At 65.7% G+C, this 57671-nt stretch carries 49 protein-coding genes (1 of these 49 running past the window's edge); 32 read left to right on the top strand and 17 right to left on the bottom strand.

The features are described from left to right. The 5 genes from H0X90_RS25820 to H0X90_RS25840 all read left to right on the top strand — a co-directional run. Positions 1-1022: hypothetical protein (locus tag H0X90_RS25820; RefSeq protein ID WP_196438238.1), on the top strand; the 1022-nt coding region annotated here is incomplete at its 5' end. 395 nt (positions 1023-1417) lie between these two features. Continuing rightward, positions 1418-4441: an ATP-binding protein gene (locus H0X90_RS25825; protein ID WP_077189252.1), complete on the top strand. Its 3024-nt coding sequence runs from the start codon at positions 1418-1420 to the stop codon at positions 4439-4441. Positions 4442-4529: 88 nt separating this feature from the next. Next, entirely contained in the window at positions 4530-4715 is a 186-nt protein-coding gene (locus tag H0X90_RS25830; RefSeq protein ID WP_006495876.1) for a hypothetical protein, read from the top strand. 305 nt (positions 4716-5020) lie between these two features. Beyond that, a complete protein-coding gene (locus tag H0X90_RS25835) occupies positions 5021-5680 on the top strand; it encodes a response regulator transcription factor (RefSeq protein ID WP_077189251.1) in 660 nt (219 codons plus the stop codon). A 59-nt stretch (positions 5681-5739) separates the two neighbouring features. Then, complete coding sequence (locus H0X90_RS25840) at positions 5740-8739, top strand: ATP-binding protein (protein WP_077189250.1); 3000 nt, start codon at positions 5740-5742, stop codon at positions 8737-8739. A gap of 113 nt (positions 8740-8852) precedes the next feature. On the opposite strand, the gene H0X90_RS25845 is transcribed toward H0X90_RS25840, so the two are convergent. The 5 genes from H0X90_RS25845 to H0X90_RS25865 all read right to left on the bottom strand — a co-directional run bounded on the left by H0X90_RS25845 (position 8853) and on the right by H0X90_RS25865 (position 15867). Then, positions 8853-11471 (bottom strand): fimbria/pilus outer membrane usher protein, encoded by a 2619-nt coding sequence (locus H0X90_RS25845; RefSeq protein ID WP_077189249.1) that lies wholly within the window; start codon positions 11469-11471, stop codon positions 8853-8855. 196 nt (positions 11472-11667) lie between these two features. Continuing rightward, entirely contained in the window at positions 11668-12411 is a 744-nt protein-coding gene (locus tag H0X90_RS25850) for a molecular chaperone (protein ID WP_171984132.1), read from the bottom strand. Between the two features lie 75 nt (positions 12412-12486). Next, positions 12487-13032 (bottom strand): fimbrial protein, encoded by a 546-nt coding sequence (locus H0X90_RS25855; protein ID WP_227745520.1) that lies wholly within the window; start codon positions 13030-13032, stop codon positions 12487-12489. A gap of 780 nt (positions 13033-13812) precedes the next feature. Beyond that, on the bottom strand, positions 13813-14826 hold the full coding sequence (locus H0X90_RS25860; protein WP_171984131.1) for a fimbrial protein: 1014 nt from the start codon (positions 14824-14826) through the stop codon (positions 13813-13815). Between the two features lie 555 nt (positions 14827-15381). Next, complete coding sequence (locus H0X90_RS25865; protein WP_125346262.1) at positions 15382-15867, bottom strand: GLUG motif-containing protein; 486 nt, start codon at positions 15865-15867, stop codon at positions 15382-15384. Between the two features lie 696 nt (positions 15868-16563). On the opposite strand from H0X90_RS25865, the gene H0X90_RS25870 reads away from it, so the two are divergent. The 10 genes from H0X90_RS25870 (at position 16564) to H0X90_RS25915 (ending at position 29314) form a co-directional block, all read left to right on the top strand. Beyond that, the gene (locus H0X90_RS25870; RefSeq protein ID WP_230463861.1) at positions 16564-17889 is read left to right on the top strand and encodes an undecaprenyl-phosphate glucose phosphotransferase; all 1326 of its coding nucleotides are present in this window, start codon (positions 16564-16566) and stop codon (positions 17887-17889) included. Positions 17890-18001: 112 nt separating this feature from the next. Further along, on the top strand, positions 18002-19111 hold the full coding sequence (locus H0X90_RS25875; RefSeq protein ID WP_077189243.1) for a polysaccharide biosynthesis/export family protein: 1110 nt from the start codon (positions 18002-18004) through the stop codon (positions 19109-19111). A 46-nt stretch (positions 19112-19157) separates the two neighbouring features. Then, positions 19158-19595, top strand: coding sequence for a low molecular weight protein-tyrosine-phosphatase (locus H0X90_RS25880; RefSeq protein WP_077189242.1), 438 nt, complete (start codon positions 19158-19160; stop codon positions 19593-19595). Between the two features lie 10 nt (positions 19596-19605). Then, positions 19606-21903 (top strand): polysaccharide biosynthesis tyrosine autokinase, encoded by a 2298-nt coding sequence (locus H0X90_RS25885; RefSeq protein WP_077189241.1) that lies wholly within the window; start codon positions 19606-19608, stop codon positions 21901-21903. Between the two features lie 26 nt (positions 21904-21929). Beyond that, positions 21930-22961: a glycosyltransferase family 4 protein gene (locus H0X90_RS36240; RefSeq protein ID WP_227745521.1), complete on the top strand. Its 1032-nt coding sequence runs from the start codon at positions 21930-21932 to the stop codon at positions 22959-22961. Next, positions 22948-24042 (top strand): polysaccharide pyruvyl transferase family protein, encoded by a 1095-nt coding sequence (locus H0X90_RS25895; protein ID WP_077189239.1) that lies wholly within the window; start codon positions 22948-22950, stop codon positions 24040-24042. Before H0X90_RS36240 ends, H0X90_RS25895 begins: the two co-directional genes overlap by 14 nt. A 37-nt stretch (positions 24043-24079) precedes the next feature. Next, positions 24080-25180 carry a glycosyltransferase gene (locus H0X90_RS25900; protein ID WP_227745556.1) on the top strand — a complete coding sequence of 367 codons (1101 nt, stop codon included), beginning with the start codon at positions 24080-24082 and terminating at the stop codon, positions 25178-25180. Further along, entirely contained in the window at positions 25168-26472 is a 1305-nt protein-coding gene (locus tag H0X90_RS25905) for a hypothetical protein (protein ID WP_077189237.1), read from the top strand. Before H0X90_RS25900 ends, H0X90_RS25905 begins: the two co-directional genes overlap by 13 nt. Then, the gene (locus H0X90_RS25910) at positions 26469-27836 is read left to right on the top strand and encodes a glycoside hydrolase family 71 protein (protein ID WP_077189236.1); all 1368 of its coding nucleotides are present in this window, start codon (positions 26469-26471) and stop codon (positions 27834-27836) included. The genes H0X90_RS25905 and H0X90_RS25910 overlap by 4 nt, the downstream gene beginning before the upstream one ends. 77 nt (positions 27837-27913) lie before the next feature. Then, positions 27914-29314, top strand: a complete 1401-nt coding sequence (locus H0X90_RS25915; RefSeq protein ID WP_230877629.1) for a hypothetical protein — start codon at positions 27914-27916, stop codon at positions 29312-29314. Between the two features lie 27 nt (positions 29315-29341). Here the strand turns inward: H0X90_RS25915 and H0X90_RS25920 are convergent, their stop codons facing one another. Continuing rightward, the gene (locus H0X90_RS25920) at positions 29342-30358 is read right to left on the bottom strand and encodes a 1-aminocyclopropane-1-carboxylate deaminase (protein WP_077189234.1); all 1017 of its coding nucleotides are present in this window, start codon (positions 30356-30358) and stop codon (positions 29342-29344) included. 195 nt (positions 30359-30553) lie between these two features. Here H0X90_RS25920 and H0X90_RS25925 point away from each other — a divergent pair, with 195 nt between their 5' ends. Together H0X90_RS25925 and poxB are read left to right on the top strand one after the other, a co-directional pair. Next, positions 30554-31063 (top strand): Lrp/AsnC family transcriptional regulator, encoded by a 510-nt coding sequence (locus H0X90_RS25925; RefSeq protein WP_077189233.1) that lies wholly within the window; start codon positions 30554-30556, stop codon positions 31061-31063. Positions 31064-31209: 146 nt separating this feature from the next. Then, on the top strand, positions 31210-32931 hold the full coding sequence (poxB, locus tag H0X90_RS25930) for a ubiquinone-dependent pyruvate dehydrogenase (protein WP_077189232.1): 1722 nt from the start codon (positions 31210-31212) through the stop codon (positions 32929-32931). 437 nt (positions 32932-33368) lie between these two features. Here the strand turns inward: poxB and H0X90_RS25935 are convergent, their stop codons facing one another. Further along, complete coding sequence (locus H0X90_RS25935) at positions 33369-34421, bottom strand: RNA-guided endonuclease TnpB family protein (protein WP_077189231.1); 1053 nt, start codon at positions 34419-34421, stop codon at positions 33369-33371. A 178-nt stretch (positions 34422-34599) separates the two neighbouring features. Between H0X90_RS25935 and H0X90_RS25940 the strand changes: the two genes are divergently transcribed. The 4 genes from H0X90_RS25940 to H0X90_RS25955 all read left to right on the top strand — a co-directional run bounded on the left by H0X90_RS25940 (position 34600) and on the right by H0X90_RS25955 (position 38943). Further along, a complete protein-coding gene (locus H0X90_RS25940; protein WP_034202873.1) occupies positions 34600-35190 on the top strand; it encodes a class I SAM-dependent methyltransferase in 591 nt (196 codons plus the stop codon). Between the two features lie 153 nt (positions 35191-35343). After that, entirely contained in the window at positions 35344-36777 is a 1434-nt protein-coding gene (locus H0X90_RS25945; protein WP_058902659.1) for an alkaline phosphatase, read from the top strand. A 32-nt stretch (positions 36778-36809) separates the two neighbouring features. Continuing rightward, positions 36810-38201, top strand: coding sequence for an alkaline phosphatase (locus tag H0X90_RS25950; RefSeq protein WP_059722256.1), 1392 nt, complete (start codon positions 36810-36812; stop codon positions 38199-38201). A 16-nt stretch (positions 38202-38217) separates the two neighbouring features. Further along, the gene (locus tag H0X90_RS25955; protein WP_077189230.1) at positions 38218-38943 is read left to right on the top strand and encodes a hypothetical protein; all 726 of its coding nucleotides are present in this window, start codon (positions 38218-38220) and stop codon (positions 38941-38943) included. Positions 38944-39048: 105 nt separating this feature from the next. On the opposite strand, the gene H0X90_RS25960 is transcribed toward H0X90_RS25955, so the two are convergent. Then, positions 39049-40188, bottom strand: coding sequence for an acyltransferase (locus tag H0X90_RS25960; RefSeq protein WP_077189229.1), 1140 nt, complete (start codon positions 40186-40188; stop codon positions 39049-39051). Further along, complete coding sequence (gene blaOXA, locus H0X90_RS25965; RefSeq protein WP_077189228.1) at positions 40185-40991, bottom strand: OXA-1043 family class D beta-lactamase; 807 nt, start codon at positions 40989-40991, stop codon at positions 40185-40187. The genes H0X90_RS25960 and blaOXA overlap by 4 nt, the downstream gene beginning before the upstream one ends. Before the next feature lie 329 nt (positions 40992-41320). Between blaOXA and H0X90_RS25970 the strand changes: the two genes are divergently transcribed. Together H0X90_RS25970 and H0X90_RS25975 are read left to right on the top strand one after the other, a co-directional pair. Next, positions 41321-41671 (top strand): hypothetical protein, encoded by a 351-nt coding sequence (locus H0X90_RS25970; protein ID WP_077189227.1) that lies wholly within the window; start codon positions 41321-41323, stop codon positions 41669-41671. A 128-nt stretch (positions 41672-41799) separates the two neighbouring features. Next, the gene (locus H0X90_RS25975) at positions 41800-42366 is read left to right on the top strand and encodes a hypothetical protein (protein WP_006492966.1); all 567 of its coding nucleotides are present in this window, start codon (positions 41800-41802) and stop codon (positions 42364-42366) included. Positions 42367-42393: 27 nt separating this feature from the next. On the opposite strand, the gene H0X90_RS25980 is transcribed toward H0X90_RS25975, so the two are convergent. Beyond that, entirely contained in the window at positions 42394-43269 is an 876-nt protein-coding gene (locus H0X90_RS25980; protein WP_006485479.1) for a LysR family transcriptional regulator, read from the bottom strand. A 161-nt stretch (positions 43270-43430) separates the two neighbouring features. On the opposite strand from H0X90_RS25980, the gene H0X90_RS25985 reads away from it, so the two are divergent. Together H0X90_RS25985 and H0X90_RS25990 are read left to right on the top strand one after the other, a co-directional pair. Continuing rightward, positions 43431-44750, top strand: a complete 1320-nt coding sequence (locus H0X90_RS25985) for a DUF3422 family protein (protein ID WP_077189226.1) — start codon at positions 43431-43433, stop codon at positions 44748-44750. 34 nt (positions 44751-44784) lie between these two features. Continuing rightward, complete coding sequence (locus H0X90_RS25990) at positions 44785-44985, top strand: hypothetical protein (RefSeq protein ID WP_077189225.1); 201 nt, start codon at positions 44785-44787, stop codon at positions 44983-44985. Between the two features lie 106 nt (positions 44986-45091). Here the strand turns inward: H0X90_RS25990 and cynR are convergent, their stop codons facing one another. Then, positions 45092-46021, bottom strand: coding sequence for a transcriptional regulator CynR (cynR, locus tag H0X90_RS25995; RefSeq protein WP_077189224.1), 930 nt, complete (start codon positions 46019-46021; stop codon positions 45092-45094). A gap of 113 nt (positions 46022-46134) precedes the next feature. Here cynR and H0X90_RS26000 point away from each other — a divergent pair, with 113 nt between their 5' ends. From H0X90_RS26000 to H0X90_RS26015, 4 genes are all read left to right on the top strand, one after another. Then, the gene (locus tag H0X90_RS26000; protein ID WP_006485475.1) at positions 46135-46794 is read left to right on the top strand and encodes a carbonic anhydrase; all 660 of its coding nucleotides are present in this window, start codon (positions 46135-46137) and stop codon (positions 46792-46794) included. Between the two features lie 30 nt (positions 46795-46824). Then, complete coding sequence (cynS, locus tag H0X90_RS26005) at positions 46825-47295, top strand: cyanase (protein ID WP_006495841.1); 471 nt, start codon at positions 46825-46827, stop codon at positions 47293-47295. A gap of 97 nt (positions 47296-47392) precedes the next feature. Continuing rightward, positions 47393-47860 (top strand): nucleoside deaminase, encoded by a 468-nt coding sequence (locus H0X90_RS26010; protein WP_006485478.1) that lies wholly within the window; start codon positions 47393-47395, stop codon positions 47858-47860. Between the two features lie 163 nt (positions 47861-48023). After that, positions 48024-48458: a GNAT family N-acetyltransferase gene (locus tag H0X90_RS26015; protein WP_043205092.1), complete on the top strand. Its 435-nt coding sequence runs from the start codon at positions 48024-48026 to the stop codon at positions 48456-48458. A 61-nt stretch (positions 48459-48519) separates the two neighbouring features. On the opposite strand, the gene H0X90_RS26020 is transcribed toward H0X90_RS26015, so the two are convergent. Beyond that, complete coding sequence (locus tag H0X90_RS26020) at positions 48520-49416, bottom strand: LysR family transcriptional regulator (RefSeq protein ID WP_062885226.1); 897 nt, start codon at positions 49414-49416, stop codon at positions 48520-48522. 138 nt (positions 49417-49554) lie between these two features. Here H0X90_RS26020 and tam point away from each other — a divergent pair, with 138 nt between their 5' ends. Then, positions 49555-50340 carry a trans-aconitate 2-methyltransferase gene (gene tam, locus H0X90_RS26025; RefSeq protein ID WP_006495838.1) on the top strand — a complete coding sequence of 262 codons (786 nt, stop codon included), beginning with the start codon at positions 49555-49557 and terminating at the stop codon, positions 50338-50340. Positions 50341-50370: 30 nt separating this feature from the next. On the opposite strand, the gene H0X90_RS26030 is transcribed toward tam, so the two are convergent. Continuing rightward, on the bottom strand, positions 50371-50961 hold the full coding sequence (locus H0X90_RS26030; RefSeq protein WP_077189223.1) for a GNAT family N-acetyltransferase: 591 nt from the start codon (positions 50959-50961) through the stop codon (positions 50371-50373). A gap of 745 nt (positions 50962-51706) precedes the next feature. Between H0X90_RS26030 and H0X90_RS26035 the strand changes: the two genes are divergently transcribed. After that, entirely contained in the window at positions 51707-52870 is a 1164-nt protein-coding gene (locus H0X90_RS26035) for a porin (RefSeq protein ID WP_077189222.1), read from the top strand. 66 nt (positions 52871-52936) lie between these two features. Here the strand turns inward: H0X90_RS26035 and H0X90_RS26040 are convergent, their stop codons facing one another. The 4 genes from H0X90_RS26040 to H0X90_RS26055 all read right to left on the bottom strand — a co-directional run bounded on the left by H0X90_RS26040 (position 52937) and on the right by H0X90_RS26055 (position 57374). Then, the gene (locus H0X90_RS26040) at positions 52937-55384 is read right to left on the bottom strand and encodes a phosphocholine-specific phospholipase C (RefSeq protein WP_077189221.1); all 2448 of its coding nucleotides are present in this window, start codon (positions 55382-55384) and stop codon (positions 52937-52939) included. Positions 55385-55425: 41 nt separating this feature from the next. Then, positions 55426-55563, bottom strand: coding sequence for a hypothetical protein (locus tag H0X90_RS35820; RefSeq protein WP_226244975.1), 138 nt, complete (start codon positions 55561-55563; stop codon positions 55426-55428). A gap of 168 nt (positions 55564-55731) precedes the next feature. Beyond that, positions 55732-56409 carry an HAD family phosphatase gene (locus tag H0X90_RS26050; protein ID WP_077189220.1) on the bottom strand — a complete coding sequence of 226 codons (678 nt, stop codon included), beginning with the start codon at positions 56407-56409 and terminating at the stop codon, positions 55732-55734. A 23-nt stretch (positions 56410-56432) separates the two neighbouring features. After that, on the bottom strand, positions 56433-57374 hold the full coding sequence (locus tag H0X90_RS26055; protein WP_034203411.1) for a choline ABC transporter substrate-binding protein: 942 nt from the start codon (positions 57372-57374) through the stop codon (positions 56433-56435). 267 nt (positions 57375-57641) lie between these two features. Here H0X90_RS26055 and H0X90_RS26060 point away from each other — a divergent pair, with 267 nt between their 5' ends. Next, on the top strand, positions 57642-57671 hold the 5' portion of the coding sequence (locus H0X90_RS26060) for an MgtC/SapB family protein (protein WP_006482226.1). It continues 651 nt past the right edge of the window; 30 of the gene's 681 nt are visible here — the first part of the coding sequence; it begins with the start codon at positions 57642-57644; its stop codon lies beyond the right edge, outside the window.

The following is a 57671-nucleotide window of genomic DNA, read 5'->3' on the forward strand; positions in this document are numbered from 1 at the left end:
TTGCACTGATTGCATTGACCTGCCTGGCGCTGACCGCTTGCGGCGGTGGCGACGACAATTCCTCGCCCGCGGCGTCCGGCGGATCGGGCACGACCAACAACGGCGGCAGCGGCGGGACGGGCGGCACCGGTTCGGGCGGCACGGGCTCCGGCGGCAACGGCGGCAACGGCGGTTCGAGTGGCTCGGGCGGCAGCACGCTGACGTGGCGCTACGAGGCGCAGCCGGCCGCGACGGATCGCGCGAGTTTCCTGACGCTGATCAACAACGAAGGCGCGAAGGGCTATCGCTATCTGGGCGACTCCTTCTACACTGCGGGCAATGGCGGAACGCAGTCGGTCTTCGTGAACGACGGCACCGCGCAGACCTACACGTACCAGTTGCAGACGGCGCCGGCCGACATGACGTCCTTCGTCAATGCGGCCAACGCGCAAGGGGCGAGCGGCTACCGCTACGAAGGGCCGCTCACGTACGGCGATCTCTATCGCAAGGATGGCGGTTCGTCCGCCACCTACACGTATACGGCGACGGGCCAGCCGGCCGATGTCAACGCGTTCCTCGCGCAGGCGAACGGTCAGGGCCAGTCGGGCTACTGGTTCGTCGGCCCGATGATGGTGGGCGCCGTGCAGGCGAACGTGTACATGAAGAACAACGCGTCGAACGCGACCTATACGTACGACGCGCTGACGTCGACCTCGACCGTCGACGACTTCATCGCACAGGCCAACAGCGAAGGGGCGAAGGGTTATCGCGCGAAGGGCGCGATGGTATTCGGCACCGCGACGTCGTGGGTCTACGTGAAGGACCAGACGCAGTCGCCGACCTTCTCGTACCAGTCGGCCACGATCCAGTCGACCGGCGCGAGCTTCGTGCAGCAGGCCAATACGTTCGGCGCGCAGGGTACCGCGTATCTGGGCGACATCGCGCTCGGCAGCCCCGCACCGGTGATGGCGTCGTTCTATTTCACGCCGAAGAACTGCACGGGCTTCCTGTGCACGACGCTGAATCCGCTCACGCAGAACTGAGCGGGCGCCCCGTACCGCGGCAACGCGCAGGTCGTGAGTTCGTGAACGATCCGCGCGCGTCGAATCGAGTGCCTCAGGTGCGCCACGTGATACGCGGTTGCATCTTTTGCCGCCGGCTTGCCGGCGGTATTTCGTTCGCACACAGGCCGCCAGGTGGCGGTCTGTCGTGACGGGTCGGATACGATCACCCGGAAAATCCACGACCAAGAATCGGTCAAGTTCAAAACAAACAATCAAATAAGTCAGACTTGTACTAAAACGACCGTACACGACTGATTTCGTCCGTGTCGTTTGGCATGATCGGGACACCTTCATCCCGTTTGTTTCCATCGTGACGTCCATTCGGGCCGGGCATTCGCTCGACTTTCGAACCCGACGTGCCGTCGCGACACGCCATGCCGTACAGTACGCTTCAGTCCATCCGGCGCTATCAGAGCATTTCGATGTTCGGTGGCGCCATCGTCGTCACGATCCTGATCCTGATCGCCTGCGGGCTCGGGATCGCATCGATCGTTTACGGCCATCTGGACAGCGAGCGGCGCAACTTCCTGAATGGTGTCGAGGAAGCGGTCGACGAAATCCAGGTGAGCGAGACGTCGTTTCGCAACGGCGTCACGAACACGCAACTGATCTGGCGTGAACTCGACGCGGCGCCCGCCGCCGTCGTGAACGATTTTTTCGACCACGGCCAGCAGATCGCGATCACGCCCTATCCGTCGCTCGTGGTCGGCGTGCCGGGGCAGACGACGCAGCGCGACGAGGTCGCGCGCTATCTCGCGCTGTCCTTCCTGCTGTCGCGCATCTGCGCGGCGAGTTCGATCAATCGCGGGCGCACGCTGGAGGGGTACCACTACAGCACGCACACGGGGCTGTTCGGCATCGTGCCGCACCTGTCGCGCGACAACCCGGTGCTCGCGACCACCGACGCGCGTGCGCGCGTGCTGGATGCGTTGCACATCGATTTCGCCGACGGGCCGCCGCTTGGCGAGGATGGCCGGCCGCACGTGCACTGGCTGCCGCCGTACATCAATCCGGTCACGGGGCAGCGCCGCATCCGGATCGCCGCCGAGGCGCGCGACGACGGCCGGCCGTTCGCGGTGCTGGTGACGGAATACGCGCCCGAATACCTGCTGTCGTGGCTGCCCGGCCGCAACGTCGCCGGCGTGTTCTTCATCACGACGGCCGACAACCGGCTCATCGCGGTCGATCCCGACGTCGCGCGCACGCCGGCGCTCGACGCGCACCTGCTCGGGCTGGATGTGGCGCACGGCGAGGTGGCGTCCGGCGAAGCGATGTTCCGCGACGGCATGATCGTATTCCGCGGCAGGCTCGGCTCAACCGGCTGGACCATCGCCTATGCGCTGTCGTGGGCCGACGTCGCCGCCGCGATCGGCGTGCGGGCCGGCGCGCTCGTCGCGGCGTCGCTGCTTGCGATCGCGGTGATGTGGCTGTTGCTCGTGCTGTTTTACCGGCGCGTGCTCGTGCCGGTTTATGCGCGTTCCGCGCGTGTGTTCGACAGTGAGGACCTGTGCCGTAGCGTGATCGGGATGGTGCCCGTCGGCATCGGTCTCGTGTCGCTGTCCGACCGCCGCGTGATGCTCGCGAGCGATGCGCTGGCCCAGATGATTCCGTCGCATGACGGCGGTCATCGCGCGCTGTCCGGGCAGGTGCTGGCGAAGTACGACGCGTTCGTCGCGAACGCCGGCGCGGGCGGCACGATGCAGACCGAGCTCGTGCTCGACGAAGGCGTCGCCGCACCCGTGCATCTCGAAGTGATCGCGCGCGGCGCGCGCTACCAGGGCGAAAACGTGCTGGTCGCCGCGATCTCCGACGTCAGCACGAAGCACCGGCTCGTGCATACGCTCGAGGAAGCGGTGCGCGCGGCCGATTCGGCGAATGCGGCGAAGTCGTCGTTCCTTGCCGCGACGAGCCATGAAATCCGCACGCCGCTGAACGTGATCCTCGGCAATCTCGAATTGCTCGAACGCACCGCGCTCGACGCATCGCAGCAGAGCCGCGTGCAGACCGTGCGCGCGTCGGCCGAGGGGCTGCTCGCGATCGTCAGCGACATCCTCGATTTCTCGAAGATCGAAGCCGGCGCGATGTCGGTCGAGTCGATCGAGTTCGACGTGATCGCGGTGATCGGGCGCGAGCTCGCCGCGTTCGCACCCGTCGCGAAGGCCAAGGGCCTGTCGCTGTTCGCCGATATCGACGCGAACGGCGCGCAGCGGATGCGGGGCGATCCGACCCGGCTCGCGCAGGTGCTGGCCAATCTGCTGAGCAACGCGATCAAGTTTACGAGCACCGGGCATGTCGTCGCGCGCGTGTCCACCGGCTGCAATGCGAACGGTGCGGCCGAGATCGCGATCAGCATCGAGGATACGGGCATCGGGATCGACGCCGCGCAGCAGGCGCGGCTGTTCAAGCCATTCTCGCAGGTCGATGCGTCGATCACGCGGCGTTATGGCGGCACGGGGCTCGGTCTTGCGCTGTGCGACCGGCTCGTCGGCGCGATGGGCGGCACGACCGCGGTCGACAGCACGCCCGGCGTCGGCAGCCGCTTCACCGTGCGCTTGCCGCTCGGCATGAGCATCACGGCGGAAACGCCGTTCGATGCTTTCGTCGGGCGCACGCTGATCGTCGTGTCGCCGGACGATGCATGGCGAGCGTTTGCATTTCCGCATCTGCGCGCATGGGGCTTCGAGGTCGCGATGCATGCGAGCCCGATCGGCATCGCGGCCGGATGTGTCGCGCAGGCGCATGCGATCGTGCTGTTCGGCGATTCGGACCGCTGGCGGCGTGACGAGCTCGACAGTCTCGACGGCTGCACGTCGATCGTGCTGGCCACGCCGGACGGCCCGTTGCACCCCGACGTCGCGGGCCGCACGATCCGCGTGTCGAGTTATTCGCTCAGCGGGCTGCGCGTGGCGATGACGGCCGCAGGCGTCGCCCGTCGCGAGCGGCTCGGCCCGCCGAGCACCGCCCTCGATGCCGGTCGCGGGTCGGCCCTTGGCCACGGCCCGCGCGTGTTGCGCGTGCTGGTGGCCGACGACGCGGCCGTCAACGGCTCGATATTTCGCGAGCAGCTCGACGTGCTGGGCTGCCCGTCCGGCAGTGCGGGGCTTGCCAGCGACGCGCTCGACATGCTGGCGCTGGGTGCGTGGAACGTGCTGCTGCTGGGCGCCGACCTGCCCGACATGCGGGCGGCCGCGCTGGCGGAGGCCGTGTTCGAGCGGGAGCTGCCGTGCGACGTGATCGTCGTCGCGTCGCATCTGGCGCCCGAGGAGGCGCGCCGTTATGCGGCGGCGCATGTCGAATGCGTACTGACCAAGCCGGTGATGCTGGCCGACCTGCGTCGTGCGCTCGCGCGCATCGCCCGGCGGCGAGGCATCGATTTGCAGGCGGCAGGGACACAATGAAAACCATACCTACGCAACAAAGAAAGGCAGACGCGGCGCATCGCTCCGATGCATCGCGATAACGACTGAAGAAGAAAAGGAGGGAGCCGTGCGCCACATGGATAAGGTGTTCGGACTGTTGCTGGGATTCGCGACGCTGCCTGAGAAGTCCCGACGGGACTTCCTGACGATGCTGAACGAGTTCATGATGATGTCGCCGTCGCAGAAGCGGCGCGCGGTCATCGAGTGGCAACGGGCGGCGAACGAACACGACGGGCCGATCGTCAAGCGATAGCGCGTCGGGGCCGGCAGGCAGGGCAAGCCATCCCGGCCGGTTGCGTCGGGCTTGACGCGGAGGGCGCGCGCTGTCCACCCCGACGAACCGGAAGCGATCCGGTCCACCATGAAAACGCCAACGCGCACGGTATGTTGCGGTGTCGAATGGCCGGTCTGACGCCGGCTCCGACAGTTACCTTAAAATGTGACAAACACGATCCGGCTTGCCGGGCACGGTCTGCTGTCCGTGTCGAGCGCGGCAGCCGAGTATCGTCCTGTCAAGGCATGAGGGCCGCGCCGCGCGTATCGGGGAGAAATGAAGTCATGGATGAATTTTTTGTGCGTGTGATCGTGGCGGATGATCATCCGTCGTCCGCGCTCGGAATGTCGCAGGCACTGTCGGGAAGCAGCACGATCAAGCTGCTCGGAACCGTCGCGAATTCGACCGACCTGGTGGCCATGCTCGACGAGCAGCAGAGCGACGTGCTCGTCGTCGATTACGTGATGCCGGGCGGCAAGTTCGGCGATGGCCTGGCGCTGCTGTCGTTTCTCCAGCGCCGCTTTCCGGCGCTTCACCTCGTGACGATCACGATGCTCGACAACCCGAGCGTGCTGCGCGCCATCCAGAAGCAGGGCGTGAGCTGCATCCTGAGCAAGTCGGATGCCATTTCGCACCTGGTCGGCGCCGTGCATGCCGCGTTCGTCGGCGCGAATTACCTGTCGCCATTCATCAAGCAGTTGCTCGAAAACAGCGAGATCGCGCCGAGCACGCGGCCGCTGACGAACCGCGAAATCGAGGTCGTGCGGCTGTATTGCGCGGGCTACACGGTCGGCGAGATCGCGACGCAACTGCACCGCAGCAAGCAGACGATCAGTTCGCAGAAGTCGAGCGCGATGAAGAAGCTGGGCATCATCCGCGACGTGGACCTGATCCGCTACGCGAGCGAAGGACACCTGCCCGAGGAATCGGGAGGGACTGAATAGCAGACGGGCACAGCGCCGCGCATCGACGATTCGCCGGCATGAGCCGACCCGGGGACCCCATGCCATCCACACTGAAAACACTCGTTGCGCAGGCCGCTGAAGCCGCGCGCAGGCCGTTCGATCCGAGCCGCGTCCGGCGCCAGCAGCTGTGGCTGCTATACGGCGGCGGCGCAGCGATCACGTTGTTCGTCCTCGTGTGCGCGGCGCTCATCGTGCGGCTGGATGTGCACGATTATCTTGCGCAGGCGCGCTCGACCTTTCTGCAGCGCGAGGCGCAGTTCTATGCCAGCACGAACACGGCGGATGCGATGCTGACGGCCTACGGCGCGCCGATCGAGCGGCTCTGGAGTCGAGGCGAAACGATCGACCCGGACGTGCTTCGGCAATTCGACGAGGGTCGCGGCAGGCTGGTCTGGCACAGCGCGAGCGGTGCGGACCGGGTGCTCGCGCTGGCCGACGTGTCCGCAGACCGCCCGGCTGCGACGTACGCACGCTATCTGGCGGCTGTGATCGGGCGAATGGACCCTGTCGGGCCGCCGCCGCTGCAAATCGCCGGCGTCGAACCGGTCGGCGCCTATCTGATCGGCCTGGATGGCCACTTTCTCGCCGCGTTCGGGCAGCCGCTCGTCGCGCATGCGCGCGGGCTCGATCTTCAGGCGGACAAGGACTTGCCGTCGCTGGTGGCGGCCTTGATGCCGACCGGCGCCGAGAAACAGAAATGGGGTATTCCGAACGGGGTCTTCATGCTCGACCGTCGCTTCGATCCGGTGGTCGGGCACGAGGTCGTGCGGTTCGCGCGGCGCCTGGACGGCTGGGATGGCCAGCCGTTCGCATGGCTGGTCATGAACGGTCCGTTCGAGCTTGCCGATATCCTCGCGCCGCAGTCGAGCGATGAAGATACGGCGATCATCGACGGACGCGGCAATATCGCGATCGGAACGCTGCGCGATCCTGCCGTGATCGAGCAGCGGTTGAACAGCGTGCGCTCGCCGTTCGGCGAGCATGTGGTCGTGAACCGGGGCGGCATGCGGTTCGTCATCAGCGACCGTCTACCGGGTTCGAGCCTGGTCATGGTGACGACGTTCTCGTGGCGCAGTGTCGTGAAGGCCACGATTTTCCGCGTGAGCGCCGCGCTCGGGCTGGCGCTGATCGCCATCGTGCTGCTGTGGGTGGCCATCGTGACGTTCGACCGGCGTGCACTGCGTCCGGCGAATCGCCGGACGGTCCGGCTGATCGAGAGCGAGGCGCTCAACCGGACGTTGATCCGCGCGGCGCCGGCCGGGCTGATGCTGCTGTCGGTAGCGGATGGCGAGACGATGGTGCGCAACGACACGATGCGCACGTACGACGAAGCGACTTCCGGAGCACCGCTCGGCAAGCGGATCTGGCAGGCGTTCGGCGCGCGCGCGCACGGCGCCGCCGTCGTGACGCAGGAGCTGGCGGTCGAGCTGGCCGGGCAGGGGATGACGTATCTTGCGGTGAACGTGCTGCGCACGCGATACCGCGGCGCCGACGTGCTGTTGTGCACGCTGAACGACGTCACGGCCCGCAAGCAGGTCGAGGACAAGCTGCGCGAGGCCCGCGAAGCGGCCGACGATGCCAATCGCGCGAAATCGACGTTTCTCGCGACGATGAGCCATGAGATCCGGACACCGCTCAACGCGATCATCGGCAATCTGGAGCTGATGGAGCGCGCGGCGCTGCCCCCTCAGGAAGCGCGGCGGCTCAAGACGATCATGTCGTCGTCGGACGTGCTGCTGCGCATGATCAACGACGTGCTGGACCTGTCGAAGGTCGAATCGAACCAGATGGTGCTCGAGCATGTGCCGTTCGACGTGCGCGACGTACTGCGCGATGTCGTCGCGATCTTCCGGCCGCTCGCGGATGCGAAGCACCTGATGCTCGAATGCCGGATTGCGCCGGACCTCGCGGACGGTTATGTCGGCGATCCGACCCGGCTGCGCCAGATCGTGTCCAACCTGGTCAGCAACGCGATCAAGTTCACCGAGCAGGGCAGCGTCGTGATCGACGCGCGGGTGACCGTGGATCAGGAGAACACGCGATGCGTCGAGATCGCGGTGCGCGATACGGGCGTCGGGATTCCGCCCGAGGCATTGCCGACGTTGTTCGATGTCTATATCCAGGCCGATCCGTCGATCTTCCGCCGCTTTGGCGGGACCGGGCTCGGGTTGCCGCTGTGCCGCCGCATCACGGAAGCGATGCATGGCGAGTTGACGGTCGACACCCGGCCTGGCGAGGGGGCGACATTCGTGGCCGCGCTACCGTTGCCTGAAGCGGCGGCCGGTTGGCGGGTCGTCCATGCCGATGACGATTCGGCGCCGGATGCCGCTCACGCGGACGACGATATCTCCGCGTTGCGCGTCCTGGTGGCGGAAGACCATCCGGCCAGCCGCGCGTTGCTGCGCGACCAGTTCGCGGCGCTCGGCCACGACGCAACGATCGTGACGAACGGCATCGAGGCGATGCGCGCGTATTTTGGTGAACCGTTCGACCTGGTGCTGACCGATCTCGGCATGCCCGAACTCGACGGTTTTGCACTCGCGAACTTCCTGCGTGAGCAAGGTGCGACGGTGCCGGTGATCGCGATGACCGCGCACGCGACGGACGAGGACTACCGGCGTTGCGCGCAGGCGGGGGCCGCCGAGGTGGTGCTCAAGCCGCTGTCGATCGATGCGCTCGACGCGGTGTTGCGGCGGCATGGCAGCAAGCACGGCGGCGTGGTTGGCACGCATGCGCAGCATGCGGCGCTCGTCGTCACCGATGAAATTCGCCGCACGTTGCGCGAGGCCACGTTGCATTCGCTCGACATGCTCGAGGCCGCCCGGTCCGCCGGCGATACGGCGGCGATCGGTGTCGAACTGCATTCGATGCGAGGCGGTTTCGCATTGGCCGGCGATCACGCGGCGCGCGATGCCTGTGCAGAGATGGAGGCAGCCGCGGCGCGCGACGACGCACTGGCCGCATTCATGGCGAACTGGCCGGGCTTCCGACGCGAGATCGACGCGGCACTGAGCCGCCTGGCGGATGCCCGTGCCTGACGCGGCATGACGCACGTTTGAATCATGGGCGCGTTGTCGATACGTTTGCATGACGGCCCGCCGGAAACGACAACGCCCGCGATAGCGGGCGTTGTTGCATGTGAAGCGGCGAATCAGAGCGTGCCGGGGCGGCACATGCTGGTGATCTGCTGGTAAGACGTCGCTTTGCGGCGGCTTGCCTTGACCGGCAGGTCGTACGCAAGCCGGCAGACCGAGCGGCTGTCGTTGCCCCACTTGACGACGAGTTCGCCGTGGTCTTTCAGGCCGCGCACGAACACCTTGCTGCCCTGCCCGACGAGGCCGAGTTCCTTGCCTGCTTCGTCCGTGACAGCCGCGCCGAACGGCAGCGGGGTGCCATCTGCCTTGCGGGCCAGGATCACGGCGGAGCGGCCGGTATCGGTGTCGAACTTGAGGAACGGCACGGCGCCTGCACGCGGTGCAACCTGCTGGCTCGTTTCCTTCAGCTCGACATCCATCGAGATGCCCTTCGGATCCAGTTCGACCGTATTCAGGTTGTACGGCGTCAGGAACGGCACGATCGCATAGCCACGGCTGTCGACGCGTACGCCCGATGCGTTCGTGACGCGGGCGCCCTCTGCACCCTTCGCCTCGACGATGCCGAACGTTTCCGACAGCGGTTGCGACAGCGTGATGCCGCCGGGGTGGGCAACCGCCGCACCGCGAATGTTGACCGAGCCCTGCTGGTAGTTCGAGCTGCCGCCCGCGCTGAGGCTGAGTTCCGCGAAGCGCGCACGATACGTGAGGTTGCCGTTGCCGTCGGTGCTCGAATCGCCATTGCCATTGGTATGGTTCGCCGAGACGCTGTAGGCCAGATCGTTGTCGACGCCGAGCGAGCCCGACAGCATCGACTGAACCTGCGTGCGGCCTCGCGTGTCGTGGGTGACGTTGCTCGTGAGCGTGGTCGGCCGCGTGCGCCCGAACGGAATCGTCACGCTCGCGTAGTAGAGCGTGCTCATGTCGCCGCCGAAGTTGCGCTGGCGCGTTGCGGACAGGCTGTACGAGATATTGCGGAACGAGTTGTTGTAGCCGACCGAATAGTCGACGTCCGAACCCGGACGATTCCAGTAGTTGGCCGCAGCCGCGGTCAGGCTGAGCTGGCCGGCCTTTTCGCCGAGCCGCTGGGTGAGCATCAGCGACGCGCGGTTGCGTTGCCGCCAGACCGTGTCGACCGGATAGCCGATACGGACCGCGTCGCGCGCGCTCATCGCGTCGTTGAGGTTGAAATAGCCGCTCGTCGAATAACGGTAGGCCGCGATCGACACGTCGGTGCCGGTCGGTGCGATCGACTTCGAGTAGCTGACCCGCAAGCTCGACCCGTTGAAGCGCTTGAGGCCCGGAATCGACGTGGTGGCCTGCGTGAAGTCGAGGCCCAGCGCGCCGAGTTCCGTGTTGAAGGCCGCACCGAGCATGGCGGATGCGTAGCCGGCGGCGACGGTCACGCCGCCGTAGCCGGTCAGCAGGTTCGTCAGGCCGCGCTGATAGGTTGCCTGCGCGAACAGCGGATTGCTGGAATTCTGCTGGTTGCGTAACGTGCCCGCGACGAAGCTGTAACGCTGGATGCCGGGTCGCAGCGACAGCGGAACGGCGGCGTAAGGCACGGAGAACGAATGCACCGAGCCATCGGCTTCGGTAACGGATACCTGCAGGTCGCCGCCGTAGCCGGTCGGATACAGATCGCGGATCTCGAACGCGCCGGGCGAGACAGTGGTCTCGTAGATCGTCATGCCGTTCTGGCGGATCGTGACCTTTGCGTTGGAGTTCGCGACACCGCGCACGATCGGTGCATAACCGCGCAGCGAATCGGGCAGCATGCGATCGTCGGTGGACAGCCGGACGCCGCGGAACTGCGTCGAATCGAACAGTTCGCCGGACGTGAACGTCTCGCCGATCACCAACTGAGACGACAGCGACGGCAAATCCCGCTGCACGTAGGTCGAGATATCCTGGTACTTGCTGCCGCCGCGTTGCGACCACGTGGCCGAACCCTGGTGGCGGAAATGCCAGTTACCGATGTTGAAGCCGCCGTTCAGGCCCAGATAGGCCTGCGTATCGGCGCTGGAGTCGCGGACCTTCGAGCTGTAGACGTTCAGGTTGTAGTCGAGCATGCCGACGGGCACGCCTTCGTCCCACTGATCGGGACTGACGTAACCGCGTGCATGATTCACGAGCGACGCTTGCGGGATGCTGAGCGTCAGTCGTTGTTCGCTGAAGTCGAACGAGACGCTCGCTTCAGGAACGATCTGACCGATCCGCCGGCATTCGCCCTTGACCGCGATCGCGGCGACGGTTTCGGGCGGCAGCTTCTGGAAATCGACGCCGATGCGTCGCAGCAGCTTCTCGTCGAAGCAGGGCTGCGCGTCGGGTGTACCGGGCGCGCCGTTGAACGTGATGTCGTAGCGGCCGATCCAGTCGCTGCCGACCACGAGGTCGACACTGTAGGTGCCGGGTTGCACGACGTTGCCGCGCGAGAAGCGCGAGAGGTCGACGGCTTGCCCGCTGCCGTTGTTCAGGAAGCCGGGGTCGAACGTCGCCTGGGCGAAATCGGTCTGTGCGAGTTGAATCCGCTCGACGGCGGGCTGGGCAGGCTCCAGCGCATCCGCCTGGCCTTCGGTCGACCATGCGGCGAGACTCGACAGCACCAGCGCGTAGACGGGTTTGAGCCGTGGCGGGCTGGACACATCGACGCACGAACGTTGAATCGGCGAAATCATATTCCCCGGCACTCCAGTTGAGATTGCGCATGTGTATCGGCAGGGCACACACACGCGATGCATGCGTTGATGCCTGCCTGGTAGGCGGCATCAAATGAAGAAAAAAACGGGTGGGTTGGCGATCAGCTTGATCGCCCCTGTCGCGCGGAGCCTGAAGGCTCGCTTCGCCGGTGATCAGGGGCGTGTTCGCGCTGTGTTACGGCTGAACCGACAGCGGCTGCTCGTTGTTGGCCGACGAGCCCCAGTCGTTGATGCTGTTGAACTGCACTTTTGCACCGGCAGCCGGCATGGCGTGCAGGTTGGCGATCGGAAATTCCTGCGTGGTACGGGGCAACACATAACCTGCGCCGGCGTCGTACTTTTGCCCGTTCGCGTGCAGCAGGATGCTGCCGATATTGACGACGTAAGGCGTCGGATTCGTGGCCTTCAGCACATAGCTACCCTGCTTGCCGGGCGCGACCTGCCAGCGCACCTGGCCAGGTGCCGTGTGTGCTTCACCGGCCAGGCCTTGCGGGCGGAACATGATCTTGATGCGAGTGCGCAATGCAATTTGCAACTCGTTGCGATCGGCGCCGTCGTTGGCTTTCGGCGGAATCTCGAGCACGTTGAGCCAGAACAACGATTCCTTGTCGGTAGGCAACGGCTCGTTCGTGTAGATCATGCGCAGCGTTTGCCCCTTGTTCGGTTCCATCCGGAACATCGACGGGGTGAGCGTGAACGGGACATTGATCGTTTCCGGCGACGCATTCTGATCGCCCGCATCGATCCATGTCTGGACGAGCGCCGGCGTCTTGCCGTCGTTCGTCAGCTTGATGGTTACTTCGCGCTCGTTGCTCGGAAAGACGACACGCGTGCCAGAGATCACCACGCTCGCATGGGCTTGCGAGGCGACCAGAGTAGAGATCAGCGCAATGGACTGGAGCGCTCTGATGATTTTCATGGCGGCTTCTAGTAGTTTTAGGGAGAGAGGCGATGCGGAAAACGAGGCCCGCTGCGAAGCGGGCCTCGCGACGCATTACTGATAGATCAGCGAGTACTGGACCTTCGAGTTCGCCGAACCACCCGTTGCCGCGCCGGTTGCCAGGTATTCCGCGAAGAAGTTCATTTGTGCCGAACCGTCTGCGCCGATCGTCACGACTTGCGAGTTCTGATCGGCAGCGTTCGCGCCGACCTTGATCGCTTGCTGCTGGTCGTTCAGGACTTGCAGCACGACGTTGCCTGCTTCCGGTGCATCTGCCGTACCCTTGTCGAGCGACAGCTTGCCGTCGGCCGTGACGTTCGTTGCGTTTTCGAATGCGACCTGAACCTTCGTCGGGTTACCCTTGCTGGATTCGGTATCCACTGCACAACCGGTCAGCTTGAAACCGAATGCGGTGCGGCCGGCGACTGCGCCCGCTGCATTCAGTGCGCCAGAGCTGACCGTCGGCATCGGCACCGACTTGTTCGACGTTGCGCCGGCGGCGAGCCCGTCGATCTTGCAGGTTGCGGCGGTGACGTTGCCGGTGAACGTGATCGTGCCGTCTGCTGCGTTGGCGGCCGATGCCAGACCAAGGCCTGCCACAGCCAGGAGCGTCGAAAGGACTTGAGTGCGCGTTGCGAGTTTCATTTTCTTGATCTCAAACGAGTGGTTGACAAGGTGAAAGGCAGAAGCATTACTCGCCGGATTCGTTGGAGAGCAGTGCCTTACATTTCGTTATCAATTATCGAAATTCGGGAGATTCGAGAAAACCGGACGAGATCGAATGAGGCCTAATAATTAGTCGTACTTGTACTAATTAAAGAAATTCGTGCGTGTTCTGGCCGGATTGTTAGATGTATTTGACGATTCCCGCAAAATCGCATGCGCAGCGTTGCTGATGCGGAGCAAGTCCACGATGAAAGGCGGCCGCTATCCGATAATTTTTATAATTCGATATGGATAGCGAAGCTAACAAAATGAGATATGGGCCAGGTCGATCTCAATATCGATCGATCATCTATGCATCGGCATGCCAAATGACGAGTCGGACGACGGGAGGAGGCGGGGAAGCCCGGTGTGCGGAAGCTTGAAGGCGTGATCGACGCGCTGCCATGCGATGTACGACAGGCCGTACCGGCAGCGGCGGTGGTATTTCAGTTGATTGTCAGCCGCATTCGGCCGGTCGGCGTTCGCTTCGAAGCGGGATTATCGAGCGGACACGCAGCCACGGAGGAGTCAGGCCACCGTCGCCGGTCTGTCATGCGCGATCAGTGGATTTCGCGTGGCGCCGGGGCCACTGTCCAGCGCGTATAGCCGAACGGCGACCAAGACACGGAAAAGGTCGGCCGACGAGTGCGGCCGGGTGGGTGCGTCGGGCGCAGCTTACTGATAACTCATGGTGAACGAAGCGCGTGCGGTCACCGAGCCGCCGAGCACCATGCCGGTGCGCACATAGCGGGCGCTCAGCGGGATCTCGAGCACGCCGTTCTGGGTCGTTCCCGTATAGAACTGGTTAGGATTGCCGGTCACGCTGCTATCGGGGCCGTACGAGACGAGCTTCGTGCCATTCAATATCTGCACGCCGAGCCCTTTCGCGGTCGACTCGGGCGACAGGGTCAGCGTATCGCTGCGGTTCGCGTTATTGCTCACGTCGGTCAACGTCATGTAGGTTTTCGTGACGGAGCCTTCTTCGCCACCGTCGCAATCCAGCACGATCTTGAAGGGTTTCGCGTCCGACGTGGAGCCCACGGTGGGCAAGACCTGATTGGCCGAAATATCACCGAGCGGCACGTTGAGCGTCTTTTCCCGGACGTTGCAGGTCGGTACGCGCGGGGTGATCGTGATGCCGCTACCGGCCACCTGGAACGACTGGAATTTGAATGCCATGTTCTGTGCCCAAGCGGCGCCGATTTCGCCCGAGAGCGACCCGCCAGCGCTGATCGGACCGGTCTTCACGAATTCGACGAGCAATATACGACTACTGGGAAATAGGCTTGTCCCAGCCGGAGTAGTGTCGTACGAATACGGCCACCATATGCCGCGACCACCACCGACGCTGCCTGTAAACTGCATTCTCACGCCCACCCCGGCGACGTTGGTTGGCCAAGTATTGTATGCACCTTGAACGCCATCCCGGGTATATGTGGTGATCCGGATGCCGGTGCCACAAACCAATTTGAACGACTCCCCCGTTGACGGAAGTTCCACCCGGATCAATACCGTGCCGACAGGAACGGACGGGCTGAAACTGGGGGGCGAGAGAGCGGGTATTTGGGCCACCATCGGTGTGTAGCGCTTGTTGTCGTTTTGATCTTGGATGTAACAATCGGATGCGGCTGCTGCCGTCGCCGGCAGGATTGCACCGATCGCCAGACACGCGTAATACGCAGCGGACATTCTGATCCTCATTGCTTCACCTTTCCTTTTCCTGAATGATCTGCGCCGGATGCACGGCGGCGGTTCGTCGATTCACCGCTGCCTGTCGAACTGGAGGGTGAATGCCAAACGCTAGATTTTTGTCGCTTTGACGTCGCGCGGAAATCGGACAAGAACTAATTACCCTTAGAAAGGACTAGTACATGACCGCATTGGGCGAAAGCTAGCCGGCTGTGCGGTATATCCGGTGCGAGCGAAAGATGCGATCGATGCCACGCGCGCCGTGATGTGCTCCGGTATTTCGGATCACGCAGGGATACGTGTTACGGACGGATCGCGCGGGCGCGCCGACGGGCACGGACGCGCGATCGAATCTAATCCGGCCGGTGTGCGTCGGTCGGCTGCGCCGAAGTTACTTCACGGGGCCATTGGTGTGCTTGCCGTCGACCTTCCCGAAGCTCAAGCCGATCGTGTTGACGTCGCGCGCGGAACTGAAGGTCGAGCTGGATTCGACGCTGCCGAAGTTGAACGCGACAAGGCCGCCCTGAACCGCCGTACCCTGCCACTGCGGCAGGTTCAGTTTGCACCGGAAAGGGACGAACGGATCGTGCCCGAATTCCAGGCGACGAGGCCGCCCAGGTCGGATCCATCGCCGCCGACGATGCCGGACGGCGTTGAATCGGCAATCAGTGCGCCTGCCTCGTTGACGCCCACAAGGCCGCCAACTCGCGAGCGCTGCGCTGCCACTCTGCTTGTTGACCACGTGTGACGGATGATCGTATTGCCGCGATCGACGCCGACGAGGCCGCCAACCTGGCTCTTGCTGCCCGCACTCACCGAGCCGCTTGCACGCGCGTTGCTGATGGAGCCGCCGTTGACACCCGCGAGGCCGCCGGTCTGGGTGCTCGCGGTATCGATCACGACGCTGTTCGACGTGACGTCGTCCAGTTTCGACCACCGCGATGCGGATGCGTGGATATTGAACGAGTACGAGTGTCCTAATTCACTTGTCCGATTTTTATGTCCGCGCGCGTCAGCGCAGATTTTTTCCCGTACCGGCATGCTGTGGCGATCGCTTGACCTGAACGCATTGTCGATCGGGGTGGCTCGATACCGTAATCGTCGCGATCTTGTCAGGTGGATCGGATCATGCAGCGAGGTCGGCGCGACAGGATTCGGTCCGGTTCATTGCGTGGCACTTGCGTCGTCGCGGCAAGCGACAATTAAAGAGATATCCACAAGCAATACTCAACATTGTCCGGGCTCGTCTGAAGCAGTGCACTGTCGGCAAGTCGGTTGACTCGTGTCGATCATTGGCCGACAAATGTCATTCATCTTTAAATAGGACGGATCGCATTCCTATACCAATTTGTTTAGGACAGGTCCGATTCAAATCACGGGTGTGCGATGGCAGTATCGACATCTGCATCGTTTCGATTCCAGATGAATCCGCGGTGAGCGGGGCGCGACAGTCTTTGGAAGGCCATTGGATCGCGTCATTGAAACCCGATATTTGACAGTTCATGACGCTGATCGAGGATCACGTTCAATCCGTCATGTTCTGTATTGCTAAATAATAGGATAAGGCCCGAGTCGATTCGTACCGGCGTGAGTGGGCGGCGTGAACGCACGCCGTCGTTTCGCCGCGATTCGCTTGCGACGAACGGCCGATCACGTGTCATGCGATCTTTCGACCATGCAAGTTACGCGCCCGTCGGTCGCGGGAAGGTTTCCTGGTTTCGGCTGGCGGATGCGGGCGTGCTGGTCGCCACCGCGTGGGCGGCGAGGAGCGGGTTCGGCGATTCGTCCAGCCGATCCGATTCCGCACTGATCGCCATTTCGATCGCGTGTGCGCTGGTGCTGCTTCCGCTGATCGGCCTGTACGGTGATCCCGAACGCGGCCTGTCGTGGCGCCGTCTGTGGCTCGCGCCGGCAGGCATGGCCGTCGCCCTGTGTGTGGGCGCGATTTCCGCCATGGCGCTCGACTGGCAATCCGGCACGGAGCTTGGCTGGGTATTGGGCTGGTTCGTGTTGTCCGCCATCGCGCTGAATGCGTCACAGGCCGTGCGGCACTGGCTTGCCGTGCGCGCCGCGGCGCGCAACACGCGGCGCAAGCCGGTCGCGCTCGTCGGGCATCGCGAGCATTGTCTGACGCTCGCGGGCCGCGACGCCCGCCATGCGGCGGCGCCGTTTCCGGTGGCGGCGATCTTCGATCTGTCCGACACGCCGGCAGCCGGCGTGGACGACGTCGAGGTCCATCGCGATCTCGGTACGTTCGTCGACTGCGTGCGCCGTGCGTATGTCGGGGAAATCTGGATCGTGCTGCCGTTGTCGGAAGCCGACCGCATCGGCGCGATCGTTCGCGCGTTCGACACGGATCTCGTGGATATCCGGTTCATGCCGGATCTCGCCGATCTCACGCCGCTCCATCCGCGTCGCGCGGTTCGCGGCCGCGCGCTCGATCTCGTGGCGGCGCCGCTGTCGGCGCGGGCGCTGGCGGGCAAGGCCGTGTTCGATCGCGTGTTCGCGGGGCTCGCGCTGATCGCGCTCGCGCCGCTGATGGGAGCGATCGCGCTCGCGGTGAAGTGCTCGTCGCCGGGGCCGGTGCTGTTCCGGCAGCAGCGCAGGGGCGCGTACGGGCGCATCTTCACGATCTACAAGTTCAGGACGATGCGCGAGCACGACGCCGACGTGCCGGGCGAAGTGCGTCAGGCGACGCGCGGCGATCCGCGCATCACGCGTGTCGGCGCGCTGCTGCGGCGCACGAGCCTCGACGAGTTGCCGCAGTTCCTGAACGTGCTGAAGGGCGACATGTCGGTGGTCGGCCCGCGCCCGCACGCGGTGGAGCACGACCGCTTCTACCAGCATCGGGTCGACGGCTACATCCAGCGCTACCGGATCAAGCCGGGCATTACCGGCTGGGCGCAGGTCAACGGCCATCGCGGCGAGACGGATCGCGTCGAGAAGATGCAGCAGCGGGTCGAACACGACCTCTATTACCTGAACAACTGGTCGTTTGCGCTGGATATGCGGATCGTCCTGAGAACGGTCGCGACGAGCCTCGTCGACAAGCACGCGTATTGACGCCGGTGCAACTGCATACAGGCCGAATTGAATTGGAGAAGATCAAGTGAAGGAACTGACGCCGGAATGCTCTGCAGGCAGGGCGGCGTACGCTCGCCTTTTTGTCGGGCGCATGTCGATCGTTGCCGCGTGCGTCGCACTGTCCGCGTGCGCGGCGGCGCCTGGGATGCGCATGACGGGACCCGCTGCGCTGCCGATGTCGGGCGGCGTGGCAGGCGCGCCTGCGGCCGAGGTGCAGGTTCCCATGGCGGCGATCGATCTCGACCTGATCCGGCAGCTTCGGCGCAGCGAGGACGACGAACGCATTGCGCGCAATCGGCCGCTGTTCGAGCGATCCGGTGCCTATCGGCTCGGCGCAGGCGACGTGCTTCAGATCACTGTCTGGGATCACCCGGAGCTCGTCGCGGCACTGGGCACGCAGCCACAAGGCACCCCGGGACGCGAATCGGACCCCGCACAAGGATTTGCCGTCGATGCCGACGGGAAGATCCAGTTTCCGTACGTCGGCAGTGTCGAGGCGGCGGGGCGGACGGTGGACGAACTGCGACACGCGCTGGCTGCCAAGCTGGCTACCGTATTCGTGAAGCCCCAGTTGACCGTTCGCGTCGCCTCCTATCGGGCGAAGCAGGTGTATGTCGACGGCGAGGTTCATCGCCCCGGCGTGCAGCCGATCAACGACGTGCCGATGACGCTGTACGAAGCGATCGGCCGCGCGGGTGGGTTCACGGGCGCGGCGGATCAAAGCCGCGTGACGCTCGTGCGCGGCAGCGCGACGTACCCGCTCGACCTCACGTCGATGCTCGAGCATGGCGAGAACCCGTCTGGAATCCTGTTGAAGAACGGTGACGTGCTGAAGATTGTCGCGCGAGAGGAGAGCGGTGCATTCGTGATGGGCGAGGTGAACCGGCCCGTTACCGCGGTGCCGCAGCGCAACGGGCGGTTATCGCTCAGTGACGCGTTGTCCCAGGCTGGCAGCCTGAACGCGACGACCGCGGACGCGACGCAGATATACGTAATCCGGAAACGTGGCCACGACGCAGCAAAGGTTTTTCATCTAGATGCTCGCTCGCCCGTCGCGATGGTGCTCGCGAACCAGTTCGAGCTTCAACCAAAGGATGTCGTCTACGTCGATAGCAACGGGTTGGTTCGCTTCAGTCGCGTGTTGAACCTGTTGCTGCCTGCGATCAACGCCGGGTTGACCGGCGCGGTCGTAGCGAAATGACCGCGGATTTCGACATGACGTTACTGACAGCAAAGGTGGGGATTCAATGATTCGCAACATTCTGGTCGTTTGCACCGGAAACATTTGCCGCAGCCCGATGGCCGAGGGATTGCTGCGGTCGCGCTTGCCGGGCATCAGCGTGATCTCGGCCGGAACGTCGGCACTGGCGGGCGCACCGGCACATGAATTGGCCATCTCCGTCGCGGCGGGTGCAGGTGTCGACATTTCCGCGCATCGAGCCCAGCAGCTCGCTATGGGGTTGGTGCGTCGCGCGGACCTCGTGTTGACGATGGACGCCGAGCAAAAGCGCGAGATCGTCGAGCGTCACCCGTTCTCGTTGGGACGGGTGTTCCGGATCGACGAACAGAACGGCATGGATGTGCCGGATCCCTACATGAAACAGGTCAACGCGTTCCTGAATTCCTATTTCCTGATCGAACGAGGCGTGAATGCGTGGGTGCCGAGGATCGAGGCACTGAGATGAGCGTTGCGATATGAAGAAGATGTCCATGAACAGAGCGTCCGATTCGTTGCACGAAGCGGACCTGAACGGCGAACCGGAACTGGTGAGGTATCTCGACCTGGTCCTGACGAACCGCTGGCTGGTGGTCGGTGTTACGGCGGCCGTGCTTGCCGCCGGCACGGCGTATGCGTTTCTGGCCCGTCCGGTCTATGAGTCGAATCTTCTCATCCAGGTCGAAGACAACACGGCGAGCACCGATTCGCTGCTGGGCAGCGTGTCGTCGCTGTTCGACGCGAAGATGCAGGCGGCCGCGGAGATCGAGATTCTGCGATCGAGAATGGTCGTCGGTCATTCGGTCGAGCAATTGCGCCTGTATATCGACGCCGAACCGAAGCGCTTTCCGCTCGTCGGCAAGGCGATCGCCGCACACGCGCAGGGCCTGTCGCGTCCCGGCGTGTTCGGTTTCGGCGGATATGCGTGGGGCACTGAGTCGATCGACGTCGGCGTGTTCGACGTGCCGAAGGCTTTCGAAGGCAAACGGTTCGAACTGACCGTGCTCCCTGACGGCCGGTTCCGGCTCGAACAAGGTGATCTCGACAAGCCGATTGAGGGGCAGGTCGGGCATCTGGTCGAGTCGACGCAGGCGGATGGTACGTTCAGGATCAGGGTCGATGGGCTTCACGCGCGGCCGGGTACGGCATTCCGGGTGGTCCGGGAGTCGAGGCTGAAGACGCTGCAGAAGCTGCAGAAGCGCCTGAACGTGACGGAGGTTCGCAAGCAAAGCAACGTCGTCAGCGTATCGCTGAAGGGCGACGATCCGGATTCGGTCGCGAGCATCCTGAATTCGATTGGCACCGCATACGTCGCGCAAAACATCAAGCGGAAATCGGCAGAGGCGGAGAAGTCGCTCGCATTTCTCGAGCAGGTCGCACCGCAACTGAAGCACGACCTCGAGCGTGCCGAAGCGAAGTACAACGCCATGCGGCGCAAACGCGGCACGTTCGATCTCGGTGTCGAAGCGCAAGCCTATCTGCAGGACAGCATCGCCACCCAGGCGACGCTGCGGGCGTTGCAGCAAAAGCGTGCAGAAGCGTCGACCCGGTTCGCGGTGGGCCATCCGGAGATGCAGGCCCTCGACCGGCAGATCGACGGCGCGCGACAGAAGGTCGAGGCACTGTCGGCGCGCTTGCGCGCATTTCCGGATATCGAGCAGGACGAGTTGCGGCTGCGACGCGACGTCGAGGTTGGCAACGAGATGTACGTCGGCGTGTTGAACAACATCCAGCAACTGAGGCTCGTGTCGGCAGGGAAGGTCGGCAACGTGCGCGAAGTCGACAACGCTCCCGTTCCCGAAGAGCCGGTCGAGCCGCGCAAGGCGCTGGTTCTGGCGCTGTCTGCGATGCTTGGCGTCATGCTGGGAATCATCTCGGCGGTCACGCGCGAGAGCTTGTATGGCGGCATTGCCGATCCGGACGATATCGAACGCCGTACTGGTCTGTCCGTCTACGGCTCGATCCCGGATGCGCCGATGCAACGGACTGCCGCGTCGGTGACCGGCAGACGCGCGAAGCGGCGGTGGTTGCTGGCCGACGAGAATCCGTACGACCCGGCGATCGAAAGTCTGAGGAGCTTGCGTACAGCGCTTGGCCTGGCGTTGCTTGATGCAGGTAACAACCGCGTGATGCTGACGGGGCCGAGCCCGGCAGTCGGCAAATCGTTCGTCGCGGCCAACCTCGCGGCCGTCATGGCGGCCTCCGGACAGAGCGTGCTGCTGATCGATGCGGACATGCGGCGCGGGCACTTGAATGACTGCTTTGGCGTATCGAGAACGCCGGGGCTGTCCGACGTGCTGGCCGGGAGCGCGTCGCTGTGCGACGCAACGCAACGCGGGGTGGTTGAGGGGCTGGATTTCCTGGCGACAGGCACGATTCCGCCGCGAGCGGCGGAATTGCTGCTGGGCGGTCGAACAGCCAGGCTGCTCGATGAAGCGAGCGCCGCCTACGACGTCGTGATCGTCGATACGCCACCGGTGCTCGCCGTGTCGGATGCAAGCATTCTGGCACCGCATTGCGCGACGGTTTTCCTCGTGACGCGATCCCGGCAGACGACGCTTGGCGAGATCGCCGAGTCGGCCAAGCAATTGAACCGGGTCACATCCGGCTTGCGCGGTGTCCTGTTCAACGGTGTCGATACACGGGCGATCGGTTATCGCTCCCGATATGGTGCGTATCGGTATGAGCGGTACGGCTACGAATCGACGGCCGAAGCAGACGGCGACGTTCCGGTGAACGGCAGGCGCGGCGGGCGCCGGAGTCAGGAGGTGTCGTGAGAATCGCGCATGTCGTGGAAACTTGGGTGGGTGGCATCGCCACCTACGTCGGCGCGCTGGTACGCGAGCAGGTCGCGCTGGGCAACGAGGTGATACTGATTTGCGATCCCGACAAGATGACCGGCGCCACCGGCGTAGACGGGCTGACGCTGATCGGATACCGGTCGAGCCGGCATCCGGCACGGATCGTCGGCATCGCACGGGTGATCAAGGCGCTTCTGAAGGCCGTTGACGCGGACGTGATCCATTGCCACAGCACGTTCCCCGGTCTGTACGTGCGATTGAACCGGCATCGCGGCGCCCGGGTGCTGTATACGCCGCATGCGTGGGCGTTCCTGAAGCGCGACGTTGGCGTCGTGACGAAGCTCGCGTATGCGTTGACTGAGCGTGTGCTGGCGGGGCGCTGCGACAAGATCGTCTGCATGTCGCTGGACGAGCTTAAGGCCGCGCGGAAGTACCGGATCCCGATGTCGAAGGCGGAGCTGATCTATACGGGCATCGCCGGGGACGACGCAAGCGCGGTACGCGCGCGTGCACCTGCGGGCGAGACGATCCGCGTCGGCTACTTCGGGCGGCTCGATTACCAGAAGGGGTTCGATGTCGTACTTGATGCGGTGCCTGCCCTGAGATCGTCGATCGAGATCAACGTGTACGGCGTGGCCGTGCGCGGCGGTATCGCGGCGAACGGGCCTGACGACAAGCGAATCGTTTACCACGGCTGGGTCGATGCCGCTGAGGCCAAAGCGGCGATGCAGGCGATGGATGTCGTGATCGTGCCGTCCCGCTGGGAGGGGCTCGCGCTAGTGCCAATCGAGGCGATGCGCGCGGGCAAGGTGCTCGTCGTGTCCGGTGAAAGCTCGCTGCCCGAGCAGGTGATTCACGGCTACAACGGGATCATTCTCACCGAACTCACTGGGCTGTGCCTAGCCGACAACCTGAACCGCCTGACGATCGATGAATGCCTACGGATGGGCGGCAACGCACGGCATGTATTCGACCAGACCTTCCGGCAGGACCATTTCCTGAAATCGCTGATGTCGATCTATGAAAAAGCCTGACGTTTATCTGCTGCACGCGTACAGCTCTCGCAACAGCGGCGACGGCCTGCTGGTCAAGCTAAGCCTGAAGGCGATCCGCGACGCGGGGATCGACGGCGTCGTCACGATCGTCTGTCTCGACCCAGCATCGTTCGCCGGCTATCTCGACGATACGCGTGTGCGGATCTGGTCCCTGACGCGGTTCTGGGGTGAATCCCTGCGCTGGCTCGGCCGTGCCCGACCGGCGATCTTTTTCGGCGTGGGCGGCGGTTACCTGCGCGCCTCCGGTGCGTTGGAAGGATGGAAGTCGCTCGTCGCACACGGCAGCCAGCTCGCCTGTGTGGCGTTGCGTCGGGCGGCACTGTCGATCTACCTGCCGCAAAGCATCGGGCCGTTCAAGTCGCTGCCCGGAATGCTGCTGGCGACGCTGGTTCGACGCTGCGTGAATGTCGTGTTCCTGCGCGACGACCAGAGCATCGACGAGTTCGCGCATCCGAACGGAATACGCACGGGCGATCTCGTCGTACTCGAGATCGGCCTATCGCCGCGCAGCGGACGCGGCGACGTGCGCGGGCCGGTACATGCCCGTACGATCCGCTTCGTATTCCGGGACCTGAAGGGCAAGCCGTATCGCGACGACTATGTGGCGCGTCTGCGATGCCTGGCTAAGCTGTTGCCCGAAGCCGGATTCGCGCTTCAGAGCAGCGGGCGCGGCAACGGCGACGACACGTTCTATCGCGACTCGTTCGGCGTCGCGCAGGTCGACGATCTGGCAACGCTGGTCGCACGAGAGCGCCCCGTGGTCGTCTCCGTCCGGCTGCACGGCAGCCTCGAAAGCGTGCTTGCGGGCGTGCCGAGCATTCACATCGCATACGAGCGCAAAGGCCAGGCGGCCTACGACGATCTCGGCTTGTCGCGCTACGTCGTGCATGCCAGCGATTTCGACGTGGAGCGTGTTGCCCTGCTGGCGCGCGAGATCGCGCAGGACGATGACGCGTACTGGCAGGCGCTTCGCACGCCGGGCGCGGATCGCTACAACGAGATGGTGGGAAAAATCCGTCATGAAATCGATCAGTTCAATCACGTTCGTCATGGACGGTAATTTTGCGCGGGTCGACCACGCGATCTACAGTCCGCACATGGGGCACGAGAAGTTCGCGAGCCGGTTCGTTCCTCATTTCGATGCGGTGCGGATTGTCGCGCGTGCGTTTCCGGCGAAGCAGCCGATCGGTTCGCGGGTAACCGGGCCGCGGACGGCGTTTGTCGATCTCGGTTCGATCCGTGGCGCAGGAAGCTGGCTGCTGTGCTTGCCGCGCACGGCGGCGCGACTGCTTCGCGTCGTCAGCCGTGCACAGACGCTGATGATCCGGTTTCCTGGCAACGTCGCGACACTCGCGCTCATGCTGTGCTGGATCATGCGCAAGCCGTTCTCTGCCGAGATCGTCGCCGATCCTGAGGACTATTTCAGGCAAGGTGCGTCCAATCATCCGTTGCGCAGGCTCGCGAAATGGGTGCATTGCCGCTCGACCGCCGTCGCTGCGCAACGCGCGCAAAGCGTGCGATATGTGACGGAAGCCTATCTGCAGACGAAGTATCCGGCGCGTTCCGCCGCAGATTCGTTCGGCTTCAGCGATGCAAGCCTGCAGGACAACCTGTTCGCGGCGCGCGATACCCATGCATTCGTGCGACCCGGTCCCTTGAGGCTGATCAACGTGTCAATGATGCACAACCGGAGCAAGGGGCATGTCGCGCTGCTCGAAGCCGTGTCGCGCTTGAAGCGCAAGAACGTGGCCGTCGTGCTGACGCTCGTTGGCGACGGCGTATTGCGTGCGGAGCTGGAGGCGCTGGCCGACGCGTCGGGTATCGCGGACGTCGTGATTTTCCGCGGGCAGGTGTCGTCGGAAGAGGCCTGTGCGGCGGTGGCGGAGCATGACCTGTTCGTATTGCCGTCGCTTCAGGAGGGCATGCCGCGCGCGATGCTTGAGTCGATGGCGGTCGGCACGCCCGTGCTCGGCACGAGCGTCGGCGGGATACCGGAAGTACTGCCGGCGAGCGACCTGATCCGGGCCGGTTCGGCCGACGCGATCGAGGCGGCGGTCGAGGCGCTCGCGCTTGACCGCACGCAGCTCGTCGACATGAGTATCCGGCAGCAGGCGAAGGCGGCGGCGTTTTCGTATGCGGCGCTGCAGGAGAAGTACGACGCGTACTGCCGTTATTTGGTCGAACGATGCGCCGCCTGAACGCCGACCTGATTCTTGTCGTCGCCAGCGCCGGGTTGCCGGCACTGGTGAATTTTCTCGTGGCTGCCCTGGCGCTGCATGTCATCGACCCCGTGCTCGTCGGGCGTTCTTATGCGCTGCTCGCGCTGTTTTACGTTGCGATCGACGCCTTCAACTTCGGGGCCGCGCGAATCTACACGATCGATCGTGTCCGTGCGCGGTTTCCGAGCCTGCTTCCGCTCGACTGTGTCAGCGCCGTCGGGTCGACCGTGTTGTTCTGCCTCGCGTGTGTGCTGCTGAGCCGGACCGGGTCGATCGCGCTACCGAACCAATTCGCGATGCTTGTGCTCGCGCCGGCATGTTACGGGCTGTCGCACTTCGCACTCGGATTTTTCCGGATGACCGCACGCAATCATGTGGTGCTAGCGATCTCGACGGCATCGGCGCTTTCGCGGCTGGCCGTCATTGCGTTGCTAGCCGAATTCGACGGGCTTCGCGGTTATTTTCCCGACCTGCTGCTGCTGGTCGAGGCGGCGTACGGCGCGATGCTGCTAGCTGCTTACCTGTGGCTGAGACGTCGAGACAGCGACGGTCGCGAGCCGATTCGAGGTCCGGAAATCGGACTGGGCTGGTATCGCGACTTCGTTGCGCAGGCGCGCGGCGACCTGCTGAGCAGCTGGTATGCGAGCGCGGTGCTGTCGGGTGCGAAGCATCTGGACGTGCTGATCGTCTCCGCCGTGGTCGGGCCGACCGGCGCCGCGCTGTATCGCGTCGCGAAAGGCTTCAATAATCTGGCTTTCAATTTCGGACAATCATTTTCTTTAGCCATCAGTGGGAGCGGTGCGCGCGTGTGGCGACTGATGGGCGGAGCAGGATTCGGGCGCAAACTTGCGGCGAGCCTGCTGACGGGCTGTGTGGTGCTGACCGTCGCGTCCTATGCGATGCTGGAAGTCCGGTTGTTTCCGGTTCATGCGCTCGGGAGCCGGGCCAACCAGTTTGCATTCGTGTTTGTTGTCTTGCTGGGCGCGTGCCTGGTGTTTCTCTGCCGGATTTTGTCGTTGTGGCTGTACGCGCGGAGCAGGCCGGCGTTCGTGAAGATGGCGACATTCGAGGCTGTGCTGACGCTGGCACTGGTTGCGGTATTCGGCTGGAGGTTCGAGGTTTATGGCGCGATCGGGGGTGTCGGGGCAGCTGCGCTGGTCGTGCTGACTTTGTCGTGCCGCCTGCTGACGACGCATGTCGTGCACGGTACGCGGGCTTCGCAGGTGCCAGTTGCGAACCCGCCCGCCTGCACCGAGCGAGAGCCACGATGAAACGACGGTCCTTTATCGCGACGACGGCCGCCGCTGCGCTGAGCGCAGGCGGATTGCTTCGCACGCGCTTCGCCGAAGCGAATGGCGCGTCGGAAGCCCGCCGGGTGTTTGCGCACTACATGGTGGCTTGGCCGCGCGGCGGAACGGGGGCCGGGCCTGAACAGTACGCAGCGGAGATGCGCGACGCGATGGCGGCCGGCATCGACGGCTTTGCGCTGAATTGCGGCGGATGGCATGCGTCCGAGCCTTACTACAAGCGGCGGGTCGACGCGATCTACGAGGCGGCCGATCGGTTCGATGGTGCGTTTACGCTGTTCGTGTCCGCCGACGGCGATGCGCAGGATGAACTCGAGGACATCGTCCGGACCGTTCGCGGGCGCCGCTCGCAACTGACCGTGGACGGACGGCCCTTGTTGTCCGCCTACGCGTTGGGCGGGCGGGACGGTGCCCGCGCGCGGATGCTGATCGAAACGGCAAGGCGGCTTGACGCGTATTTCGTGCCGCACCTGTTTCCGCACACCGGCGAACGGGAAATCGATAGCGATGCGGCTGAGGAAATCGTCGAGCGGATCGGGCCGGCTGACGGCTATTTCTATTTCGGCGCGGCTGGAGCCCCGGCGCGGTTGGCCCGCTCCACGCGTACGCTGGCGCCGGCGTTGCGCGGTGCCGGCAAAACGTTCATGGCGCCGGTGACGCCGTACTACCGGGGCCTGCCACAGGGCACGAACTATCGCGCGTTCGAGACGCGTGGGTTTGCCGGGATGGCCGAGGAGTGGCGTGCGGCGATCGAGTCCCGTGCGACGTGGGTGCAGATCGTGACCTGGAACGACTGGGCCGAATCGACGTATGTGGCCCCGACAGGCGCTGCCCGGCAAGCATCGGTGTACGACGCGCGCTTCGGTCCGATCCTGAGCCACGAGGGTTATCTCCGTGCGTCGCGCCATTACATCCAATGGTTCAAGACCGGGCGGCCGCCGCCGATCACGCGCGACGAACTGTTCTTCTTCTATCGTCTGCATCCGACGGTGCGCGACGAGGCGATCGCCGACGAATGGTCGGCATCGACATACGGTCCGCCGCGCATGCCAGCGGGGCCGCACGCGGACCGTATTTTCGTGTGCGTGTTCCTGACGCGTCCGGCGTGGCTGACCATCGTCCAGCATGGGCGCGTGGACCGCCGGCCGGTGCCTGCCGGGATCGCCTTCGTCGATGTCCCGAGCGTGTCCGGGACACCGAGGTTCGTGATCGCGCGCGGCGGACGCGTCGTCATCGATCGCCCCGGCGAACTGGCGGTGACCGCCGGCGATTTCAGCAGCCGGTACGGCTACTACAGCGGCTGGGCGTGTTCCGGGAAATCCGAATGAATCCCACGCGATCGAACCCTGTCGGATACAGGCCGCGCGACCACTGGCGCATGCTCAGGACGACGTTCGTCGTCGGCATGCTCGCCGCGATCGTGATGGTTCTCCTGTTCGACGACCGCATGAACGGTGTGTTGTTGCTGCTGAACGGCGCACTGTTGCTGGCGATCGCCGGCATCCGGCCGAGAAACCCGACCGTACGCTGGTTCCGGGTATTCCTGTTCTTCATCCTCGGCGTGTTTCCGCTGTGGCAATTGCTCGCAGGAGACGAGATTTACCTTCGACTGTTGCCGCAGGACAGCATGGCCGTCGCGCTCTGGTATTTCCTGAGCCTGGCCGGCGTGCTGGTCGTCAAGCTGGTGCTTGACCTCAACGCGAACCGTCTCGGCGAGACCCGGTTTCGATGGGAGCCGGGCATACGCGTCAACGGCCTCGCGTATCTGTTCGCGCTGCTTTCGCTCGGCGCGCTGGCGTTCATCTACGTCAAGCTGGGTGGATATGCACGGATCGCCGAACTGTACGACACACGAGTCGAGCAAACCGGCACCGACAACGATCCGTTTCGCGGCCTCGGCGTGATCCAGGCGCTGGCCAACACGTCGCCGCTGTGGGTTTTCGTTTGCCTGACGATGCGCCGTCGCCGTACCGTGTTGCTCACCGTCGTCGCCTTCATTCAACTTGGCGTGCTGGGCTGGCTCTCGTCCGGTATCGCGGGGAGCCGCCAGGGCATCATCTTCGTGCTGGTATTTGCGCTGTTCATCTACCACGGCTTCGTCGCACCGATCGGCCCGCGCACGATCAGATTCGCCGGCATCGGTGTGGCACTGGTCGGCCTGCTGCTGATGCCGTTGAAATTCGGCCTTGGTTACGACGACGTCGCCAATTTGTCGCAGCGCTTTGCCGAGCAGCGCGATCTCGAGTTGAGCATGGGTCCGGCGAGCGCGTTCCTGTTTCGGGATCTGTCGCGCTTCGATGTTCAGGTGCTGGCGATCGATGCTGTCGCGCAGCCCGGTTACACGTATCCGATGGGACGGAGCTTCGTCGGCGCGTTCGCGTCGATTGTGCCGGGCGCACTGTGGGCCGATCGGCCCGATACGTTCGCGCTGGAAAAATCCGGAATCGTTCGCGATCTCGAGCGTACCGCGCTCGACAAAACGACCCTGTTGTTCGGCATGCCGGGAGAATTCCTCGTGAACTTCGGGGTCGTGGGGTTCGTGCTGGCGTTCGCGATTCCCGCGTTGCTGCTGGTCGCGCAGAACAACGCGGGAACGCGGTCGCTCAGCTGGCTGCCATTGCGGGCGGTGCTTTGGCCGTTGCCGTTCCTGTTTTTCCTGTTCGACTCGAACGTGATCGTGTACTACACCGTGCGGTGGATTCTGCTGTTCGGCGCGCCGATGGCCTTTGTGCTGCGATGGCCGAAGCGATCGCGCGCGGCAGCACGATCGCATCGCGAAGAAGCGGTCGAAGTCAACGGCGAGTGAGACCACGTTGAGTGGCTCTGCCCCCCCTCAACCCTCCCGAAAAATCCCGTTATACGCACTCAACGCCGGCGCCCCGCCGAGATGCGCGTACAACACCTTCGACCCCGGCTCGAATTCCCCGAGCCGCACCTTGTCGATCATCCCGTGCATCGATTTTCCTTCATAAACGGGATCGGTCAGCATGCCTTCCAGCCGCGCGCACAGCCGAATCGCTTCCAGCGTGCCGTCGCTCGGCAGCCCATATTCCGGGCCGCCGTAACGCGTGTCGAGCACGACATCCCGTTCGACGATATCGCGGCCGAGCCTGACCAGCTCGGCCGTATGCCGCGCGATGCGCGTGATCTGTTCGCGCGTCTGTTCCGGCTTCGCCGACGCATCGATGCCGATCACGCGGTCCGCGCGCCCGTCGGCCGCGAAGCCGACGACCATCCCTGCCTGCGTGCTGCCCGTCACCGAGCAGACGACGACGTAATCGAACCTGAAGCCGAGCTCGGCTTCCTGCGCGCGCACTTCTTCCGCGAAGCCGACGAATCCGAGCCCGCCGAGCGGATGCTCGGAACAGCCGGCCGGAATCGGATACGGCTTGCCGCCCGCCTGTCGCACGCTCTCCATCGCTTCTTCCCAACTACGGCGAATGCCGATGTCGAAGCCGTCGGCGACGAGCCGCACGTCGGCGCCCATCATCCGCGACAACTGGATGTTGCCGACCCGGTCGTACACCGGATCTTCATAGTTGACCCAGTGTTCCTGCACGAGCACGCATTTCATCCCGAGATGCGCGGCGACGGCCGCGACCTGGCGCGTCTGGTTCGACTGCACGCCGCCGATCGACACGAGCGTATCCGCGCCTTGAGCGAGCGCGTCGGGAACGAGATATTCGAGCTTGCGCGTCTTGTTGCCGCCGAATGCGAGGCCGCTGTTGCAGTCCTCGCGCTTCGCATACAGCTCGACCTTGCCGCCGAGATGCGCGCTCAGGCGCTTGAGCGGCTGGATGGGCGTCGGGCCGAACGTCAGCGGATAACGGGGGAAGCGTTGCAGATTCATCGGCGGGGCTCCGGAACAGGGGACGAGGCGGAAATCGGATCGTTCGGGCGCGGCCGGCAGGCCGTGCTCCGATGACGAAAATGATAGGCAGAAGCACGGGAAATGAGCTTGCGAAATCAATTGCGTCAGCCTACGTTATCGACGATATGAGCGGAAGATAGACAATTCCAATTCGTCTAAAACGAGGTTTGCGCAATGAAATTAGATCGAAGCAGTGCATCGCCGGCCGACGCCGCACCGGCGCTCGACCGGATCGACCGGATCGACCGCGCGATCCTGCGGCAATTGCAGCAGGACGCGTCGATCTCGAACGTGAGCCTCGCGGCGAAAGTGAAGCTGAGCGCGCCGGCGTGCCTGCGGCGCGTCGAGCGGCTGAAGGAAATGGGGCTGATTCGCGGCATCGTCGCGTTGCTCGACCCGAAGCCGCTCGGCGCCGGGATGCTGGTCGTGATCGGCTTCGTGCTCGATCGCTCGACGCCGGAAACGTTCGCCGCGTTCGAGAAGGCCGCGCAGAAGGTGTCGGGGTGCGTCGAGTGCCATGTCGTGACCGGCGAGTTCGATTATTTCATGCTCGTGCGCACGCGCGACAACGACAGCTTCAATCGGCTGCACGCGGAACAACTGCTGTACCTGCCGGGCGTACGGCAGGTGCGTTCGTTCATGGTGCTCAAGGAGATCCTGTCGACCCATGCGTTGCCGCTGTAGCGCGGCGGGACGGCCGGTTTCGCGTCGGTCGGCCGCGCGGAACGAATCGCAATTGCACCGTTCATACGTCAGTTCGCGTCCTTGACTATCATGCGCCGATGCAGGGCAGTGGCTGCATGTCGCGACAACCCAACTGTGAGGGCATCATGGCAAGACAGACGATGGCGGAATACCTGGCGAAGACGCTCGCGGCAGCGGGCGTCGAGCGCATCTGGGGCGTGACGGGCGACAGCCTGAACGGCCTGTCGTTCAGCCTGAGCCAGCTCGGCTCGATCCGCTGGATGCACACGCGGCACGAGGAAAGCGCGGCGTTCGCGGCCGGCGCCGACGCCGCGTCGACCGGGCGGCTCGCGGTGTGCGCGGGCAGTTGCGGGCCCGGCAACCTGCACCTGATCAACGGGCTGTACGACTGCCACCGCAATCACCAGCCGGTGCTCGCGATCGCCGCGCACATCCCGTCCACCGAGATCGGTCTCGGCTATTTCCAGGAAACCCATCCGCAGGAGCTGTTCCGCGAATGCAGCCACTTCGCCGAGCTCGTGACGAACGCGTCGCAGTTCCCGCGCGTGCTGGCGCGCGCGATGCGCACCGCGATCGACGAGCGCGGCGTGGCGGTGATCGTGCTGCCGGGCGACATCGCGCTCGGCGACGGCCCCGACGAAGCGCCCGCGTGGAGCGACGCGGCGCCACCGGCGATCCTGCCGGCCGATGCCGACCTCGACCGGCTCGCGGCGCTGCTCAACGGGTCGGACGCGGTCACGCTGCTGTGCGGCAGCGGCACGCAGGGCGCGCACGACGAGGTGGTCGCGCTGGCCGACACGCTCGGCGCGCCGGTCGTGCATGCGCTGCGCGGCAAGCAGTTCGTCGAATGGGACAACCCGTTCGACGTCGGGATGACGGGGCTGATCGGTTTCAGTTCCGGCTATCACGCGATGGAATCGTGCGACACGTTGCTGATGCTCGGCACGGATTTCCCGTACCGGCCGTTCTATCCGGCCCACGCGAAGATCGCGCAGATCGACTGGAAGGGCTCGCAGCTCGGCCATCGCGCGCCGCTCGCGCTCGGGCTGGTGGGCACCGTGAAGGAAACGATCGCGGCGCTGCTGCCGCGGCTCACGCGCAAGACGCAGCGGCGCTTCCTCGAGAATGCGCTGAAGCACTACGCGGCCGCGCGCAAGGGGCTCGACGATCTCGCGGTGGCCGAGCCGCCGGGCCGCGCGATCCATCCGCAGTACCTGACGAAGATCATCGACGAAGTCGCGGCCGACGATGCGATCTTCACGGCCGACGTCGGCACGCCGACGCTTTGGGCGGCGCGCTACCTGACGATGAACGGCAAGCGGCAACTGCACGGCTCGTTCAACCATGGGTCGATGGCGAATGCGATGCCGCAGGCGCTCGGCGCGCAAGGTGCGCATCCGGGGCGGCAGGTCGTGTCGCTGTCGGGCGACGGCGGGCTGTCGATGCTGCTCGGCGATCTGCTGAGCGCGCGCCAGCTCAAGCTGCCGATCAAGATCGTCGTGTACAACAACAGCCTGCTCGGCTTCGTGTCGATGGAGCTGAAGGCGGCCGGCTATCTCGACACGAACGTCGACCTGAGCCCGACCGACTTCGCGGCGATCGCAAAGGGCGCCGACATCTTCAGCGTGCGCGTCGAGCATTCGGAGAACGTCGAACACGCATTGCGCACCGCGTTCGAGCATGACGGGCCGGCGGTGGTCGACGTCGTCACGTCGAAGTACGAGCTCGCGATGCCGCCGAAGATCGAGCTCGCGCATGCGAAGGGCTTCAGCCTGTTCATGCTGCGCGCGATTCTCAGCGGGCGCGGTGACGAAATCGTCGAGCTCGCGAGAACCAACTTGCGCTGAGGAAATGCCGCGCGCCGTGCATTCAGTATGGCGCGCGGTGCTTTACAGCCCGGGCCGGGCCGCCCGCTCGCGCGCGGCTTCGACCAACCACCTCAACGCGGCGGGCGGATGGCGGTTCGCGGGCGACAGACCTCGCGCGCGACGAAGTTTTCGACCCCATTTAGGTCGCGGCGGGCCCACAGCCGACGATCGCGCCGCGATCGACACGGCACTGCGGCCGTCCCGAATCACCGGCAAGCGTTATCCCGTGCACTTGCAGCAGCAAGCCGATGGCCGATCGTGGATCGGAGGAGCGCTGATCCGGCACGAATTGGTCAGGCAAATCAGGGTCAATCTTCACGTCACCTTAAGTTTGCGTTTCCTAGAATCGATTGACCGTCGCGTGTCCAGCGACGGACCGATTCGCCCAGGAGGATGCGCTTGACGTCCTCCTCTCCCTAAAGGGAGAGGATTCCCCCACCTGGCGATGCACGTCCGCATCGGAGAATGTTCAGCGCAGCGTTGGTATCTCGATCATGCACGACACCACAGCCACTGCAGGCCCACTCTCTTATTCGCAGTCCCGCGATACCTTTCGGCCGCGTCGTGCTGTCTTGCGACCCGCACGACGAACAGGACTGGGTCGAACCGCTTTCGTCGACTTCCTCGAACGTGGCTCCGTGCGCGATCGCTTTATAGCGGAGCTTGTTCCGGAAGGACGACCAGGACGCGTCGTAGACGCTCTTCGCCATCCTGGTTCTGGCGAGCTTCACGGCGGATACGTTGCCGACCGCGATGTAATCGAAGCGCCGCACCAGATCGAGCGCGAGCTTATGCTGGAAATCGGCACGCGCATTCGCGACCTTGGCATGCAGCTTCGCGATATGCCGCTTGTGCTTTCGTGCCCGTTGCGCTTTCGCCAGCTTTTCCGCCACTCGTCGACCGAACTGGTCATTGGGCAGCTTTTCTCCGGTCGAAAGTGTGGCGAAGTCTTTCAGGCCGAGATCGATGCCGACGCCGGAACGGATCGGACGAGCCTGAACATCTGGCATCTCGATCACGATGTTCAAGAACCAGTTGCCGCGCGCATCCTGCGCAAAGTTGGTTCCGTCCTTGATCTTGCCTTCGGGAAGCGGTCGGCTATTGAACACGCGGAAGGTGTTGCCGGCGAAACGGAACGCGTCACCCTCGCGCTTCAGGTCACGCCCCTTCAGCGGCACCCAGCCCAGCGACTTCCTGCCGCGATAGCGCAGGTAAGGGCGTCGACGCTGACTGCGCGACTTCGCGTATTGCTCGCACGTCGCGTTGACCGTGCCGGAGTGAATACCGAGCTCCTTGCTGCTGCCGGTCGTCAGCACGTTCAGGTCGAATCCCGTCGGCCACTTCTTGCCCCACTTGAGCGCGTGCTTCTGCGTGTCGTTGCAGAAGTTCCAGACGTAGTTCACCGCGCGGCTCTGCTTGTTAAGCAGTCCGTTGAGCGACTTCACCCGGTAGCGATAGACAAGAATCATGCCGGTGATCCTAACCCGTGGAAGAAGCTGCCTGTCAACGGCGGCGCTCCTTTCCTCCCCGTCCTGAAGGACGGGGTTTCTCGGAGCAACTGATGAACCCTACCCGTGTCGCCGTAGCCCTGTTCCGCGCCGTCATCGGCACACCGCCGCCAACCGCGCAAGCGCCGGAGGCCCGCCTATGACGTGGCCGAACGCGTGGCGTGTCTCGGCACTGTTCGTGCGCGAGTGGGTCGGCCGGCCGGCCGCGGTGGGCGCGTTGTGCCCGAGTTCGCGGCATCTGGCGCGCGAGATGGCCGACGCGGTGCCGGATGGCGACGGGCTGGTCGTCGAACTCGGCGGCGGCACCGGCGCGATCACCGCGGCGCTGCTGGAACGCGGCGTCGCGCCCCGGCGTCTCGTCGTCGTCGAACGCTCGCCGGCGTTCGTGCAGCATCTGCGACGGCGCTTTCCCGGTATCTCGATCGTGTCGGGCGACGCACGGCAGCTCGAGCGGTTGCTGCCGCCGGGCGCGACGGTCGACGCGATCGTGTCGTGCCTGCCGCTGCGCACGCTGCCCCGTGAAGCCGTGGCGGCGATCGTCGGTCAATGCCATCGCGTGCTGTCGGCCGACGGCGTGATGATTCAATTCACCTACGACCTGCGCCCGCCAGGCCGTCATCCGCTCGGCGACTCGGCATTCGTTGCCAGTGGCAGCCGGATCGTCTGGGCCAATCTTCCGCCTGCACGGATCGTCACCGTGCGCTGCGCCGCCGCCGCATACGCCGGCTGAGCCCGGTCGCGCGGGGCGCCCGGACGCGGCGCCTCGTTCCATCCTTTCATCAGCCATACCGATCCTTCCAGTTTCCATTCATCTTGCCGTCACATCGGCTTCCTACCATCGCCTTTCATTTCGAAAGCATCAACGGCGGGGGAGATCGGCAACATGAATCGAATCAAAATGGCGGCGCTGCTGTGTGCCGGCGCCTTTGCGCTGGCCGGATGCGGCAGCGACGACGGCCCGACCAGCTCGACACCCGCCCCGGTGAAGACGGCGGCGCGCAACGTGATCTTTTTCCTCGGCGACGGGATGGGGATGACGACGCTGACGGCGGCACGCATCTACGGCGTCGGTGAAGACGGCGCGCTGACGATCGATACGTTGCCGGAATCCGCGTTCGTGAAGACCTATTCGAACGATGCGCAGGTGACGGACAGCGCGCCGTCGATGTCGGCGTACATGACCGGGGTCAAGACCAACAACGAAGTGATCTCGATGTCGCCCGACACGAAGGCGATCGAGCCGAGCGCGGGCCTCACCGGCAACTGCGGCGCGAACAACGGCAAGTCGGTGTCGACGCTGCTCGAAATCGCGAAGGCGAACGGGATGGCGACCGGCGTCGTGACGACCACGCGCGTCACGCACGCGACGCCCGCCGCGACGTATGCGCACGTGTGCCACCGCGATGCCGAGAACGACATCGCCGCGCAGCTCGTGCCGGGCGGCGCGGGCTACAACGGCGCGCTGGGCGACGGCGTCGACGTCGTGCTCGGCGGCGGCGCGCAATTCTTCGTGCCGAAGGACGGCGGCGGCAAGCGCACCGATGGCCGCAACCTGGTCAACGAGCTGAAGGCGAAAGGCTACGCGTTCGCGCAGAACCGCGACGACCTGCTGGCCGCCGATGCGACGAAGCGCGGCAAGCTGGTCGGCCTGTTCGCGTCGAGCCACATGAGCTACGACCTCGATCGCGGCGCGACCAGGGAGCCGAGCCTCGCCGACATGGCCACGCGCGCGCTCGACGTGCTGCAGGCCAACCCGAACGGCTATTTCCTGATGGTCGAGGGCGGCCGGATCGATCACGCGCTGCACGACACCAATGCGAAGCGCGCGCTGCAGGACACGATCGCGTTCGACAACGCGATCAAGGCGACGCTCGACAAGGTCCGCAAGACCGATCCCGACCTGACGAACACGCTGATCGTCGTCACGGCCGATCACGATCACACGCTGGTGCTGAACGGCTATGCGGCGCGCACCGGCAAGACGGAAGCGGGCAAGCCCGGCGTGCTGGGCGTGCTGCGCAGCTACCAGACGGGCGCGATCGCGAAGGATGCGGACGGCGCGCCGTACACGATCATCGGCTTCGGCAACGGCGAGAACCGCGTGCAGGGCAGCCGCGCGGGCACCGCGCTGACCGATGCGGTGACGGGCGCCGACGACTATCGCCAGGAGGCGGTCGTGCGAATGGACAAGGGCAGCGAGACGCACGGCGGCACCGATGTGTTCCTCGGTGCGATCGGTCGCGGCGCGGATGCGTTCCACGGCGTGATCGAGAACAACAGGGTCTTCGAGCTGGTGCGCAACGCGGTGCAGCTTTGAGCGCCGACAACACGGGTACAGGGGAATACAGGATGTCGACCATCAAGTGCATCGCGGCGGCGCTGGCCGTCGCGGGTTTCGCGTGCGGCGCGGCGCAGGCCGCCGGCCAGGCGAAGAACGTGATCTTCTTTCTCGGCGACGGCATGGGGCCGACGACCGTGACCGCGAGCCGGATCTACAAGGTCGGCGAGTCGGGGCAACTGACGATGGAGAAGCTGGCCCGCACCGCGCGCGTCAAGACCTTCTCGAACGACGCGCAGACGACCGACAGCGCGCCGTCGATGGCCGCGTACATGACCGGCGTGAAGATGAACAACGAAGTGCTGTCGATGTCGTCCGACACGCGCGCGGTCGCGCCGGGCAGCGACGTCAACGGCAACAAGACCGTCAACCATTGCGCACCGGGCAACGGCCAGCCGGTCGCGACGCTGCTGGAACTGGCGAAGGCGCGCGGCAAGGCGGTCGGCGCGATCACGACCACCGAGCTCACGCATGCGACGCCGGCCGCGACCTATTCGCACATCTGCCATCGCGATGCGCAGTACGACATCGCCGCGCAGGCCGTGCCCGGCGGCGCGGGCTACAACGCGGCGCTCGGCGACGGCGTCGACGTGCTGATGGGCGGCGGCCGCAACCACTGGACGCCGTTCGATCCGGTGTCGAACAAGCGCGGCCGTGCCGACGGGCGCAACCTGCTCGACGAGATGAAGGCGAAGGGCTACACGGTCGTCGCGACCCGGGATCAGCTCGCGCAGGCCGGCAACGGCAAGCTGGTCGGTCTCTTCAGCTCGACCAGTCATCTCGAGTACGAACTCGATCGCGTCGCGGGCAAGGGCGAAGGGCCGACGCAGCCGAGCCTGGCCGACATGACGTCGAAGGCGATCGACGTGCTGTCGAAGAATTCGAACGGCTATTTCCTGATGGTCGAAGGCGGCCGGATCGATCACGCGCTGCACGGCACCAACGCGAAGCGCGCGCTCGAAGACACGGCGGCGTTCGACGAAGCGATCCGCGTCGCGCTGTCGAAGGTCGACCTGGCGAATACGCTGATCGTCGTGACGGCCGACCACGACCACACGATGACGATCAACGGCTATTCGAAGCGCGGCAACCCGATTCTCGACATCAGCCGCAACTATCGCGACGGTCAGCCGAGCAAGGATGCCGACGGCAATACCTACACGACGCTGGTGTTCGGCAACGGCGCCAACCGGCCGAACGTGCGTGCGTCGGTCGATTCGGCCACCGCGATGAACGAAGCGTACCTGCAGGAAGTCGGCGTGCGGATGGGCAGCGCGGGATCGGAGACGCACGGCGGCGGCGACGTGATGCTGTTCGCCGACGGCGCGGACGCGAAGGCGTTCAAGGGCACGATCGACAACACGAAGGTGTTCGGTCTCGTGCGCTCGGCGTTCGGCTTCTGAGCCGGGTGACGTCACGATGAAACGTCAGCTTCTCTGCGTGCTCGCTTGCGGGTGGGTGGCACTGCCCGCGGTGGCCGCCGCCGATCTCGACGCCGTGCTGCAGCACGAAAGCCGCACGGTCACGGCCGACGGCGTGACGCGCACGACGCTGTATCGTGAACGGATGGTGCGGCGCGACGGCCACGTGTGGGTCGAGCGCGTGCTGCCCGCGGCAGCGGCCGGTGGCGAGTATGGCGACGATCACGATGCGGGCCGCCGCGCCGGGGTAAAACCGGCTGCGGCTCACGCCGGCCACAAGCATTTCAACTTCCAGGCCGCCGCGCGGCACGTCACGTACGACGGCAAGTCGGCTCGCATCGAGTACGTGGACGTGGCGAACCGGACGGTCGTCAGCGTGCCGCCGGCCGAGTACGAAACCACGGGCTTCGACGGCTCGTGGGACAACGCGTACTACGTGACGCCGCCGTCGCAGTTGAAGCGGCTCGCGGTCGCCAAGCGTGGCGACGCGCCCGGCACCGTCTGGTACGAGCAGGCCGTGGACACGCCCGGCGCGCGCGGCGCGAACCGGATTCTGTGGAGCGAGCGGTTGCAGGCGCCGCTGTCGGTCGAATACCGCAGCGCGGACGGCCGCGTGACGCGCAAGCTGACGTTGACGCCGGCGCCGGCCGCGCGGCGGGACACGTTGCCGTGGCAGACGCTCGCCGGCTATTCGCGCAAGGAATACGCGGACTATCTCGATTGAGCGACGCGGCGCAAGCGGCGCTTGCGGTCGGGCCGGCCGGTATCGTGCAGGCGATACCGCGTGGCCCTGGCCGCTTCCGCCTTGTTCGCCGCGACGTGCGGGAAGCTAGACGCGCGCGCTGTCCGTCACTGGCGCCGCGGGCCGCGACGCCGCACGCTTGATGAAGCGATCGAGCGGCGTCGCATAGCCGCGCGCGATGACCGCACTCACGCCGGCCGACAGCGCCAGATACGCGACGAGCAGCACCAGCTTGCCGTTGCCATGCGTGGCAGACGGCGGCCAGAACGTGCGCAGCGCGCCGAGCACGATCAGGTGGAACAGATACAGCTCGTAACTGAGCCGGCCGCTCCAGCGCAGCGGCGCGAGCAGGCGACCGCGAGCGGGGGCGCGTTCCGCATGGGCGCCGATCAGCAGCATGGCCGTGCCGAGCGCCATCGCGGACACGCCGAGCACATGGCTTTCGGCGATCGGCCACGCGAGATAGAGCGCGGTCATCAGTGTCGCGACAAGCCACTGCACGGGCGTGGCTGCAAGCTTGCGCCATTGCGCGCGTTCGGCGAGCAGCGCGGTGCAGCAGCCGATCGCGATGCCGTCGAAGCACGCGAAGTACGCATAGAGGAACCCGCCTTCGTCACCCGGATGCGTGTAGCGGTACACGGGACCGATCGCGGCGATCAGCAGCCAGAACGCGAGCAACCGCGTGTCGCGACGCAGTGCGATGCACAGCAGCGGAAACGACAGGTAGAACACCTCTTCGACCGACAGCGACCACAGCACGCCGAGCGCGTAGTTGACCCATCCGTACGCGCCAATCAGCACGTTCATCCAGAACGTGAGCGACGCCAGATTCACGAGCCAGTACGACACGGCGATGCCCTGCGGCGCGTGGTTCGCGAAGGTCGGCACGCCGGCCGCTGCGAGGCCGTTGACGAGCGCGAGCAGCAGAAGCAGGCACGGGACGATCCGCGCGATGCGCGACACGTAGAACGCGCGCACGTCGAGCGCGCCGAGGCTGCCCCAGCGGCGGCGCGCGTTCGACGTGATCAGGTAGCCCGAGATCGCGAAGAACATCGTCACGCCGTAGTTGCCGTTGCGCACGATCGCATGGATCGTGTCCCAGCCGGGCACGCGCGCGAGCGCGGTGTCGCGCAGCGAATACGCGATGTTGAAGTGATGCAGCAGCACGAGCAGGATCGAGATGCCGCGCAGCAGGTCGATGCGGGCGTTGCGGGGCGCGGCGCTCATTGCAGCCGGGCCGGTTCGGCGAGCGTCGGCAGCGCCGCGAGGAACGTGTCGCGCGCGCGCAGGCCGGCATTCGGCGTCTGCCGCGCGTCGTCCTGGATCAGGTTCGCGAACACCAGCGTGCGCGCACCCTGCGTCGCCCAGCCGACGAACCAGCCGTATGCGTGTGCGGCGTCGTACTGGATACCGGGCGAGCCGGTGCCGGTCTTGCCGTGCACCGTCCAGCCGCCCGGTTGCGCGTCGATCAGCGTGATGCGCGCGATCATGTCGTACGCGTGCGCGCTGACGGGCAGCGTCCGTTGCGCGATCCTGCGCATGAACGCGACCTGTTCGAGCGGCGAGATGCGTAGCGACGCATTGACCCACGCGCCCATCACGCCGGGCCGTTCGCCCTCGTTGCTGGTGACGTCGGCGTTGCCGTAGCCGAACGCGCGCGTGTACTGCTGGAAGCGCGCCTGCCCGAGCGCCTGCGTGACCTGCTGCGAATACCAGAAGATCGACAGCTTCATCCAGCGTGCCGGGTCGGTCGGCTCGTGCCACGGCGCCCCGCCCCAGTCGGGGTAGCCGGCATGGAAATCGAGCGTGGGCGTGTGCGCGTCCTTCAGCACGCCGGCGTCGAAGCCCATCAGGCCGATTGCGACCTTGAACGTCGATGCCGGCGTCACGCGGGTCGTGCAATCGCCCTGCTGCACGAGCACCTTGCCGGTGGCGGCGTCGGCGACGACCGTGCAGACGGGATGGGCGCCGGAAGACGCGGCGGCCAGGAGGCCGGCGAAGGCGAACAGCGCATGGCGCCAGGGCTTCAAGTGCAACTCCTTGGAAAGGTGCGGAAGGTGCGCGGGGCGGGCGGGAAGCGGCAGGCCGTGCGCGATCGAAGCCGGCCGCCGGCATCGGTGACATCGATCGAGGCCGTCGGGACGGCTCACAGTGTATCGGCGGATCGCCGGCTGTCGAGCTGTCATGGTTGACGGGGCACGCGCGACGGCCGAGCGGCCGTATCACGTCGTCAAGACGGGCCAGCGCCCGGCCGGCATGCCGTTTTTTGCACGGGCACACCGTTTTTTTGCACGGCGTTTATATGGTCCCTTCTAAGCTGGGGACGTGTCGAACAGCCGGGACGGCTTCCGTCCGCGCCATGACCTTCATTCATCCCTTTCCCGCGTTCGATGTCGCCGGCCGCCGGTTGCGCGCCGGCCCATCCGGCGACGTCGTACCGTTCCCGCCGCCGCGCCCGCGCCTGCAACTGCCGGTCACGCTGACGGCCGGCTCCGCCGCGGCCGCGCACGCCCGGCTTGCCGCATTGCTGCATTCCCCGCTCGGCGTGTACGTCGTCAGCGCCCGCGCGGTGCGCAACGTGATCCATGTGCATTTCGACATCGCCGCGGAAGATCTGGATTTCACGCTGCACACGCTGATCGCGCAGCAAGTCGATGCGGTAATCGGGCCGATCGCGCGCCGGTTGCGGCTTCCGGCCGACGCTGGCTGAGCCGGGAACGGCGATTGCTTGGCTAATCCGCCGCCGATTCGCCGGCCGCGGTGCTGTTCGCCGGCTGGCGATGGTGGACGTTTGTGCGCTGCGTCGAACGCGGCGCGACCCCTGAACAGGGAGGGCCCATGTACCTTACGGAAGAAGTGCGTGTTGCGCGCCCGGCTGCCCGTCGCGCGCATACCGCGGCGTTGCCGTCGGGCAGGCAGCTTGCCCGGCAGTTGACGGTGACGGTTCGCGCGGCGGACGTGCTGCTGCGCCAGGCGATTCGCGTGCCCGATCGCCATCAGTGGTCGGTCGACGCCGAACGCGTCGACGCGGCCGGCGGGCCGCTCGCCGCGTGGGATTCCCACGTGACGTTCCGCATCGTCAAGGCATTCGCACCGGCGTTCGATGCGGATGCGTGTGCGGCCGACCCCGATCAAGCGGCGGTCGAGATCCGATTGTTTCTTCCCGAACAGGCTTACGTCGCCGAGCGGCGTATCGGCATCTTCGGCCGCCGGCACGGCCAGCGGTTCAGCGCGACGCTGTCGGTCACGGCCGGCTCGCAGTGGGGCGGCCGGCGCAGCGAGCACGTTCCGCCTGCCGGGCGGCACGTGCACGGCGACACGCTGGAAGCGCTCGTCGATACGGTGGCCGGCATCGTCAACGCGGCGTTGCGCGCGGCCGGGCATGGCGCGACCGGCCATCGCTGACCTTGCTGCGAGCCGGCGCCGGCGGGCTCACGCGTCGCCGGTCTGCCCGGTCTGCCGCTGCAGGTCTTCCATCAATTGTTCCGCGAGGAAGTCGCACGGCGGCCGTTTCGACTTGGTGCTGCGCGCGAGGATCAGCTCGAGCGGCGGCAGGTCGGGCAGCCCGTGCGAGCGGCCGAGCATCGACAGTTGCGCGGGAATCGCGCAGCGCGCGAGCGGCGCGACCGCGAGGCCGGCCTCGACCATGCTGAGCAGCCCGAGCAGGCTCGGGCTTTCATACGACGTGCGATAGGGGACTTTCGCGCGTTCGAGGCTGCGGATCGCGTTCTCGCGCGCGACGCTGCCCGGCATGAACACCGCGATCGGCAGCGGCCGTTCCTCCCAGACGCGCGGCCCGTTCGTCATCGCGGCCCACGCCATCGGCTCGTGGCGGATGAAATCGCCCGACAGCCCCTTGATGCGCGTGCCGCACACGAGATCGACGGTGCCCTCCTTGATCAGCGGCGCGAGCGCGCTGCTCGGCAGCCCCATCACCTGGATCTCGACCTTCGGGTAGGTCGCGGAGAATTTCTTCAGCACCGACGGCAGCAGCGACGACGCATAGTCGTCCGGCACGCCGATCACGACCTTGCCGGTCACTTCCGGCCGCACCACGGCCGCCCATGCCTCGTCGCGCAGCGCCAGCATTCGTCTGGCGAATCCCAGCAGCACCTCGCCCTCGCGCGTCAGCACGATGCTGCGCGGCTTGCGCACGAACAGCGGCCGGCCGATCGCGTCTTCGAGGCTCTTGATCTGCATGCTCACGGCCGACTGCGAGCGGTTCACGGCCTCGGCCGCGCGGGTCATGTTGCCGGTTTCCGCGACGGCGACGACGGTGGCCAGCACGTCGTGATCGAGCATCTTCATGGGTATCAGGAAAACTGAACGTAACGATCAGCATTATGCGTTTTTATTGTTGCTGTGTGTCTGCCATAGTGCGATCACGCTGGTGTTTCGCCCCAGGGCGGCGCGGCGTTCAGGCCGGTTGAACCGGCGTGCAGCACCGAACAAGGAAGCGTGGTGTATCGATGATCGACCATCCGTTGCGCGCCGCACTGGCCGCGGAATTGCATGCCCGGCCGTTCCTGCGGCTCGCCGAAGCCGTGTCGCTCACGCATTACGCGATCTATGCGGACGGCCAGCCCGACATCCACGAAACGCTGCTGCACGCGCTGTGCCGCGACACGGGGATCGACGCGCCGCACGAAGGCGCGACGCACCATGCGGTGCAGTCGCCGTGCGGCTGGTACCTGAAGTGGGAGCGCCACACCGAATTCTCGACCTTCACGTTCGTCGCGCCGCGTCGCGATACCCGTTATTTCGACGATCGCGCGATCGCCGGCATTCCGGCCGCGTGGTTCGCGCGGCTGGCCGGCATCCGCTTCGTCGCGGTGCGGATGGAACTGCTGTCGGGCGACGCCGCGCGGCGCGTGTGCGGCGACCTGCGGCGCTGGATCGACGGGCCCGCGCTCGTCGGCAGCCACGTGCTCGGCGGCGGCAAGGTGTTCTGCGACTGGCACGTGCGCGACGACGGCTTCATGCGCTTTCTCGTCGTCGACGAGGATTTCCGCGAGGAGCAGGGCGGCCGGCTGTTGCAGCGTCTGTACGAAATCGAGACGTACCGGATGATGGCGCTGCTTGCGCTGCCCGTCGCGCGCGGGATGAGCCGCGAGCTCGACGAGATCCATGCGGCGCTGCATGCGCTGATGCAGCGGATGGACGCGAGCGGCGCCGACGGCGACGACGCGGCGTTGCTCGTCAAGCTCACGCATCTCGCGGTGCGGGTCGAATCGTTGTCGGGATCGGGGGCGCGCTTCAGCGCGTCGCGCGCGTACGAAAAGCTCGTGCTCGCGCGTATTCAGGAGTTGCGCGAGGAGCGTATCGAAGGCATGCCGACGCTCGCCGAATTCATGGAGCGGCGCTTCGCGCCGGCGATGGAAACCTGCCGCAGCGTGTGGGCGCGCCACGAACAGATCGCCGCGCGAATCGCGCGGGCGGTCGACCTGCTGCGCACCCGCGTGAATCTCGCGCAGGAAAAGGACGTCACGCGGCTCCTGGCCGGCATGGAGCGCACCGCGCGCAACCAGCTTCATTTGCAGCACGCGGTCGAAGGGCTGTCGGTGGCCGCCATTTCGTACTACGTGCTGTCGCTCGCGACCGCGGCGTTCAAGGCGCTGCACGTGATGAACCTGCCGGTCGATCCCGAACTGGCGGAAGGGCTGTTGATCGCGCCGGTCGTGTTCGCGGTGATCCACATCACGCGGCGCACGCGCGCCCAGCTGGCGCGGTCCGAGGCGGCGCACGACGGCGCGCCTGTGCAGGCGGTCGCGTTGAAGCAGGCCAGCTAGACCATCAACGACATATCAAAGCAAAGGAATGGAGATGACTTTCATGCAAACGCAATCCGACTGCCTCAGCGGTATCGATGCCTTCGATCAACCGGTTCGGGACGAAGCCGGCGCGCCGGAAGCGGGGCGCGTCACCTTGTATCAGGCCGTGCTGCAGGAGCCGACGACGTCGCTCGTCGGCGGCGCGATCGACCGGCCGGAGGTCGCGGCGGTGGCGATCCTCGGGTACAACTGACGCGCGTTCCCTGCGCGTCGGGTCAACGTCACGCGGGCGTTTCGGTCGAGTGAAACGACGGACGTCCGCGCGGGACGGCGTTGCCTGCCGTCGCGCATGACGGCATTCAGCCGGACGCCTCGTTGCGCGTCGCACGCGCGCTGCCTTCCCGCCTCGATCTTTCCGCCCCGTGCGCGAGCGCCAGCTCGACGAACGCACGCGCGGCCGCACTCCGATACGCGCCCCGGCGCTGCAACAGCACGGCCGTGCGCCGCAGCACCGCCGGATCGAGCGCGACGGCGACGAGATCGTCGTGCTCGACGGCGATCGTCGCCGGCAACAGCGTCGCAAGCGTCGTGCGGCGCACGATCTCGATCACCGCACCGAGCGAATTCGCTTCCATCAGCACGCGCGGCTGCACGTCGTGCGCGCGGAAATAACGGTCGATCTGCGTGCGCGTCGCGAATTCCGCGGTGAGCAGCACGAGCGGTGCGTCGTGCAGCGCGCGCAACCCGGCCTTGCGTTTGCCGCCGAGCGCGTGCCCGCGGTTCACGACGAGTGCGAGCGTTTCGACCAGCAGCGTTTGCGCGTCGATATCCGCCGTCTGCACGTCCTCGAAGGCGATGCCGACATCGAGCTCGTCGTCGACGAGCAGCGCCTCGATCCGCTCCTGCGACATCTCGCGCACCGACAGCGACACGTCCGGATAGCGGCCGTGAAACGCCTCGACGAGCGGCCCGACGAGATAGCTCGTGAAGGTCGGCGTGACCGCGAGGCGCAGCGAGCCGCGGCTCAGATCCTGCACGTCGTGGATCGCACGCCGGCCTTCCGCGAGATCGTGCAGCGCCTGCCGCGCATAGCGGAAATACACGTCGCCGGCATCGGTCAGCCGCGTGACGCGCCCGGTGCGGTCGAACAGTTGCGCGCCGAGCGTGTCCTCGAGCTGGCGGATCTGCTGCGACAGCGCGGGCTGCGACACGTGCAGCGCGGCGGCCGCGCGCGTGAAGCTGCGATGTTCGGCGACGGCCAGGAAGTAGTGGATGTGACGCAGCAGCATGGCGGTTCCCATAAGTCGTGCTTATCCGGTGGATCATAAATCAGTCTTTTACGTTATCGGAAGTCGGGCGTAACCTGCCCTTCATCGATTCCACCCGCACCGGAGAACACGCGATGAAGGACATCATCGAAGGCTTCCTGAAGTTCCAGCGCGACGCCTACCCGGCGCGCGCCGCGCTGTTTCGCGATCTCGCGCGCAGCCAGAACCCGCGGGCGCTGTTCATCTCGTGCTCGGACAGCCGGCTCGTGCCCGAACTCGTCACGCAGCGCGAGCCGGGCGACCTGTTCGTGATCCGCAACGCGGGCAACATCGTGCCGTCGTACGGCCCGGAGCCGGGCGGCGTGTCGGCGTCGGTCGAATATGCGGTCGCCGCGCTGCGCGTGACCGACGTCGTGATCTGCGGGCATTCCGATTGCGGCGCGATGACCGCGATCGCGACCTGCCAGTGCATGGATCACATGCCGGCCGTCGGCCACTGGCTGCGCTATGCCGATTCGGCGCGGGTCGTGAACGAGGCGCGCACGCACCGCAGCGAGCGCGAGCGGATCGACTCGATGGTGCGCGAGAACGTCGTCGCGCAACTGGCCAACCTGAAGACGCACCCCGCCGTGCGGCTCGCGCTCGAAGAAGGGCGTCTCGCGCTGCACGGCTGGGTCTACGACATCGAATCGGGCTGCATCGACGCCTACGACGGCGCGACCGGCCGGTTCGTGTCCCTCGCGGACCATCCCGGCGTCCGCGCCACCCCCGCGACGCTGCCCGTCGCGGCCTGAGTCGCTCCCACTCCACTACGAGGCATTACCATGATCCAGTCCCAGCACAGTCAGACGGCGCGCCACGCGCTGGCGGAAACCGTCGTCCTCGCGAAAGCGCGCAAGAACCTGTCGTTCGCGCAGCTCACCGAGGGCACAGGCCTGAGCGAAGCGTTCGTCACGGCCGCGCTGCTCGGCCAGCATGCGTTGCCGGCCGACGCGGCGCGCATCGTCGCCGACAAGCTCGGCCTCGACGACGACGCGGTGCTGCTGCTGCAGACGATCCCGCTGCGCGGCAGCATCGACGATCGCGTGCCGACCGACCCGACCATCTACCGTTTCTACGAAATGCTGCAGGTGTACGGCACGACGCTGAAGGCGCTCGTTCACGAGAAGTTCGGCGACGGCATCATCAGCGCGATCAATTTCCGGCTCGACGTGAAGAAGGTCGACGATCCCGAAGGCGGCTCGCGTGCGGTGATCACGCTCGACGGCAAGTACCTGCCGACCAAGCCGTTCTGACGCCGGTGCGGCGCCGCCACGCGGTGCCGCGCGGTGCCGCCCGACGTGCGCCGGCCGGCGCACGTTCCCGCCATGCCGTTTCAACGAGGACGCAACCATGGATTTTGTGAAACGCACGATCGATCTCGCGATGAAGAACGTGGAAGAGGGCGGCCGCCCGTTCGCGACGGTGATCGTCCGCGACGGCGAGATCGTCGCGGAGAGCCCGAACCTCGTCGCGCAGACCAGCGACCCGACCGCGCACGCGGAGATCCTCGCGGTGCGCGACGCGTGCCGCACGCTCGGCACCGAGCACCTGACCGACTGCGAGATCTACATCCTCGCGAGCCCGTGTCCGATGTGCCTCGGATCGCTGTACTACTGCAGCCCGAAACGCGTGATCTACATCACGACGCGCGAGGATTACGCACCGTTCTATCGGGATGACCGCAAGTATTTCGAGCTCGATACGTTCTATGCCGAATATGCGAAACCGATCGAGGAACGCCGGCTGCCGATGGTGCAGCGAAAGCATGACGGCGCGATCGACGTGTACCGGCGCTGGAAGGAACTGAACGCGAAGTGACTTGCTTCATCGCGGACGCGATACCGGCGTGGCGGGCGTGTTCGTCGCGGCCCGACGGCGGCGTGCGCGATGGCGTGAACGCGTGACGACGCGCTATAGTCGTGCGACGTCCGCCGCGGCTGCCGTACACCCGGCGCTCCATTCACGCACGTGTTCGCCTCCGATGACACCGCATCCCGACGTTATCCTTCAACTGACCGACACCGGGCAACCGGCCGCCCGAGACTTCATCAGCCGCAAGCTCGGCGAATTCAACCATGCGATGACGGGGCGCGCCGATGCAGCCGCGCTCGACGTCTACGTGACCGATCCCGCGACCGGCGAGGTATTGGGCGGTCTCACCGGCCGGACGTCGCTCGGCCTGTTCTTCATCGACCTGTTCTATCTGCCCGAATCGCTGCGCGGCGGCGGCTTCGGCAGCCGGCTGCTGCGCGAGGCCGAAGCGGAGGCGAAGCGGCGCGGTTGCGCGCGTGCGGTGCTGTACACGATCTCGTTCCAGGCGCCCGACTTCTACCGGAAGCACGGTTACGAGACGTTCGGCGAAGTGCCGTGCGAGCCGGCAGGCGCGGCGCGCGTGTTTATGGTCAAGGTGCTTTGAGCGGCAACCGGTCGTTGCCTGGCATCCCGTGACACGCGGGTTGTACCGCACCGCTCGCGGATCACCGCCCGGGCGCTGCCTGCTCGACGATCATGTCGTACAGCGCCCGCGCAGCGGGCGACAGTTGCGCGCTCCGGCGGGTGACGAGCACGAGCGTGCGCGACACCGACGGTTCGACGAGCTCGATCGTACGGATCATCGGATACGCGTTCTTCTGGATCGCGAGCTTCGGCACGACGGCCGCGCCGAGCCCTTCCGCGACGAGCCCGAGCGCCGTCGAGCTGCGCTGCACCTCGTAGAACGAATGCAGCGACACGCCGCTCGTCTTCAGTGCGCCTTCGAGCAGCCCGCGATTGCCGCTCACTTCGCCGGCGAAGATCAGTGGATGCGGCTGCAGCGCCGCCCAGCGGATGCGCCGCCGCTTCGCGAGCGGGTGATCGTCGCGGCACACGAGCACATAAGGATCATGTGTGAGCGGCACGCTGACGAGTTCCGGGTGCTGGTCGCCGGCGATGCTGATGCCGAATTCCGCTTCGCGCCGCAGCACGGCCTGCAGCACCGACGCCGACGCATGATCGAGAATCTTCACGCGATCGTGCGGCCGATGCCCGGAGAACGCGCGCAGGATGCGCGGCAGGTACTGCACGCCGACCGTCGGTACGCACGCGATCGTGACGTCGCCGCGCTGGCTCAGGCCGGTCTCGCGGATTTCGGTCAGCGCGTCGGACAGCTCGTTCAGCAGCCGGCGGGCCTGCGGCAGGAAACGCCGGCCGATCTCGGTCAGCGTGGTGCGGCGCGTTGTGCGCTCGACGAGCGCGACGCCGAGATACGATTCGAGCTTGCGCAGCCGCTGCGTGATCGCCGTTTGCGTGACGTGCAGCGTATCGGCTGCCTGCCTGAAGCTGCCGCCGTCGGCGATCGCGACGAAAGCCTGGACACCGAGCGTATCGATCTTCATCAGAATCTTGAATCAATCATGATATTAAATTCATTTTACTGAAGGTCGGCGGCAGTCGCAGAATGCGCTGAATCGATGGCCCGTTGCATCGCCGTGCGCGATGCAACGCAGCCGCTCATGCCGACCAGGAGATCCATCGTGACGACCCCGCTCGATCAATACGCGACCCAGTACGTGCAGTTCGAGGACGAACGGACGCGGCCGGTGCGCGACCTGCTGGCCGCCGTGCCGAAGACGCCGATCCATACCGCGATCGATATCGGCTGCGGGCCGGGCAATTCGACGGAAGCGCTGATCGCGCGCGCACCGGACGCGACGATCCACGGGATCGACGCGTCGGCGGACATGATCGCGGCTGCGCGCAAGCGCCTGCCGGCACTGCGTTTCGACCTTGCCGATGTCGCCGCCTGGGACGATCCGGGCGGCTATGACCTGATCCTGTCGAATGCGGTGCTGCAATGGGTGCCGGCGCACGACACGCTGTTCCCGATGCTCGTCGGCCGCCTCGCGCCGGGCGGCCATCTCGCGGTCCAGATGCCCGACAACCTCGATGAACCGGCGCACCGGCTGATGCGCGAAGTCGCCGCGGACGGGCCGTGGGCCGACAAGCTGAAAGGGGCGGCGCGCACCGAGCGGTTCGACGCACGCTACTATCATGCGCTGCTCGCGCCGCTGTGTTCGCGCGTGGACGTATGGCGCACGACCTATTACCACCCGCTGCGCGGCGGCGCGGATGCGGTCGTCGAATGGTTCAAGGGCAGCGCGCTGCGGCCGTTCCTCGCGGCGCTCGACGCGCCCGAACAGCGCGCGTTCGTCGCACGCTATCGCGACGCGCTGGCCGGGCCGGACGGCTATCCGGCGCAGGACGACGGCACGGTGCTGTTGCCGTTTCCGCGCCTGTTCATCGTGGCGACGCGGAAGTAGCGCGGTATCGACGCGACGGCCGGCCGTGCCTCAGCGCACCGCCGGCACCGATGCCGGGTCGACCGTGCGGCTTCGCGCGGTCTGCCCGTCGCGCAGGTCCTTGTACCAGAACAACGCGACTTCCCCGGCGTTCTCGCCATCGGCGTACAGGAAGCGGTCGTGGCCGCCGAGCGCGAAGCCCGCGCGTGCATAGGTCGAGCAGGCCGCGACGTTGTTCGCCTGCGTTTCGAGCCGCATGAAGGCGAACCCGTGGCTGCGCGCCCACGCTTCGGCGGCTGCCAGCAGGAACTGCCCGATCCCCTGGCGCCGGTACTGGCGGTCGACGGCCAGCTCCGCGATCTCGGCCATGCCGTTCCAGCTTTCCTCGATCGCGACGAAGCCGGCGAGCCGTTCGCCGGCCGTCGCGCGAAACAGCGCCGTGCGGCCCGATGCGCCGCTCGCCCAGCCGGCCGGATCGAAGCCGTAGTCCTTGTGTCGCACCGGCAGCGCGCGAAGATCGAGCAAGTCCTGATACGGCGCGTTCAATTCCCACGCGATGTCGAACGAGAAATCGCATCCGTCCAGTTCGTCGGCGGCAAGCGCGAGCGCCGGTTCGATGCTGATGTGTTCGGCTCGGTCCATATGTCGGTGTCCTGTCTTCGCGGGATGGCGTGGTGTGGTCCGTGATGCGATCGTCGTCACCATGACGGGCGGCGAATCGCATTCTCGTCGTTGCGTGGTTTTTTGCACCTGCACAATTCGTCGCGCGTGGAGCCGGCACAGACCGGCTGCGTGCGCGACGGTCGAATGCATGCGGCCGACGGATCGGGCGACACCGCATACGTTTGCGGCATTCGCGCGCGGGCCGCGGCGCTCGTTCGACCGCCTGATTATGCGGGAATTCGGCGCCGGCCAGCTGCGTCGCGATGCGATGACGCCTGACGTGCATCGCGGCTTCGCGCCGGGCTCGTCGACGCTTGCCTGTGGATGAATGACGACAGGAACCCGAATAATTGTTTACCGTTCGGTGACAACTCGTTATATTCCGAAAAATATATCGAAGGTCGTGATGCCGTCAGGCGTCACGCCGTCCATCTGCTCCACGACAGCCGGAAGCGCGTCTGACCTGCATCGCCGGAGCAATGCGCCGGCACGCATGCGCCACCGATGCGCACGCGTGCCGACGCCGCAACACGAGCGGCCGCCCTGCGGCATGCCGCTTCCGCAAGCCCACACCGGCATCGAAACGGAACATCGTGCACGCGCATGAGGCACGCGCGCGTCTGCCGGTGCGGGCTGGCGTTCGTCCGTCGTACGGTTTCTCGTCAACACGCCGCGCGTCCTGCCGCGACGCAGGCGCGCGCGTCCACAACAAAAAGGAAGCAACATGAAGAAGACCATCGTGGCCGCGGCTACACTCGGGATGTTCGGCACGGCCGCGCACGCGCAAAGCAGCGTCACGCTCTACGGGTTGATCGATGCGGGCGTCACGTATTCGAACAAGGTCGCGACGACGGGCGGGCACGGCAAGCTCGTCAAGTACGGCGACGGCGTCGCGTCGGGCAGCCGCTGGGGCATCCGCGGGAGCGAGGATCTCGGCGGCGGGCTGAAGGCGCTGTTCGTGCTGGAAAACGGCTTCAGCAGCGGCGACGGCTCGATCGGCCAGGGCGGGGCGCTGTTCGGCCGGCAGGCGTTCGTCGGGCTGTCGAAGAACGGCATCGGTTCGCTGACGTTCGGCCGTCAATACTCGTTCTCGACCGACTATATCGGCGCGAACTACACGATGGGCAGCCAGACGCCGGCCGGCAACTACGCGTATCACATCAACGATCTCGACCAGCTGACGTCGAGCCGCATCAACAACGCGGTGAAGTTCCAGAGCGCGAACTTCGCGGGCCTCACGTTCGGCGCGATGTACGGGTTCTCGAACTCGACGCAGTTCGCGGGCACGCCCACCACGACCGGCACGAACGGCGCGCAGGGTGCGTCGAGCGCGTACAGCTTCGGTGCGAACTACGCGCAAGGGCCGTTCGGCATCGGCGCCGCGTACACGAACATCCGCTTCCCGAACGGCGCGACGCCGGCGTTCGGCGTGAGCATCGCGAACATCAACACGTTCGGGTTGCGCGACCTCGAGACGGTCGGCGTCGGCGCGCGTTATGCGATCGCGGCGGGCCTCGTGTGGGCGAACTGGACGCATACAAAGTTCACGCCGCTGTCGGGCGAATCGTCGAAGCTGAACAACTACGAAATCGGCGGCCGCTATGCGTTCTCGCCGGCGTTGAGCGGCGGTCTCGGCTATACGTTCTCGAAGCTCGATGGCCGCTACGACGGCAAGTGGCACCAGGTCAACGCCGCGGTCGACTACGCGCTGTCGAAGCGTACCGACGTGTACGTGAGCGCGGCGTACCAGAAGGCGTCGGGCAGCAACACGATCAACGGCCGGGTCGTGCCGGTACAGGCTGAAATCGGCTCGTCGCCGTCGTTCGTCGGCAGCGCGGGCGCGAACACGCAGTTCGTCACGCGGATCGGCCTGCGTCACAAGTTCTGATCGCGTAGCCCGGGCGACCCGCCCGGCGGCGCGCATCGTGTTTGCGCGCCGCCGGGACGGGCGACGTCAGATACTGATCGCGACGGGGCCGGCGAGCGGCGTGTAGCCGTCGTCGAACAGGAACCACGTATCGTATTGGCCCGATGCGAGCGCGTTGTTCGCAGTCGACGAGAACAGCAGCGAGCCGGTGCTCTTGGGCAGGTACGCCCACGACTTGTAGCCGCCCTTGGTCGGCTGCGCGCCGCGCGGATAGATGCCGACCCAGTTCTTCGGGCTGTGGCGCCACGGCGGCACGACGTAGTCGAATCGCAGCGTGCCGTACGACGCACCCTGCGACGACAGTGCCGCGACGAACTTGCCGTTCGTATTGCCGATCGCCGAATCCGTCAGCAACGTGCCCGATTGCGCCTGGACGCAGCCGGCGATGCGGCGCAGGAAGCCAGGGTCGTTCGCATCGCGGATGCTCGCGTCGTACCAGCCGGCGTCGCCGTACCACGTGACGGTCCGCGTCGCGCCGGCCGGCACGCTGACCGACTGCGCGCTGTTCATTCCGTACGCGTTGTCGACGAGCTGGAACGTCGTCGCGCTGGCGCCGGCGGCATTGTCCAGCGTGATCAGCACGTTGCCGTTCTGCACGTCGTAGCAGAGGCTGACTTCGGCCGTCGAACCCGCGCTCCCCGCTGCGCCGATGTTGCCGCGCAACGTCTGCAGGAAACCGTTCGGGCCGTAGATCGAGTAGTCGTAGCCGCCACCCGAATTCAGCGCGAGCGCATCCGTGACGCACGTGCCCGTGCCGGCGCCGATCGTGTAGTGCCGCGGTATCGTGCTCGTGCCGTCGACCCACGCCTGCAGATGCACGGCGGCCGCGCCGGTATTCGTCATCGTCAACCCGAGCGTCTTGCCCGAGCGGTTGACCTTGCCCTGGACGAAGAACTCGTACGGCAGCCGGCACGCGGGAGTGCGGCCGGCCGTTTGTGCCGGCACCGCGGTGGTGGTGGCAGGGGGAATCAGGACCGTCGAGCCGTTCGGGTCCATGTTGCTGGTCGCGGCCGGGATCGCGGGAATCGTCTGGTCCGGATTCGCGAAATCGAATGCCGAAGTGAGATCGCCGCACACGGCACGCCGCCACGGTGTGATGTTGGTTTCCTGCAGCCCGAAGCGTGCTTCGAGGAAGCGGATCACCGACGTATGGTCGAACACCTGAGAGTTGACCTTGCCGCCTTTCGACCACGGCGAGATCACGAACATCGGCACGCGCGGGCCGAGCCCGATCGGCGTGTCGCCGCTCGCCGAGCCGTCCGATGCGGCGCCGCCGCCCGCGACGAATTCAGCGGCGGTCGAGACCGTCGAGCGGCCGGTGCCGGCGGCGGCGCTCGCCGGAACGGCCGGCGGCACGTGATCGAACAGGCCGTCGTTCTCGTCGTACATCACGAGCAGCACGGTGCTGGCCCACACGGCCGGATTCGACGTCAGCGCATCGAGCACGTTGCTCACGTACCATTCGCCGCCGCTCGCGGCCCACGACGGATGCTCGCAATAGGCGTAAGGCGCGGCGATCCACGACACCTGCGGCAGCGTGCCGTTCGCGACGTCGGCCCGCAGCTGGCTGAAGAGATTCGTGTCGTATTCCTTGCCGCCGCCGGTCGGATCGATCTGCGTGCCGTTGAGCGCCGGCGCGAGCGGATCGTTGGCGCCGAGGTTCTGGTACTGCCGGAAGTTCAGGATGACGTTGTCGCCGTAGTTGCCGTTCCACCAGAGATCGCGCTTCGAGCCGTTGTATTCGCCGTAGCCGTGACTGGCGTCGAGCCCGTTGCCCTTGTCCTGGTAGAACTTCCACGTGACGCCGGCCGTGTTCAGGCGTTCCGGCATCGTGGTCCAGCCGGTGCCGGTCATCGTGTTGTTCGTGTAGGGCGAATAGCCGGCGACGTTGCCGCAGCAGCCGGTCCACAGATACAGGCGGTTCGGGTCCGTCGGGCCGAGCATCGAGCAGTGGTACGCGTCGCACACGGTGAAGGCGCTCGCCAGCGCGTGGTAGAACGGGATGTCGTTCTGCGTGAAGTAGTACATCGTGCCGCTGGTTTTGGCGCCGACCCAGTTGTCGTAGCGGCCGTTGTTCCATGCGCTGTGCGTGCCATTCCAGCTGTGATCGAGATCGCCGTAGTACGTGTCGCCGTTCGCGACGCCGGAAACGGGCGGCGACGGGTTGAACGGAAACACGTAGGACAACGGCGCCGGCTGGCGCCACACCGGGTAGCCGCTGGAAATCACGACCGGCCGCGGATCGCCGAAGCCGCGTGCGCCGCGCAGCGTGCCGAGATAGTGGTCGAACGACCGGTTTTCCTGCATCAGGATGACGACGTGCTTGACGTCCTGCAGGGTGCCGGTGACGCTCGCCGCCGGAATCGACTGCGCGCGCAGGATGCTTTCGGGCAGCATGCCGGTCACCGCGGTGGCGCCGGCGAGTTTCAGCGCGTCGGCAAGGAACCGACGTCGTGTCGTGGGTGTGTTTTGCATGATCGCTCTCTGTCGTGGGTGACGGATGGGGCGTGCGTCGGTCAGTGGCACGCGGTCGCGCAATGCACGACCGGCGCGGACGTCGAGGCCGGCGCCGATGCCCGCGCGGCGGCGATGTTGCCGGCCGGGCTCGAATCGCCGTCGCCGCAACCGGCCAGCGTGCACAGGAGCGCGATCATGAAAACGCCGCGCCAGTGCGGAATACGGCTTGCCGCAGGGCGAGGCGGGACGGTTCGTGGATGACCCTGATCGAGTCGGATTCCTGAATGATTGGAATGAATGCTGCGTATTCCGTATTTCATTTCCCCTCCAGACATGAAAATGGACAGCAGAGCATATCGCCCGAATCAGAACAACTTCATGACAGGCCAGCCGCGCGTGCCGGCCACCCCGGAAAGCTTCGCGTCGGGATTGGTCGCGACCGGATGCGTGACGTAGTCGAGCAGCGGCACGTCGTTGATCGAATCGCTGTAGAAGTAGGTCCGTTCGAAATCGGAAGCCGCGTAGCCGAGCGAGGCCAGCCACGCGGCCGTGCGCACGATCTTGCCTTCGCGGAAACTCGGCACGCCGATGCTGCGCCCGGTGAACCGCCCGGCCGGCGTGCCGTCGTCGGTGTCGAGCTCGATGCCGAGCAGATGCTCGATCCCGAACTCGGCCGCGATCGGTCGCGTGACGAAGACGTTGGTGGCCGTCACGATACAGCAGAGGTCGCCGTTCTCGCGATGCCGGTCGACCAGCGCGCGCGCCTGCGGCGTGATGGCCGGCCGGATCACTTCGTCCATGAACTGCGCATGCCAGCGTTCGAGCTGCTCGCGCGGGTAGCGCGTGAGCGGCGCGAGCGTCACGGCGAGATACGCGTCCATGTCGAGCGTGCCGGCCGCATAGTGGCCGTAGTGCTCGTCGATCAGCGCCGTGTGCGCGTCGTCCTCCTCCCCGACCCGCGTGATGAAGCGGCTCCAGGCCTGGTCGCTGTCGAGCGGCAGCAGCGTGTGATCGAGGTCGAACAGCGCGAGATTCTTGTGCATGAGTGGTTCCTTGTATCGCGTCGTCACGCGCCGATGAGTTTGTCGATCGCGTCCTTCGCGTTCTTCCCGTCGATGGTCGTGACGCCGTCGAGCCACTTCGACAGCACGCCGGGGTTCTTCTTCGCCCATTCCTTCGCGACCGCGATCGGGTCGGCGTGATTCATGATCGGCGCCATCAGCTGGTTCTCCTCGTCGGTCGTGAATGTCAGGTTGGTCAGCAGCCGGCCGACGTTCGGGCAGCGTTCGAGATAGCCGGGCGAGACCAGCGTATAGACCTTCGCGGAGCCGTAGTTCGGGCCGAACACGGTGTCGCCGCCGTCGAGATACGCGATCTTGTATTGGAGGTTCATCGGATGCGGCTCCCACGCGAGGAACACGATCATCCGGTGCTCCTGCACCGCGCGCGTCACCTGCACGAGCATCCCGGCTTCGCTCGATTCGACCAGCTTGAAGCCGCCCAGCCCGAACTCGTTCTTGTCGATCATTCGCTGGATCAGCGCGTTGCCGTTGTTGCCCGCGCCGATCCCGTAGATCTTGCCGTCGAGCTGGTCGCGAAACCGGGCGATGTCGGCAAAGCGCTTGAGGCCCTTGTCCGACGCGTATTGCGGCACGGCCAGCGTGTAGCGCGCGCCGACCAGGTTCGGCTGCGGCAGCAGGTGAACGGCGCCGGCGTCGACGAACGGTTTCACCGTCGGCGTCATGCTCGGATCCCAGTAGCCGAGGAAGGCATCGATCTGCGCCTTCTTCACGCCGGCCAGCACGATCGGCGGCGACGCGATCGTCTTGGTGGCCTCGTAGCCGAGCCCGTCCAGCAGCATCATCGCGACGCCGGTGGTGGCCGCGATGTCGCTCCAGCCGACGTCGCCGAGCGTCACCTTCCTGCACACGTCGCCTTCCGACGCGTGAGCGGGGGCCGTTGCCAGCGCCGTCAGCAACGTTGCAGCCAGCATCCATGCCTTCTTCATCATGTCGGTCTCCTAAGCAGTGTTCCGGATCGTGTTACCTGATTGGTCTGACGATTGATCGTGTGGATCGGATGAAACAAACAAACTTGGGTCTGGCTTTGTCGTTTTGCGTACCGTATATTAGAACGCACAAAATCGCAAGATCGCACAAAAATACAAATCGTCGGGTGGCCCGTGCGACGTGGGCGGGACGAGGGCAGGGAAAGTCGGGGCGGCCCGTACGGGCTGCGCGTCATCGAGTGGAACCGCAGGACAAGGAGACTTCGCATGATCAGTCAGCTGGAAATCATTGCCCGC

Source organism: Burkholderia sp. 9775_39 (assembly GCF_015712225.1).
In the GTDB taxonomy this organism is placed as follows: domain Bacteria; phylum Pseudomonadota; class Gammaproteobacteria; order Burkholderiales; family Burkholderiaceae; genus Burkholderia; species Burkholderia cenocepacia.

Excerpts from the sequence above, each read along its gene's own strand:
- H0X90_RS25825 (WP_077189252.1), top strand. The coding sequence starts at position 1,418 with ATGCCGTACAGTACGCTTCAGTCCATCCGGCGCTATCAGAGCATTTCG.
- H0X90_RS25835 (WP_077189251.1), top strand. The coding sequence starts at position 5,021 with ATGGATGAATTTTTTGTGCGTGTGATCGTGGCGGATGATCATCCGTCG.
- H0X90_RS25840 (WP_077189250.1), top strand. The coding sequence starts at position 5,740 with ATGCCATCCACACTGAAAACACTCGTTGCGCAGGCCGCTGAAGCCGCG.
- H0X90_RS25845 (WP_077189249.1), bottom strand. The coding sequence starts at position 11,471 with ATGATTTCGCCGATTCAACGTTCGTGCGTCGATGTGTCCAGCCCGCCA.
- H0X90_RS25850 (WP_171984132.1), bottom strand. The coding sequence starts at position 12,411 with ATGAAAATCATCAGAGCGCTCCAGTCCATTGCGCTGATCTCTACTCTG.
- H0X90_RS25860 (WP_171984131.1), bottom strand. The coding sequence starts at position 14,826 with ATGTCCGCTGCGTATTACGCGTGTCTGGCGATCGGTGCAATCCTGCCG.
- H0X90_RS25865 (WP_125346262.1), bottom strand. The coding sequence starts at position 15,867 with ATGCCGGTACGGGAAAAAATCTGCGCTGACGCGCGCGGACATAAAAAT.
- H0X90_RS25875 (WP_077189243.1), top strand. The coding sequence starts at position 18,002 with ATGTCGATCGTTGCCGCGTGCGTCGCACTGTCCGCGTGCGCGGCGGCG.
- H0X90_RS25880 (WP_077189242.1), top strand. The coding sequence starts at position 19,158 with ATGATTCGCAACATTCTGGTCGTTTGCACCGGAAACATTTGCCGCAGC.
- H0X90_RS25885 (WP_077189241.1), top strand. The coding sequence starts at position 19,606 with ATGAAGAAGATGTCCATGAACAGAGCGTCCGATTCGTTGCACGAAGCG.
- H0X90_RS25895 (WP_077189239.1), top strand. The coding sequence starts at position 22,948 with ATGAAAAAGCCTGACGTTTATCTGCTGCACGCGTACAGCTCTCGCAAC.
- H0X90_RS25900 (WP_227745556.1), top strand. The coding sequence starts at position 24,080 with ATGGGGCACGAGAAGTTCGCGAGCCGGTTCGTTCCTCATTTCGATGCG.
- H0X90_RS25905 (WP_077189237.1), top strand. The coding sequence starts at position 25,168 with ATGCGCCGCCTGAACGCCGACCTGATTCTTGTCGTCGCCAGCGCCGGG.
- H0X90_RS25910 (WP_077189236.1), top strand. The coding sequence starts at position 26,469 with ATGAAACGACGGTCCTTTATCGCGACGACGGCCGCCGCTGCGCTGAGC.
- H0X90_RS25915 (WP_230877629.1), top strand. The coding sequence starts at position 27,914 with ATGCTCGCCGCGATCGTGATGGTTCTCCTGTTCGACGACCGCATGAAC.
- H0X90_RS25920 (WP_077189234.1), bottom strand. The coding sequence starts at position 30,358 with ATGAATCTGCAACGCTTCCCCCGTTATCCGCTGACGTTCGGCCCGACG.
- H0X90_RS25925 (WP_077189233.1), top strand. The coding sequence starts at position 30,554 with ATGAAATTAGATCGAAGCAGTGCATCGCCGGCCGACGCCGCACCGGCG.
- poxB (WP_077189232.1), top strand. The coding sequence starts at position 31,210 with ATGGCAAGACAGACGATGGCGGAATACCTGGCGAAGACGCTCGCGGCA.
- H0X90_RS25935 (WP_077189231.1), bottom strand. The coding sequence starts at position 34,421 with ATGATTCTTGTCTATCGCTACCGGGTGAAGTCGCTCAACGGACTGCTT.
- H0X90_RS25940 (WP_034202873.1), top strand. The coding sequence starts at position 34,600 with ATGACGTGGCCGAACGCGTGGCGTGTCTCGGCACTGTTCGTGCGCGAG.
- H0X90_RS25945 (WP_058902659.1), top strand. The coding sequence starts at position 35,344 with ATGAATCGAATCAAAATGGCGGCGCTGCTGTGTGCCGGCGCCTTTGCG.
- H0X90_RS25950 (WP_059722256.1), top strand. The coding sequence starts at position 36,810 with ATGTCGACCATCAAGTGCATCGCGGCGGCGCTGGCCGTCGCGGGTTTC.
- H0X90_RS25955 (WP_077189230.1), top strand. The coding sequence starts at position 38,218 with ATGAAACGTCAGCTTCTCTGCGTGCTCGCTTGCGGGTGGGTGGCACTG.
- H0X90_RS25960 (WP_077189229.1), bottom strand. The coding sequence starts at position 40,188 with ATGAGCGCCGCGCCCCGCAACGCCCGCATCGACCTGCTGCGCGGCATC.
- H0X90_RS25970 (WP_077189227.1), top strand. The coding sequence starts at position 41,321 with ATGACCTTCATTCATCCCTTTCCCGCGTTCGATGTCGCCGGCCGCCGG.
- H0X90_RS25975 (WP_006492966.1), top strand. The coding sequence starts at position 41,800 with ATGTACCTTACGGAAGAAGTGCGTGTTGCGCGCCCGGCTGCCCGTCGC.
- H0X90_RS25980 (WP_006485479.1), bottom strand. The coding sequence starts at position 43,269 with ATGAAGATGCTCGATCACGACGTGCTGGCCACCGTCGTCGCCGTCGCG.
- H0X90_RS25985 (WP_077189226.1), top strand. The coding sequence starts at position 43,431 with ATGATCGACCATCCGTTGCGCGCCGCACTGGCCGCGGAATTGCATGCC.
- H0X90_RS25990 (WP_077189225.1), top strand. The coding sequence starts at position 44,785 with ATGACTTTCATGCAAACGCAATCCGACTGCCTCAGCGGTATCGATGCC.
- cynR (WP_077189224.1), bottom strand. The coding sequence starts at position 46,021 with ATGCTGCTGCGTCACATCCACTACTTCCTGGCCGTCGCCGAACATCGC.
- H0X90_RS26000 (WP_006485475.1), top strand. The coding sequence starts at position 46,135 with ATGAAGGACATCATCGAAGGCTTCCTGAAGTTCCAGCGCGACGCCTAC.
- cynS (WP_006495841.1), top strand. The coding sequence starts at position 46,825 with ATGATCCAGTCCCAGCACAGTCAGACGGCGCGCCACGCGCTGGCGGAA.
- H0X90_RS26010 (WP_006485478.1), top strand. The coding sequence starts at position 47,393 with ATGGATTTTGTGAAACGCACGATCGATCTCGCGATGAAGAACGTGGAA.
- H0X90_RS26015 (WP_043205092.1), top strand. The coding sequence starts at position 48,024 with ATGACACCGCATCCCGACGTTATCCTTCAACTGACCGACACCGGGCAA.
- H0X90_RS26020 (WP_062885226.1), bottom strand. The coding sequence starts at position 49,416 with ATGAAGATCGATACGCTCGGTGTCCAGGCTTTCGTCGCGATCGCCGAC.
- H0X90_RS26030 (WP_077189223.1), bottom strand. The coding sequence starts at position 50,961 with ATGGACCGAGCCGAACACATCAGCATCGAACCGGCGCTCGCGCTTGCC.
- H0X90_RS26035 (WP_077189222.1), top strand. The coding sequence starts at position 51,707 with ATGAAGAAGACCATCGTGGCCGCGGCTACACTCGGGATGTTCGGCACG.
- H0X90_RS26040 (WP_077189221.1), bottom strand. The coding sequence starts at position 55,384 with ATGCAAAACACACCCACGACACGACGTCGGTTCCTTGCCGACGCGCTG.
- H0X90_RS35820 (WP_226244975.1), bottom strand. The coding sequence starts at position 55,563 with ATGATCGCGCTCCTGTGCACGCTGGCCGGTTGCGGCGACGGCGATTCG.
- H0X90_RS26050 (WP_077189220.1), bottom strand. The coding sequence starts at position 56,409 with ATGCACAAGAATCTCGCGCTGTTCGACCTCGATCACACGCTGCTGCCG.
- H0X90_RS26055 (WP_034203411.1), bottom strand. The coding sequence starts at position 57,374 with ATGAAGAAGGCATGGATGCTGGCTGCAACGTTGCTGACGGCGCTGGCA.